At 34.1% G+C, this 57,671-nt stretch carries 47 protein-coding genes and 2 pseudogenes (1 of these 49 running past the window's edge); 28 read left to right on the top strand and 21 right to left on the bottom strand.

What is annotated here, in order from left to right:
* Positions 1–580 carry the 3' portion of an orotidine-5'-phosphate decarboxylase gene (gene pyrF, locus H593_RS0117880; protein ID WP_028873676.1) on the top strand. Its footprint begins 236 nt before the window's first position, so only the last 580 of its 816 coding nucleotides appear in the window; its start codon lies off the left edge, out of view; the stop codon is at positions 578–580.
* A gap of 37 nt (positions 581–617) precedes the next feature.
* On the top strand, positions 618–1,409 hold the full coding sequence (locus H593_RS0117875) for an ABC transporter substrate-binding protein (RefSeq protein WP_028873675.1): 792 nt from the start codon (positions 618–620) through the stop codon (positions 1,407–1,409).
* A 190-nt stretch (positions 1,410–1,599) separates the two neighbouring features.
* Here the strand turns inward: H593_RS0117875 and H593_RS20655 are convergent, their stop codons facing one another.
* Together H593_RS20655 and H593_RS0117870 are read right to left on the bottom strand one after the other, a co-directional pair.
* A complete protein-coding gene (locus H593_RS20655; protein ID WP_084142373.1) occupies positions 1,600–1,800 on the bottom strand; it encodes a Lacal_2735 family protein in 201 nt (66 codons plus the stop codon).
* A 249-nt stretch (positions 1,801–2,049) separates the two neighbouring features.
* Positions 2,050–2,760, bottom strand: a complete 711-nt coding sequence (locus tag H593_RS0117870; protein ID WP_037052948.1) for a DUF4197 domain-containing protein — start codon at positions 2,758–2,760, stop codon at positions 2,050–2,052.
* 257 nt (positions 2,761–3,017) lie between these two features.
* Here H593_RS0117870 and H593_RS0117865 point away from each other — a divergent pair, with 257 nt between their 5' ends.
* Both H593_RS0117865 and H593_RS0117860 read left to right on the top strand, forming a co-directional pair.
* Positions 3,018–6,434, top strand: coding sequence for a methylmalonyl-CoA mutase family protein (locus H593_RS0117865; RefSeq protein WP_028873673.1), 3,417 nt, complete (start codon positions 3,018–3,020; stop codon positions 6,432–6,434).
* Positions 6,435–6,557: 123 nt separating this feature from the next.
* Positions 6,558–7,025, top strand: a complete 468-nt coding sequence (locus tag H593_RS0117860; RefSeq protein WP_028873672.1) for an OsmC family protein — start codon at positions 6,558–6,560, stop codon at positions 7,023–7,025.
* Position 7,026: 1 nt separating this feature from the next.
* Here the strand turns inward: H593_RS0117860 and H593_RS0117855 are convergent, their stop codons facing one another.
* Complete coding sequence (locus H593_RS0117855; protein WP_028873671.1) at positions 7,027–7,422, bottom strand: hypothetical protein; 396 nt, start codon at positions 7,420–7,422, stop codon at positions 7,027–7,029.
* Positions 7,423–7,538: 116 nt separating this feature from the next.
* Between H593_RS0117855 and H593_RS0117850 the strand changes: the two genes are divergently transcribed.
* Positions 7,539–7,982, top strand: coding sequence for an Lrp/AsnC family transcriptional regulator (locus H593_RS0117850; RefSeq protein WP_028873670.1), 444 nt, complete (start codon positions 7,539–7,541; stop codon positions 7,980–7,982).
* A 2-nt stretch (positions 7,983–7,984) separates the two neighbouring features.
* On the opposite strand, the pseudogene H593_RS19705 reads toward H593_RS0117850, so the two are convergent.
* Positions 7,985–8,732, bottom strand: a pseudogene (locus H593_RS19705) (DJ-1/PfpI family protein).
* Between the two features lie 57 nt (positions 8,733–8,789).
* Here H593_RS19705 and H593_RS0117840 point away from each other — a divergent pair.
* On the top strand, positions 8,790–10,724 hold the full coding sequence (locus H593_RS0117840) for a CocE/NonD family hydrolase (protein ID WP_028873669.1): 1,935 nt from the start codon (positions 8,790–8,792) through the stop codon (positions 10,722–10,724).
* A 136-nt stretch (positions 10,725–10,860) separates the two neighbouring features.
* On the top strand, positions 10,861–11,010 hold the full coding sequence (locus H593_RS20930; protein ID WP_157588944.1) for a hypothetical protein: 150 nt from the start codon (positions 10,861–10,863) through the stop codon (positions 11,008–11,010).
* Positions 11,011–11,025: 15 nt separating this feature from the next.
* Here H593_RS20930 and H593_RS19700 read toward each other — a convergent pair.
* A pseudogene (locus H593_RS19700) lies at positions 11,026–12,237 on the bottom strand (MDR family MFS transporter).
* A 231-nt stretch (positions 12,238–12,468) separates the two neighbouring features.
* Here H593_RS19700 and H593_RS0117830 point away from each other — a divergent pair.
* Complete coding sequence (locus H593_RS0117830) at positions 12,469–13,068, top strand: DUF1684 domain-containing protein (RefSeq protein WP_028873668.1); 600 nt, start codon at positions 12,469–12,471, stop codon at positions 13,066–13,068.
* A gap of 206 nt (positions 13,069–13,274) precedes the next feature.
* On the opposite strand, the gene crcB is transcribed toward H593_RS0117830, so the two are convergent.
* Positions 13,275–13,640 carry a fluoride efflux transporter CrcB gene (gene crcB, locus H593_RS0117825; RefSeq protein WP_028873667.1) on the bottom strand — a complete coding sequence of 122 codons (366 nt, stop codon included), beginning with the start codon at positions 13,638–13,640 and terminating at the stop codon, positions 13,275–13,277.
* Positions 13,641–13,647: 7 nt separating this feature from the next.
* Complete coding sequence (locus H593_RS0117820; protein WP_028873666.1) at positions 13,648–14,670, bottom strand: SRPBCC family protein; 1,023 nt, start codon at positions 14,668–14,670, stop codon at positions 13,648–13,650.
* A 113-nt stretch (positions 14,671–14,783) separates the two neighbouring features.
* Here H593_RS0117820 and H593_RS0117815 point away from each other — a divergent pair, with 113 nt between their 5' ends.
* Positions 14,784–16,823, top strand: a complete 2,040-nt coding sequence (locus H593_RS0117815) for a dipeptidyl-peptidase 3 family protein (RefSeq protein ID WP_028873665.1) — start codon at positions 14,784–14,786, stop codon at positions 16,821–16,823.
* A gap of 196 nt (positions 16,824–17,019) precedes the next feature.
* On the opposite strand, the gene H593_RS0117810 is transcribed toward H593_RS0117815, so the two are convergent.
* Complete coding sequence (locus H593_RS0117810; protein WP_028873664.1) at positions 17,020–17,205, bottom strand: hypothetical protein; 186 nt, start codon at positions 17,203–17,205, stop codon at positions 17,020–17,022.
* Between the two features lie 177 nt (positions 17,206–17,382).
* On the opposite strand from H593_RS0117810, the gene H593_RS0117805 reads away from it, so the two are divergent.
* Positions 17,383–17,769: a pyrophosphohydrolase domain-containing protein gene (locus tag H593_RS0117805; RefSeq protein ID WP_028873663.1), complete on the top strand. Its 387-nt coding sequence runs from the start codon at positions 17,383–17,385 to the stop codon at positions 17,767–17,769.
* 34 nt (positions 17,770–17,803) lie between these two features.
* Here the strand turns inward: H593_RS0117805 and H593_RS0117800 are convergent, their stop codons facing one another.
* Entirely contained in the window at positions 17,804–18,877 is a 1,074-nt protein-coding gene (locus H593_RS0117800) for a branched-chain amino acid aminotransferase (RefSeq protein WP_028873662.1), read from the bottom strand.
* 115 nt (positions 18,878–18,992) lie between these two features.
* On the opposite strand from H593_RS0117800, the gene H593_RS0117795 reads away from it, so the two are divergent.
* The 5 genes from H593_RS0117795 to H593_RS0117775 all read left to right on the top strand — a co-directional run bounded on the left by H593_RS0117795 (position 18,993) and on the right by H593_RS0117775 (position 22,200).
* Entirely contained in the window at positions 18,993–19,520 is a 528-nt protein-coding gene (locus H593_RS0117795) for a DUF4920 domain-containing protein (protein ID WP_028873661.1), read from the top strand.
* 1 nt (position 19,521) lies between these two features.
* Positions 19,522–20,199 (top strand): tRNA (5-methylaminomethyl-2-thiouridine)(34)-methyltransferase MnmC2, encoded by a 678-nt coding sequence (gene mnmC2 / locus H593_RS0117790; RefSeq protein WP_028873660.1) that lies wholly within the window; start codon positions 19,522–19,524, stop codon positions 20,197–20,199.
* A 54-nt stretch (positions 20,200–20,253) separates the two neighbouring features.
* Positions 20,254–21,162 carry a TIGR01777 family oxidoreductase gene (locus H593_RS0117785; RefSeq protein WP_028873659.1) on the top strand — a complete coding sequence of 303 codons (909 nt, stop codon included), beginning with the start codon at positions 20,254–20,256 and terminating at the stop codon, positions 21,160–21,162.
* Between the two features lie 388 nt (positions 21,163–21,550).
* Positions 21,551–22,000 (top strand): hypothetical protein, encoded by a 450-nt coding sequence (locus tag H593_RS0117780; RefSeq protein ID WP_028873658.1) that lies wholly within the window; start codon positions 21,551–21,553, stop codon positions 21,998–22,000.
* Positions 22,000–22,200 (top strand): helix-turn-helix transcriptional regulator, encoded by a 201-nt coding sequence (locus H593_RS0117775; protein ID WP_028873657.1) that lies wholly within the window; start codon positions 22,000–22,002, stop codon positions 22,198–22,200. The genes H593_RS0117780 and H593_RS0117775 overlap by 1 nt, the downstream gene beginning before the upstream one ends.
* Before the next feature lie 35 nt (positions 22,201–22,235).
* On the opposite strand, the gene H593_RS0117770 is transcribed toward H593_RS0117775, so the two are convergent.
* Both H593_RS0117770 and H593_RS0117765 read right to left on the bottom strand, forming a co-directional pair.
* Complete coding sequence (locus H593_RS0117770) at positions 22,236–22,910, bottom strand: SIR2 family NAD-dependent protein deacylase (protein ID WP_028873656.1); 675 nt, start codon at positions 22,908–22,910, stop codon at positions 22,236–22,238.
* The gene (locus H593_RS0117765) at positions 22,907–24,115 is read right to left on the bottom strand and encodes a tetratricopeptide repeat protein (RefSeq protein ID WP_147231322.1); all 1,209 of its coding nucleotides are present in this window, start codon (positions 24,113–24,115) and stop codon (positions 22,907–22,909) included. Before H593_RS0117765 ends, H593_RS0117770 begins: the two co-directional genes overlap by 4 nt.
* A 33-nt stretch (positions 24,116–24,148) precedes the next feature.
* Here H593_RS0117765 and H593_RS0117760 point away from each other — a divergent pair, with 33 nt between their 5' ends.
* Positions 24,149–24,805: a TrmH family RNA methyltransferase gene (locus tag H593_RS0117760; RefSeq protein WP_028873654.1), complete on the top strand. Its 657-nt coding sequence runs from the start codon at positions 24,149–24,151 to the stop codon at positions 24,803–24,805.
* A gap of 37 nt (positions 24,806–24,842) precedes the next feature.
* Here H593_RS0117760 and H593_RS0117755 read toward each other — a convergent pair whose 3' ends face one another.
* Positions 24,843–25,625 (bottom strand): carboxypeptidase-like regulatory domain-containing protein, encoded by a 783-nt coding sequence (locus H593_RS0117755; protein ID WP_037052943.1) that lies wholly within the window; start codon positions 25,623–25,625, stop codon positions 24,843–24,845.
* Positions 25,626–25,932: 307 nt separating this feature from the next.
* Entirely contained in the window at positions 25,933–27,825 is a 1,893-nt protein-coding gene (locus tag H593_RS0117750; protein ID WP_028873652.1) for a DEAD/DEAH box helicase, read from the bottom strand.
* Between the two features lie 766 nt (positions 27,826–28,591).
* Between H593_RS0117750 and H593_RS0117745 the strand changes: the two genes are divergently transcribed.
* A complete protein-coding gene (locus tag H593_RS0117745; protein ID WP_037052940.1) occupies positions 28,592–29,635 on the top strand; it encodes an IS5 family transposase in 1,044 nt (347 codons plus the stop codon).
* 308 nt (positions 29,636–29,943) lie between these two features.
* Here the strand turns inward: H593_RS0117745 and H593_RS0117735 are convergent, their stop codons facing one another.
* Positions 29,944–30,519, bottom strand: a complete 576-nt coding sequence (locus tag H593_RS0117735) for a non-canonical purine NTP diphosphatase (protein WP_028873650.1) — start codon at positions 30,517–30,519, stop codon at positions 29,944–29,946.
* A 193-nt stretch (positions 30,520–30,712) separates the two neighbouring features.
* Between H593_RS0117735 and H593_RS0117730 the strand changes: the two genes are divergently transcribed.
* On the top strand, positions 30,713–31,075 hold the full coding sequence (locus H593_RS0117730; RefSeq protein ID WP_084142372.1) for a lipocalin-like domain-containing protein: 363 nt from the start codon (positions 30,713–30,715) through the stop codon (positions 31,073–31,075).
* A gap of 109 nt (positions 31,076–31,184) precedes the next feature.
* Entirely contained in the window at positions 31,185–31,484 is a 300-nt protein-coding gene (gene hpf / locus H593_RS0117725; RefSeq protein ID WP_028873648.1) for a ribosome hibernation-promoting factor, HPF/YfiA family, read from the top strand.
* Positions 31,485–31,669: 185 nt separating this feature from the next.
* Here hpf and rlmH read toward each other — a convergent pair whose 3' ends face one another.
* Positions 31,670–32,143, bottom strand: a complete 474-nt coding sequence (gene rlmH, locus H593_RS0117720; protein ID WP_028873647.1) for a 23S rRNA (pseudouridine(1915)-N(3))-methyltransferase RlmH — start codon at positions 32,141–32,143, stop codon at positions 31,670–31,672.
* Between the two features lie 90 nt (positions 32,144–32,233).
* Here rlmH and nadC point away from each other — a divergent pair, with 90 nt between their 5' ends.
* The 4 genes from nadC to priA all read left to right on the top strand — a co-directional run bounded on the left by nadC (position 32,234) and on the right by priA (position 37,178).
* Positions 32,234–33,091 carry a carboxylating nicotinate-nucleotide diphosphorylase gene (gene nadC / locus H593_RS0117715; RefSeq protein ID WP_028873646.1) on the top strand — a complete coding sequence of 286 codons (858 nt, stop codon included), beginning with the start codon at positions 32,234–32,236 and terminating at the stop codon, positions 33,089–33,091.
* Positions 33,091–34,041, top strand: coding sequence for a YihY/virulence factor BrkB family protein (locus H593_RS0117710; RefSeq protein WP_028873645.1), 951 nt, complete (start codon positions 33,091–33,093; stop codon positions 34,039–34,041). The genes nadC and H593_RS0117710 overlap by 1 nt, the downstream gene beginning before the upstream one ends.
* Entirely contained in the window at positions 34,034–34,459 is a 426-nt protein-coding gene (locus tag H593_RS0117705; RefSeq protein ID WP_037052937.1) for a DUF2147 domain-containing protein, read from the top strand. The genes H593_RS0117710 and H593_RS0117705 overlap by 8 nt, the downstream gene beginning before the upstream one ends.
* A gap of 265 nt (positions 34,460–34,724) precedes the next feature.
* Positions 34,725–37,178 (top strand): replication restart helicase PriA, encoded by a 2,454-nt coding sequence (gene priA / locus H593_RS0117700; RefSeq protein ID WP_028873643.1) that lies wholly within the window; start codon positions 34,725–34,727, stop codon positions 37,176–37,178.
* A 323-nt stretch (positions 37,179–37,501) separates the two neighbouring features.
* Here priA and H593_RS0117695 read toward each other — a convergent pair whose 3' ends face one another.
* A complete protein-coding gene (locus H593_RS0117695; protein WP_028873642.1) occupies positions 37,502–38,197 on the bottom strand; it encodes a LytR/AlgR family response regulator transcription factor in 696 nt (231 codons plus the stop codon).
* A 198-nt stretch (positions 38,198–38,395) separates the two neighbouring features.
* Between H593_RS0117695 and rpsF the strand changes: the two genes are divergently transcribed.
* From rpsF to H593_RS0117675, 4 genes are all read left to right on the top strand, one after another.
* Complete coding sequence (rpsF, locus tag H593_RS0117690) at positions 38,396–38,734, top strand: 30S ribosomal protein S6 (protein WP_028873641.1); 339 nt, start codon at positions 38,396–38,398, stop codon at positions 38,732–38,734.
* 2 nt (positions 38,735–38,736) lie between these two features.
* Positions 38,737–39,033, top strand: a complete 297-nt coding sequence (rpsR, locus tag H593_RS0117685) for a 30S ribosomal protein S18 (protein ID WP_028873640.1) — start codon at positions 38,737–38,739, stop codon at positions 39,031–39,033.
* Between the two features lie 13 nt (positions 39,034–39,046).
* Positions 39,047–39,508: a 50S ribosomal protein L9 gene (gene rplI / locus H593_RS0117680; RefSeq protein WP_028873639.1), complete on the top strand. Its 462-nt coding sequence runs from the start codon at positions 39,047–39,049 to the stop codon at positions 39,506–39,508.
* Between the two features lie 183 nt (positions 39,509–39,691).
* Positions 39,692–40,168 carry a DUF6495 family protein gene (locus H593_RS0117675; protein ID WP_028873638.1) on the top strand — a complete coding sequence of 159 codons (477 nt, stop codon included), beginning with the start codon at positions 39,692–39,694 and terminating at the stop codon, positions 40,166–40,168.
* A 148-nt stretch (positions 40,169–40,316) separates the two neighbouring features.
* On the opposite strand, the gene H593_RS0117670 is transcribed toward H593_RS0117675, so the two are convergent.
* Positions 40,317–41,219, bottom strand: coding sequence for an AraC family transcriptional regulator (locus tag H593_RS0117670; RefSeq protein WP_028873637.1), 903 nt, complete (start codon positions 41,217–41,219; stop codon positions 40,317–40,319).
* A 160-nt stretch (positions 41,220–41,379) separates the two neighbouring features.
* On the bottom strand, positions 41,380–42,618 hold the full coding sequence (locus H593_RS0117665; protein ID WP_028873636.1) for an ABC transporter permease: 1,239 nt from the start codon (positions 42,616–42,618) through the stop codon (positions 41,380–41,382).
* A 402-nt stretch (positions 42,619–43,020) separates the two neighbouring features.
* Here H593_RS0117665 and hisS point away from each other — a divergent pair, with 402 nt between their 5' ends.
* A complete protein-coding gene (gene hisS, locus H593_RS0117660; protein ID WP_028873635.1) occupies positions 43,021–44,391 on the top strand; it encodes a histidine--tRNA ligase in 1,371 nt (456 codons plus the stop codon).
* Between the two features lie 127 nt (positions 44,392–44,518).
* Here the strand turns inward: hisS and H593_RS19695 are convergent, their stop codons facing one another.
* The 3 genes from H593_RS19695 to H593_RS20305 form a co-directional block, all read right to left on the bottom strand.
* The gene (locus H593_RS19695) at positions 44,519–49,348 is read right to left on the bottom strand and encodes a DUF8202 domain-containing protein (RefSeq protein ID WP_084142371.1); all 4,830 of its coding nucleotides are present in this window, start codon (positions 49,346–49,348) and stop codon (positions 44,519–44,521) included.
* Between the two features lie 284 nt (positions 49,349–49,632).
* Entirely contained in the window at positions 49,633–56,649 is a 7,017-nt protein-coding gene (locus H593_RS19690) for a DUF8202 domain-containing protein (RefSeq protein ID WP_084142370.1), read from the bottom strand.
* 236 nt (positions 56,650–56,885) lie between these two features.
* Positions 56,886–57,671: T9SS type A sorting domain-containing protein (locus H593_RS20305; RefSeq protein ID WP_157588942.1), on the bottom strand; the 786-nt coding region annotated here is incomplete at its 5' end.

Below are 57,671 nucleotides of genomic sequence, written 5' to 3'. Positions count from 1 at the left end.
TAATTATCTTAATGAAAATCATCCTGATATTTTTACTATTGCAGATTCTAAACGTGGAGATATAGGAAATACAAGTAGTATGTATGCGAAAGCGTTTTTTGAGGATTTAGCTTTTGATAGTGTAACGGTTGCGCCTTATATGGGTAAAGACTCTGTAGAGCCTTTCTTGGCATTTGAGAATAAGCACACCATAATGCTAGCGTTGACATCAAATGAAGGTGCTTTTGATTTTCAAACTAAAATGGTTGAAGGCAAAGAACTTTATAAACACGTTCTAGAGACGTCTAAATCTTGGAAGAATTCTATAAATCTAATGTATGTCGTTGGTGCTACTAAAGCAGAGTATCTAGCAGATATTAGAACTATCGTTCCTGATAGTTTTTTGTTGGTTCCTGGAGTAGGTGCACAAGGCGGTAATCTACAAGACGTTTGTAAATATGGTATGAATGATAACGTTGGTTTATTAATAAACTCTTCGAGAGGTATTATTTATGCGTCTCAAAGTGAGGATTTTGCTGAGGCTGCATCTCAAAAAGCCAAAGAACTTCAAGAGCAGATGGAAACTATACTTAATTCGTAATTGTAGTTATGAATAGAAAGGAAGTAACGATATCATTATGAAATACCAAGATCAACTTAAACGAACTCTAGAGTTCGAGAATACACCAACACGTATTGTGTCCTTAGTGCCTTCGCAAACTGAATTACTTGTTGATTTAGGTTTGGAATCTTTAATTGTGGGTGTGACAAAATTTTGTATCCATCCTGCTTCTCTTCGGAAAAATAAAACCGTTTTTGGTGGTACAAAACAAGTTCATTTTGATAAAATAAAAAATTTAAATCCAGATATAATTCTCTGCAATAAAGAAGAAAACACGAAGGAGATGATCCTAGAGTTAGAGAAAATCGCTCCAGTTCATCTTAGTGATATTTATAACTTAGATGACGCGTTAAAACTTATTGATTTGTATGGCAAATTATTTTCGGTAGAAAAAAAATCAGAAGCCCTTGTCTCTAGTCTAGAGAATAAATATAAAGACTTTCGTCACTATATAAAAGATCAAGAAAAACTTAAAGTTGCTTATTTTATTTGGAAGAATCCGTGGATGGTTGCAGCAAATACAACGTTTATTGATGCCATGCTTAGACTAAATAGTTTTGATAATTATTTTGGGAATTTAGAACGTTATCCAGAAGTTGATTTAAATACTATTAAAGAAGATCTCGATGTGATACTGCTGTCGAGTGAACCGTACCCATTTAAAAGTGCTGACATTAAGGAGTTAAGATCTCGGTTTTTACGTACTAAAGTTGTACTAGTAGATGGTGAATTCTTCTCTTGGTATGGATCGAGGTTAGATTATGCTTTTGCTTATTTTAAAACACTACATCAAGATCTTTCCGATTAGTATGTTTTAAATTTAAGATCTGTAGTTTTTTTTTTAGCTTCATAACATAAAGTGTCACTCAACCCTATATCTATTTGCTAAATATTAGAATATTCTTCAGCAAAGCGAACATATCTATCCTGTGAATGTTTTAAACTAAAAATTATTTTATTATTGAATCTTGTTTTGCCAACTCTACATGAATATGAAATTAATTTTGTTGAGGCTTGCTTAAATTCCTGTTGAGGTATTTGAGTTTATTTAGTTTATGAAGTAGTTTAATAGCCTTGAACTCTGAGATATCACTAAGCGCAGAGTCGGTTTGACGAAAGTTATAGGCTTGTTCAATGAGGCGTTTGTAACGAGAGAGTAATTTACTTTGATGATCGAGAATATTACTAGTTGATTTCATGACCGTGATGCTTTTTAAACTTAAATGTATTTAAAATATTGTAATTGAGCAACTAAACTTTAAAATATTGATAAAAAAAAGTCAACCTGAGACAAGGTCGACTTTTAAACTAACTGTTCTAATTCAAATAAATTATGAGATAATTTATTCTTTGCTAACTGGTGCAAAGGTGTGTCTTATTTCTTTATTTGATGTTACCTTAATATTAGGAGTATATTAAAAGTAGTTTACTACTTATGAGATACATTTCTAATCTTGCAAAGCAAATACTTTTTTTAGAAGATCGGTACTTCGAGAAGACACGTTAGTTCTTATCTTTTTTTCTTCAATAGCAATCATAGTATAAACACCTTTTAAAGCTTCTACCGTAACATAATCTGTAAGGTTCGTATTTACATTATTAGTAAATGGTATTGCATTGTATTTGTTAATTAGGTTTGCCCAAATTTTATCAGCGCCAACTTTTTCGAAAGAACTATTAATTACGGGTTGAAATTTATTGTATAAATCCGTTTGTGTTTTGCTAGTTAAATAATCTGTCGCCGCTTTGTCATTACCTAATAAGATATTTTTAGCATCATCAAACGTAATACCTCTAACAGCGTTAACAAAAATCGGCTTTGCCTCTTTAACAGCGTCTTCCGCGGCTCTGTTGAGTATTTTTAGGCCTTCATCTGCTAGTTTGCCCAATCCTATGTCTCTTAAGCCTTTATCTACTTTTTGTAACTCTTTGGGTAATACAATCTTAACTAATTCATTTTTAAAGAAGCCATCTTCTTGAGTCAGTTTGGTAACTTGTTTATCAATACCTAGATCTAATGCTTGACGTAATCCTGAAGCAATGTCTGTATTACTCAAAACACTTCCGCCTCCTTGTGGTAAATTATTGACAACTTCTTGCAACTCGACACAAGCTGTTAAATTAAATAAAAGTGCAAAAATGAAAAGTTTGCGTATCATAATGTTATAATTTTTGGTATGTGGCAAATATAGATATTTTACTTTTTAATCGCAGATTTAAACGTGTTTTGTAGTTATTTACGACCCTAGATATTATGAGAAACTATAATTGTATTTTTTAATTCTAATTAATGGTGGAAGGTTTATGGTACTCTACAATTTTAAGATGAAACTATCTCTTAAAGAATTCGAAATCATGAGTCACATATTTTGAAAATTCCGTAAATTTGTATCTATAAAATCTCATAATTTTACGAATGAAGCAAGTCGCAGCATATAAGCCAAAGTATAAAGTTAGAATAGTAACCGCAGCAGCATTATTTGACGGTCACGATGCATCCATAAATATTATGCGTCGCATCATTCAATCTACAGGTGTTGAGGTGATTCATTTAGGTCATGATAGAAGTGTTGATGAAGTGGTAAATACTGCAATCCAAGAAGATGTTAATGCGATTTGCTTAACGTCGTACCAAGGTGGGCATAATGAGTATTTTAAATATATGCATGACCTTTTAGAAGAAAGAGGCGCAGGTCATATTAAAATCTTTGGAGGAGGAGGTGGTGTTATTTTACCTTCGGAAATCAAAGAACTCATGGATTATGGTATTGAAAGAATCTACTCGCCAGATGACGGAAGAGAAATGGGGCTCCAAGGAATGATTAATGATTTGGTTGAAAAAGCTGATTTTGCCATTGGAGATTCATTAAATGGTGAGATGGATATGCTTCCGAAGAAAAATTCAAGAGCTATTGCACGCGTTATCTCTTCTGCAGAAAATTTCCCAGAGGTAGCCAAAGCAACTTTAGACAAAATACATATAAAAAATAAAGACTCTAAAACACCGGTTTTAGGAATCACTGGAACTGGAGGTTCCGGTAAATCTAGTTTAGTTGATGAGCTCGTACGTCGCTTTTTAGTTGATTTCCCTGAAAAAACAATAGGTATTGTTTCTGTTGATCCTTCAAAACGTAAAACAGGTGGTGCGCTTTTAGGAGATCGTATTCGTATGAATGCTATTAATTCTCCAAGAGTATATATGCGTAGTTTGGCAACACGCCAGTCTAATTTAGCACTGTCTAAATATGTCAATGAAGCGGTTGAGGTTTTGAAAGCTGCAGAATTTGACCTTATTATATTAGAGACCTCAGGAATCGGACAATCAGATACCGAAATTATAGAACACTCAAACGTATCCTTGTATGTGATGACTCCAGAATTTGGAGCAGCAACCCAACTCGAAAAAATCGATATGCTTGATTTTGCAGACTTGGTAGCCATCAATAAATTTGATAAACGAGGATCTTTAGATGCTTTACGTGATGTGAAAAAACAGTACATGCGTAATAATAATCTTTGGGATGTACATCAAGATGATTTACCAGTTTATGGTACAATCGCTTCGCAATTTAATGATCCAGGAATGAATACGCTTTACAAAGCGATTATGGATAAATTGGTTGAAAAAACAGATACAGACCTAAACTCGACGTTTCAAATTTCTAACGAAATGAGCGAGAAGATATTTGTGATTCCTCCTGCAAGAATACGTTACTTATCTGAAATTGCTGAGAGTAATCGCGCTTATGATAAAACAGCAAATGAACAAGTTGAAGTCGCTCAAAGACTCTTTGGGATTTATAAAACGATTCAATCTGTTGTTGGGAATGCTCCAGAATTAGATAAATCAGGTATTAATGATGAAATCTTAAAACAAGCTAATGATGATAATACCGATTTTACAAAACTCCTTATTGCAGAATTTGACCGCGTAAAATTGAACCTAGATCCTTACAATTGGGAAGTCATTACGGGATGGGATGAGAAAGTAAATAAATATAAAAACCCAATCTACACCTTTAAGGTGAGAGACAAGGAAATAAAAATTGAAACGCATACAGAGTCGCTATCTCATTCACAGATTCCAAAAGTAGCGCTACCTAAGTATGAAGCTTGGGGAGATATTTTACGTTGGACGTTGCAAGAAAATGTTCCAGGTGAATTTCCATTTACTTCAGGATTGTATCCGTTCAAAAGAACAGGTGAAGATCCAGCAAGAATGTTTGCAGGAGAAGGTGGTCCAGAACGTACCAACCGTCGTTTTCATTATGTGAGTATGGGATTACCAGCTAAGCGTTTGTCTACAGCTTTTGATAGTGTGACACTCTACGGAAATGATCCAGATCACAGACCAGATATCTACGGTAAGATTGGTAATGCAGGTGTTTCTATTTGTTGTTTGGATGATGCTAAAAAAGTGTATTCTGGTTTTGATTTAGCAGATGTTATGACCTCTGTGAGTATGACCATTAATGGTCCAGCTCCAATGTTGTTAGGGTTCTTTATGAACGCTGCAATTGATCAGCAATGTGAAATGTATATCAAAGAAAATGGCTTAGAAAAAGAGGTTGAAGCTAAAATAGTTGCTATTTATAAAGGGACAGAGCGTCCGCAATATAATGGGCAATTACCTGAAGGGAATAACGGATTAGGGTTAATGCTACTCGGTGTTACTGGTGACCAAGTTTTACCAATTGATGTTTATACAGACATCAAAGCCAAAACAATTGCTCAAGTTAGAGGGACGGTTCAAGCAGATATTTTAAAAGAAGATCAAGCACAAAATACCTGTATTTTCTCAACGGAATTTGCGCTGCGCTTAATGGGTGATGTGCAAGAATATTTCATCGAAAATAATGTACGTAACTTCTATTCGGTATCTATTTCTGGATATCATATTGCAGAGGCCGGAGCAAATCCAATTTCGCAATTAGCGTTTACATTATCTAATGGATTTACATACGTAGAGTACTACTTATCAAGAGGGATGGATATCAATAAATTTGGTCCAAACCTATCCTTCTTTTTCTCAAACGGAATCGATCCAGAATATGCTGTGATTGGACGTGTAGCAAGAAAAATTTGGTCTAAAGCATTGAAGAATAAATATGGTGCAAACTCACGAGCACAAATGTTGAAATACCATATTCAAACCTCTGGTCGTAGTTTACATGCCCAAGAGATTGACTTTAATGATATTCGCACAACACTTCAAGCTTTGTATGCAATTTATGATAACTGTAACTCTTTGCATACAAATGCCTATGATGAAGCGATTACGACACCAACCGAAGAGTCGGTTCGTCGTGCAATGGCAATACAGTTGATTATCAACAAAGAATTGGGTTTGAATAAAAATGAAAACCCAATTCAAGGCTCTTTTATTATTGAAGAATTAACCGATTTAGTAGAGGAAGCAGTCTTATTAGAATTTGACCGTATTACAGAACGTGGTGGTGTTTTAGGTGCTATGGAAACCATGTACCAACGCAGTAAAATTCAAGAAGAGAGTTTGTATTATGAGACGTTAAAACATAATGGGGAGTTCCCAATTATTGGTGTGAATACCTTTTTAAGTAGTACAGGGTCACCAACAGTTTTACCTGCAGAAGTGATTCGTGCTACCGAAGAAGAAAAACAATTTCAAATCAAGACCTTAGAGAATCTTCATAAAGCACATGACACAGAACAATTACTGAAAGATTTACAGCATAGAGCGATTAGTAATGAGAATATTTTTGAAGCCTTGATGGATGTTTGTAAAGTATGTTCGTTGGGTGAGATTACGAATTCGTTATTTGAAGTCGGAGGTCAGTATCGCAGGAATATGTAAGCAGCGAACCAATTTTATGTTTATAAAATTGTGTGAGTCGCTTATCCCGTACTTGATTTGGGATCTTAAAATAAGATAAAGTACAAATCCCAAACTCTGTTTGGGATTTGTTTTTAATAAAATATGTTCAAAACACAATTCAAAGTACAAGCCAAATGGTCAGCTAAAAACGCTTTAGATGTTTCGGTTAATGGAAAAACACATCAGGTGTTTATAGACGATAAATTACCATTGACGGTTTCCGCAGCTAAAGCCTTTAAAGGTGATGAAACTAAATATAATCCAGAAGATTTGTTATTGTCTGCACTAGCATCATGCCATATGATGTCTTACTTCTATGTGTGCGCTCAAAACGGAATCGAACTCATAGATTATAAAGATGAAGCTGTTGGTGTTTTAGAATTGAAAGCAGATGGAAGTGGCGCATTTACTTCTGTTGTGTTGAATCCAATAGTAACAATTTCAAAAGGTGAAATGATTGATAAAGCGGTAAGTCTTCACAAAGAAGCGAATATATTATGTTTTATTGCTAATTCTTGCAATTTTCTGATCACGCACAACGTCGTAGTGAAAGTTACAAGTGATAAATAATTTACAAAGTCATCATCCAACTGCGCTGTAAACGCTTAAATTTCTTTAATTCATTTTGAAGAATAGGTAAATAGTCTTTTCCATTACTATTACAATGTTGCAAACGATTACAGTTTAAATGTAAACGATGTATCAATCGTTCAAGAGCATCTAAATGTTTGTGTTTTTTATAACAACAAAGTTCAGCTTGAGCCTTTTCAATTTCAGGAGCCAGAGATTCGGATTGTTGAATAATATCTCCCGAAAAATAAATATCAGAATCCTCAGATCCATCATGTCTTAAGTATGATAAATCCTGGTTAATATATGTAGAGATATTTCTCGATAATACAAGAATATCTATAGCCTTTTGATATATGGGCAGTTCAGAAAGGTGAGATGGGATATTGTAATTCATTTTTTTTCTAGCAATTGTATCAAAGTTACTGACAAGTTTCGAGATTATGCTTTAGATTTTAAGGCAAATATGTATATTTGATTTAATTATTAACGTAGATTTAAAAATCACTTTAAATGTTTATAGATAATCTCAATTGGAAAATTTTAAAATGCTTACAGTTAAATGCAAGACAATCTAATGCAGAAATTGGTCGTCAAGTTGGTGTCAGTTCTCCAGCAGTTTCAGAACGGATTAAGAAAATGGAAGATGCTAGTGTCATTCAAAGCTATAATACATTGGTGTCTCCTTTTGAAGTGGGCTATCAATTAAAGGCACTTATCACAGTTAGAGCATTTATGGGAATGCTGAAACCTTTTCTCGAAAAAGTAAAGACCTATGATGAGGTTATAAATTGCTATCGCATCACAGGTAATGAAAATATTGTAATGGAAGTGGTTTTAAAAAACCAAAAGCATTTAGAATTATTTATTGATCAGTTGATCGTTTATGGAGAAACGAAGACGCAAATTGTATTGTCGCATGTCATTAAGCATAATGAGGTGAAACCTTTGAAATAAGTTTATTCTTCTATTACAATATGAGGAACTTCTTCTAGGTCCCAATCAATAACCAATCCGCTAGCCAAACTTTGAGCAATCTCTTTTCCGTAGAGAAATTCACAGAGATATAATGCAGCTTCAAATGATGTAGCACCTCCAGCCGATGTGATGTATTTTCCATCATGTACAAATAATACCTCTTTTCTAATATAGAGATTTGGAAAACGTTCACGCATGGTATCAATATCACTAGGGAATGTGGTTGATACTGTATCGTCAAGCAGTCCGGCTTTAGCCAAAACGAAAGCACCATCACAGTGAGATGTTATAAATTGTGCGTCTTTGGCAACACGCTTAACAAAAGCAATCATGGCTTCATCATCTAAATCTGTATCCAAATGATGTTCAGCACTTGGCACAACTAAAATATCGATTTTTGGAAGTTTGTCCAGGGTGTAATTATAGTCTGGAAGAATACGTATTCCTTCAAAAGTCATAATAGGATCATCTGTATTTGCGATAGTAAACACATTCATTGGTTTTATACTATCTCGAAAAACAGTATGTTGAAAAATGTCAAAAGGAGCGGTTAATTCTGTATTAAAAATACCATCCATAATTAAAAAAACCTACGTTATATCGGTTACTTTCTAATTTTGGAAACTGCTTTTCTACTGTGGTAATTATGTTTTCTTCGGAAATATCTTTTGGGTTATTACAGCTATAAATTAAAAAAACAAAAATAAAAAGAATTTGTGTAGGTCTCATATTCGTAAAATAGCTATAAGTTTTTGTAAATTTAGTCAATCAAAATTTTAAATGTAAATGAAGACTCTTTTTAAATTCTTGCTCCTATTTGTATTTGTTCTAACGTCTTGTAATAAGGCCAACAAAGACGCTACTGAAATTGTGAAAACCGAAGTAGAAGATACTTACGTTAAAGATAATTATAACAAACAAGAGGTGACTATTGAAATGCGCGATGGTATAAAACTTCACACGACCATTTATTCACCAAAAGATGAAAGTCAGACCTATCCTATTTTAATGATGAGAACACCATATAGTTCTCAACCTTATGGTGACAATGAGTTTAAGACGAAAATTGGTCCTAATGTTCATTTAATGAAAGAAGGGAATATTGTTGTGTATCAAGATGTACGAGGTCGTTGGATGAGTGAAGGTGTCTATGATAATATGCGTGCTTATATCCCAAATAAAACAGAGGATTCTCAAATTGATGAGGCATCAGACACTTATGACACGATTGACTGGCTGGTAAATAACGTAGAAAATAATAACGGGAATGTTGGTACTTGGGGAATTTCATATCCTGGTTTTTATGCTACATATTCTACTATAGACGCACACCCAGCTTTAAAAGCAGCATCGCCTCAAGCGTGTATTGGAGATTTCTTTTTTGACGATTTTCATCATAATGGTGCTTTTTTATTAAGTTATTTTAGAGCAGTGTCTTTATTTGGTACGACAAAAGATAAACCTACAGATTCTGCTTGGTATAAGTTTCCAGAAATGAAAACACAAGATCAATATCAATTTTTTCTTGATGCTGGACCTTTAAGTAATTTGAACAAGTATTTCCAATATGACACACCAGACGACACATCTGTATCCAAGTCTGATAGGATAGATGATGTGTTTTGGAAAGAAATTGTAGAGCATCCAAACTACGATACGATATGGAAATCTAAAGGTTTAATTCAAAACCTAAAAGATATTAAGCCAAGTGTAGCGACAATGATTGTGGGAGGGTTATTTGATGCCGAAGATTTATATGGGCCATTTGAAACTTATAAAACGATAGAAAAACATAATCCTGATAATTATAATATTATGGTTTTTGGGCCTTGGGATCATGGTCGTTGGGCTAGGAGTGACGTTAAAAATTATGTTGGAAATTATTTCTTCGGAGATTCTATATCTCTAAAATTTCAACGTGATGTTGAAACGAAGTTTTTTAATCATTTTTTAAAAGGAAAAGGCGACAAGAACTCAGGGTTACCAGAAGCATATGTATTTGATTCTGGTAAAAAGGAATGGAGTAGCTTTGACAGCTGGCCTCCAAAGCAAGCAGAAAAACAAGCCATGTATCTTAATGCCAACCAAGAGCTATCAGATTCAAAAAAAGGAAATACTAGTGAGACATTTGTTAGTGATTTAAAACGCCCTGTACCTTATTCCGAAGATATTAAAACAGTTTTCACACCACGAAAATACATGACAGACGATCAGCGTTTTGCAGCACGACGTCCTGATGTTCTTATATTTGAGACCGATATTCTTGAGGAAGATATAACCTTAGCTGGTGATATTTTAGCGCAGCTTAATGTGTCAACTACAGGGACAGATGCAGATTGGATTGTCAAAATAGTAGATGTTCATCCAGCAGATGCTGAGGAGCAAAAAGAAGGTATGCAAGACCATTTATCAATGAGTAATTATCATTTGATGGTGAGGAGTGAAGTGATGCGCGGTCGTTTTAGAAATAGTTTTGAAAACCCAGAGCCATTTGTGCCAAACCAACCAACAGATGTCAATATCAAGTTACAAGATGTACATCATACATTTAAAAAAGGTCACAAATTACAAGTGCAAGTTCAGAGTACGTGGTTTCCACTTATTGATTTGAACCCGCAAACATTTGTGCCTAATATTTATAAAGCAAAAGAAAGCGATTTTAAAACCCAAACACATTCGGTTTTTAACGATTCTAAAATTGAGTTTACGGTTTTGAAATAAGAGTAGATGACTAAATTTGCCAAGGTAGATTTAGTCTTTTTTTTCCTGCGGAAAATGGAATGATATACATTGTAGTTCCTTCTTTTAAAGGTTTTGTAAAAGTGTTTCAAGGTTATTATCTTCAAAATAAATAGAAATGCTATCACTTTTTGGTAAGGTATTGGCCTTATGGGTTGAGAGGGTTACATTTCCTTCAGGACATTTAAATCGCAGAAATCAAGGAGAAGTCACAATAATTACTTTAGCTCTAAAGTTTTATGAAACTCTAGGGCTTTTTTATACCTAAAGGACGAATGATAATTCATTGTAATTCATTATTTTTTTTCATATAATATTTCAGGAAAAGCAGTAGCATAACACAAGCTATTGCTAAAATTGAAATGATATACCACGTCGAATTAAAGCCGAGGTAACTAATGAGTTGCATTCCTGCATTATGTCCAAAAACATGAGCCACAGAGAACGCCATAACGTACATTGCCATATATTCACCTTGATTTCCTCGTTTAGATCTTTCTAGAGCATAAGAGTTTGAAAACGGAAATGTTATCATCTCTCCAATAGTCATAAATAGCATACCAATTATTAAGATGCCTAACCAATTTGTTAAGGTTAGAATAATAAAACTAATACCTACAAGTATGGCTCCAAATAGCATCAATCCAGTTTTTGTATGTGTACTGTTTTCTAACCATTTTATTAAAGGCATCTCTAATAAAAAAATGATAAGACCATTTAAACCCAATAGTAGTCCAATTTCAAATTCGGTCAACGCATACACCTCTTTATAATATAATGGCATAGTAGAGAAATACTGTAGAAATATAATTCCGAAGAGAAGCATCGCAACAAAAAATATCCAGAAAGATTTATCCTTGTAGACAGACTTCGGATTTTCTACTCTAAACGTATCTAATGGTTTAGACACTCTTGGGTTTAAAACTTTTATTAATAGAATTGTTGCAAGAATACATGTAATACCATCGATCCAAAATAGACCACCATATCCTATGGTTGTGATTATTAATCCTCCAACAGCAGGTCCAGCCGAAAAGCCCAAGTTAATGGCTAAACGAATAAGTGTTACAGAACGTGTTTTATTCTCTGGCTTGCTATAAGCGCTCATTGCCACAAACATTGCTGGTCTAAAAGTATCTGCGACTGCCATTACCAAAAATATCCCGATACATATGGACGTAAAAGTATTTAGAAATTGCAGTGCTATAAAAAGAATACCAGTTAAGAGCAAACTCCTAACCATGACTTTATAAAAGCCAATTTTATCTGTTAATTTGCCTCCAACCCAGGTGCCAACGACAGAGCCTAAACCAAAAGCAGACATTATCCAGCCCACATTACTGGCTGTAAATTTTAAATTTTCAGTGAGATATAAAGACAAGAATGGAATCACCATTGTACCTGCTCTATTTATTAAAGTTATAAGAGCTAACCACCAAACTTCTTTAGAGAGACCTCTAAAAGTGTTTACTTAGTTTAAGTATAGCGTTTTCATTTTGGTAATTGTATAAATGCAAAAAGTCCGACGTTTACGTCGGACTTTTTATGATTGGTTGGTTAAATAATTATATTACCATAACACATAGCAAGTCCGACTTTTAAAATAAAAGGTCTGTCTTTGTTTATATGAAATGACGCAGTTTTGCATTTTTTTCTAATTATTTAGTAAAGTAAATCTATAAAAAATATCCTTAAGTTGTATTTTTGAAATCGAAAACTATCAAAAATGAAATATTTAGTTCTATTATTTTTATTTGTATCTACTATAAGTTGTGCGCAAAAGAAAACACCAATTGCTGGTGAAACTGATTTTCAAAGAGAGATTAATTCAGAGTATAAAGATGCTACAAAATCACCATTAAAAAATAAAGATAGAAAGGATTTTAAAGGTTTAGACTTTTTTAAGTTTGATTCAATATTCGTTGTAAAAGCTAAATTGAAAAGAACACCAAACTCTAATTGGTTTAAAATGCAAACCACAACAAGTCGTGTATCTGATGAACGAGTTTATGGAGTCCTGTCTTTTGAATTAAAAGGTCAAACTTTTCAATTAAATGTATATCAAGGTAAAGAATTGATGAAAGACGACGCCTTTAAAGATTATTTGTTCTTACCATTTTTGGATAATACGAATGGTAGCGACAGTTATGGAGGTGGACGTTATATTGATTTGAGAATTCCTTCAGACAATGAACTAGATATAGACTTTAATACAGCTTATAATCCGTATTGTGCTTATAATGAAAAGTATTCTTGCCCAATTGTTCCTAGAGCAAATTATTTGGATTTAGAGGTTAGGGCTGGAGTGAAGGTCTTTCTTAAATAAGTTTTTAGTAGCTGAATTTTGAGCATGGTTACTTTTGATTGGTAATCAGTGATCATTGGTGAAATTCGTGTCTGGTTAGTTTTTATTCTCAGTATCAGTTTTCAACAAACCATGTAAGTTACAATACCTTTACCTTAATTTTATGACTTGACTTATGAATAAAGATTATTTCAACTGTATACTGAGACTGCGATTGTATACTTCTTTTATTTAGTAAGATATATTCCAAAGAAAACTGCAAGAAACCCCAACACAAAACTAGCTATCGTATAAATCGCAAAGGACGTAAAGTCGCCCGATTTTAAAAGTACATGATTTTCATATGCAAAAGTGGAAAACGTTGTAAATCCACCACAAAACCCAGTGGCCAATAATAGTGTTTGGTTAGATGATAGCGTGTCATTTTTCGCTGCAAAGCCCAAAATTAGTCCAATCAAAAGGCTTCCTATGATGTTTGCTGCAAATGTTCCGTAGGGAATTCCGTTTTGAGAATTATTCAAAAATCTTCCAAGAGCAAACCTAAGCATGCTTCCAAAACCACCACCAACAAATACGAGTACTAATTGTTTCATTTGTTATCTATTCTACGGCTAAATAAATTTCGGTAATCCAATTTGCTGGATTCGGAGTCGATTTAGAGTCTGTTACATAAGATTCTAAAACTGGACCTGCTAAAGGTTCCTTTAAGTCATTGTCTTTTATGTAAGCCATGGCCTTGTTCCAAGCTTCTTTAGAATTTATATAATCTCCTTTAAGAACTGTTTTAACAGCTTTAAAAGGCTCTAACTGTCCTGTTAAAATATTGGGATCAGATGTTTCTATTTTAGAGGTTGTTGGTACGCAGCATGAAAACATAACCGTATTATTATCTGTATCCCATTTATGATAAAGTACAAATGGTTTTCCCGCCATTGTAATATTATTTGATAGGGCATAACCACCAACGATAGGCATCATTTCTTGCTTTTTCTGTTCTAAATCTTCTATTCTGCTAGAGGCTGTATTGTACAAATAAAATCCACCTCCATGTTGTGTTATACCTTCTATAGTAATACTATATTTTTTCATGTCTGCTTGGACAATACTATCTAGTTTATAAAGACCTCTTTCAAAATCTGGTCCTGTAGCTTCTTCGATAGAACCCATAAATACAGTATATAATTTCGTCATGAAGTCTTGTTTTCCATTCATACTCCAAGTTACTTTTGTACCCTCTTCAGCAGGCTCAAACGTCCAATTTATATTTGAATTGGATTCAAACGGTTCTATAAATTCAATCTGTTGAACTATTGAGGTATTATTGAGCACATCAGTAGTTTTCATGCTGCCAATACCTAATATCTCACCGTCCCAACTATAGCCCGCATCTACACCAGAGGTTTTATTATTATAGGTTAGAACAGCGTCAGTATCTTGTTCTATCCAAGGGGAAAATCTTGGCCACTCTTTAAAGTCATTAACTACGTTATAAACAACAGGTGTTGGAGCTTTCATGATTTTACTTCTTTTAAAGACGAAATCATTAGGCTGAACAGCAATATATATAGCGAAACCTATAAATAGAATGACTAATAGAAAGAGGATATATTTAAGTGCTTTCATTGCGAATTTCGATGTTATATTAATATGGTAATCAAAGATAATCAAATTTAAGTCATGTTAAATAAGTAGGCATAAATGTTTACATTTGTGAGACAACAATTAAATCTTTTAAAATGAAATTAAAACAGATATTAGTTTTAGCTATTATTACTGCCTTTATGTTCTCGTGTGATGAGAGTAAAAAAGGAGAAATGGCAGAGGCTGAAAAAGTAGAAAAAACTGAAAACTTTGACTTCAATGTCGAGCAATTTGCGGATATTAAAGTGTTGCGATACCAAATTCCAGGATGGGAGGATTTGACGCTCAAAGAGCAAAAATTAGCGTACTATCTAACACAAGCTGGTTTGTCTGGGCGTGATATTATGTGGGATCAAAATTATAGACATAATTTAAAAATTAGAAAGGCATTAGAGAATGTATACGCTAATTTTAGTGGTGATAAAAATACAGAGGATTGGAACGCTTTTGAAACCTATTTAAAACGTGTTTGGTTTTCTAACGGTATTCATCATCATTATTCAAATGCTAAACTGCAACCTGAATTTTCGATGGAATATTTAAATCAATTATTAGCAGCTACGAACACAACTTTAGAAGGTGAGGCTTTTGATGTCCTGTTCAATGATAAAGATGCTAAGAAAGTAAATCTCACTAAAGATGTTGACAATGTGTTATTATCTGCTATCAATTTTTATGGGCCAGATGTGACTACTGCTGATGTAGAAAATTTCTACAAAAAGAAAGTGTCTCCAAATCCAGATAAACCATTATCATTTGGTTTAAACTCGCAATTGATTAAAGAAGAGGGTGTTCTTAAAGAGCGTGTTTATAAGTCTGGCGGATTATACGGAAGCGCTATTGATGAAATTGTTAAATGGTTAGAATTAGCTCAGGGTGTTGCAGAAAATAAAGCTCAAGGCGATGCACTTGGCTTATTAATTCAATACTATAATACGGGTGATCTTCAAACTTGGGACGATTATAACGTTGCTTGGACGGCTGCAACAGATGGAAATATCGACTATATTAATAGCTTTATTGAAGTTTATAACGATCCAGCGGGTTACAGAGGTTCGTATGAAACGATTGTGCAAATTAAAGATTTTGATATGTCTGCAAAGATGTCAGTTTTATCCGAAAACGCGCAGTGGTTTGAAGATAATTCACCTTTAATGGATGAACATAAAAAAGATAGTGTCGTTGGTGTTACTTATAAGGTTGTCAATGTCGCGGGAGAAGCGGGAGATGCTTCACCAAGTACTCCTATTGGTGTTAACTTACCAAATGCAAACTGGATTCGTGCTGCTGTTGGGAGCAAGTCTGTATCTTTAGGGAATATTATTCACGCTTATAACAATGCAGGAAGTACAGGTCGTTTAAAAGAATTTGTAAATGACGATGAAGAATATGAGTTAGAAGAAAAATATGGCCAAGTAGCAGATAAATTACATACAGCACTTCATGAAGTGATTGGTCATGCATCTGGACAATTAAATCCTGGAGTTGGAGAAACTAAGGAAACACTTAAAAAGTACGCTTCTACTTTAGAGGAAGGTCGTGCAGATTTAGTGGGATTGTACTATTTGTATAACCCTAAAATACAAGAACTAGGATTAGTTGATGATTGGAAATCTGTTGGTAAAGCGGCTTATGATGGTTATATTAGAAACGGATTAATGACACAGTTAATTAGATTGAATTTAGGAGATGATGTAGAAGAAGCACATATGGTTAATAGACAATGGGTTTCGGCTTGGGCTTATAAAAACGGACAGGCAGACAATGTCATCGAAAAAGTGACGAGAGACGGTAAAACATATTTCAATATTAATGATTACGAAAAACTACATGCGTTATTTGGTCAATTACTAAGAGAAACACAACGTATCAAATCAGAAGGGGATTATAAAGCAGTAGAAGATTTGGTTGAAGGCTACGGTGTAAAAGTAGATCAAGCGATCCATGCTGAAGTTTTAGAACGTAATGCCCAATTTACAGGCGCTCCATATAGTGGGTTTGTAAATCCAGTTCTCGTTGCAGAGAAAGATGATAATGGTGAAATTACTGGAGTTAAAGTACAGCAACCTAATACATTTGAAGGGCAAATGATGAGATATAGTAAGGAATATGGTTTTCTTCCTTCGGAAAATTAAAATATTTAAATTTATAGTATAAAAAAAAGGATGTAATGAAAATTACATCCTTTTTTTTGTTGCTACTAAATTTAGTGTTATGAGCTCGTAATGTCATCATTGTTTGAAATAGTAACCGTTCGTTAAATGACAAAAAAGAAAACTATTTTAAAGTGAATTCTAAATATGTAAAAAAGGATTTAATTGTTTTTTTTTGTTAAACAAATACAAACTTAATAGCAGCAATCATAAGTATGAAACCAATAAAAGCAATCAATACCCAAACACTACCTTTGTAGTACTTTTTGTGTAAATTAAGATCTTTTTTGTAAGCAAAGAATATGACTACAGCAAAAACCAATGCGAATAAAATTGCGAAAATCAATTGACCAGAACTAAACATATTGCTATTTTTATGTAAAAATAATTAAACCTTAAGGACAAAGTTTGATTTTGAATGTGAAAGTTTTTATAATTATAGGTAAATTGTTGTTTATGAATTATTTAGGACAATTATGCCATTTTAGATCAGATAACAATAACAAGATTTCCGTTTTTACGGAAATGAAAAATAATTTTCATGAAGAATAAAATAGAAGCTGTAAAAGCATTTCATACCGCATTTAAAATTGGTTATCGCGAAACTCCTAAAGCAGATTTAGGTGCAGATAAAAACATGTTGCGTTATAAGCTAATGCGTGAAGAAAACGAAGAATATCTAGAAGCAGCAAAGGATGACGATCTCGTTGAAGTGGCAGATGCGCTAGGTGATATGCTTTATATTCTTTGCGGAACAATTATAGAACACGGTTTACAACATAAAATAGAAGAAGTGTTTGACGAAATTCAACGCAGCAACATGAGTAAGCTCGGTGAAGATGGTGAACCTATTTATAGAGAAGATGGTAAAGTTTTAAAGGGACCAAACTATTTTAAACCGCACATCGAGGCAATTTTAAAGTCATAAAAACAAAGAGCCATTTGGCTCTTTGTTTTGTTTTTTATTTCACTTCGTATCTCCATTCGTTTTTATCCTCAGAGAGGTTATGTTGGATACTCATCATCTTATTTTTTAAGATGCTAGAGTAGGAGTGATCTTCAATTTGAGGAAGATTATAATAGGTATCTTTATATTCAAATCCTTCAATTGGGCTAATTACAGCCGCCGTTCCTGCTCCAAATATTTCTTGTAATGTTCCGTTTTTTGAAGCCTCTACAATTTCAGAAACTTTAATCTGTCTTACTTCAATTGGAATATCATTGTCTTCTGCTAGTTGGATTAAACTCTTACGAGTTACACCATCTAATATACGGTCACTTATTGGTGCGGTAATTAACGTATCATTTATTCTAAAAAACACATTCATAGTTCCTGCTTCCTCTAAGAAGGTATGTGTGTCTGCATCTGTCCAAATGACTTGTTGGTATCCTTTTTTTTGTGCTAAACTCGTTGGGTAAAACTGTGCTGCATAATTACCCGCAGCTTTAGCAAAACCAACACCACCGTTTGCAGAACGACTAAACTCTTCTGCAATAAGTACCTTAACGGTTCCTTTATAGTATGCTTTTGCAGGAGAACAAATAATCATAAACCTGTAGCTGTCTGAAGGTGCTGCTGCAATAGCAGAATCTATAGCAATAGCAAACGGTCTTAAATATAAAGAGTTGCCCATTCCTGGCTTAACCCAATCTCTATCAAGGTTGACTAAGGTTGTTAATCCCTCAAAAAAGTAGTTCTCAGGAAACTCTGGCATTGCCAATCTCGCACATGATTTATTAATACGCTTGAAGTTTTGATCAGGTCTAAATAAAAAGACATCACCTTTATCATCCTTATAAGCTTTCATGCCTTCAAAGACAGCTTGCCCATAATGAAACACACGAGCAGAGGGATCCATTGTCATAGCCTGATATGGCATAATCTTTGGCTGTTGCCATTTCCCATCAACAAAATCACAAATAAACATGTGATCTGTAAATGTTCTCCCAAAGGTTAAATTGTCAAAGTCAACAGTATTAATTTTTGATGTTTTAGCTTTTTCTATGTGTAAGTTACTAGTATAATTATTTGACATTTTGATGTATTGTTTTGTTCTGCAAAAATACATATTTAACGTGGGTTATAAAACATAATGTTTTCCAAAAAAATGCTTAACTTTGGTTTCCATAAATTGAAAACAAATGAGTAAAATGAAACATATTTTAATTATTGCATTAGCAGTTGTAGTACTAGTCTCGTGTAAAGAAGACAAGAATGTTAGTAACGAGGTGGCGACATTAGAAACCGAAACTGTAACGCAATTTCAAGATATTGCCTACGAATCTTTTGGTAAGAAAATCACATCGTCAGATGCGATTACCGCTAAACGTATGGCAGTACATTATGCTAGTATGACAGTAGGAGACTCAATAGATGCAAAAATGGTTGCTAAAGTTGAAGAGGTTTGTCAATCTAAAGGATGCTGGATGAAATTAGACTTACCAGATGGAGAACAAGTCATGGTTAAATTTAAAGACTACGGTTTTTTTATGCCAAAAGATATTTCTGGAAAAGAGGTTGTTATTAACGGTAAAGCTTATATAAATGAAGTGCCTGTAGATGAGCAACGTCATTATGCAGAAGATGGTGGAGCAACACCACAAGAAATCGCCAAAATAACAGAAGCTAAAAAAACATATTCATTTTTAGCAGATGGTGTTTTACTCAACGTAAAATAATTTGCAACGCAGTATAATTACCACAGCAGATGGCTCAAAAACCATTCAAATAAAAGATTGGAATGAGCAATATCATTCTGTTCATGGCGCAATACAAGAAGCAAATCATGTGTATATAAAACATGGTTTGCTTTTTTTTTATGCGGAAAAATTAAAACAACCACAATCTGAAATTTCAATTTTAGAAATTGGCTTTGGTACAGGTTTAAATGCCTTACTCACTCAATTAAAGGCTGAAGAACTAATTCAATCCATCAATTATGTTGGTGTAGAAGCTTTTCCTATTTCTTCGGAGGAATTAGAACAGCTCAATTATACTTCAGAGTTAGATGTACCTTCCGAAAAGCTCAAACAACTCCATAGCTGCTCTTGGGAGGAAGAACATCAAATTTCAGAAGTATTTAAACTCAAAAAGCAACAACAGTTTTTTAAAGATATTTCCGTAGAAAACATGTTTGATGTTATTTATTTCGATGCTTTTGGAGCACGTGTTCAGCCAGAACTTTGGACCGAAGATATTTTTAAGATTATGCATAGAGCATTAAAGCAAAACGGGGTATTAACAACTTATGCTGCTATTGGTAGTGTTCGTCGTACACTTATCGCTTTAGGTTTTGAAGTAGAGCGCCTAGATGGCCCTCCAGGAAAACGACACATGTTAAGAGCTGTTAAACGTTAAACCCTTATTAAAATTTTGAGCCTTGATAGTAGCATTTCGTAAATTTGCACAACTATGAAAACAGTTTTAATTACAGGAGCAACCGGATTAATTGGTCAAGAAATTGTAAAAGTTTGCCGCGATCAAAATATTAATGTTCACTATCTTACAACGTCTAAAAATAAACTCAGCACTACCGATAATTATAAAGGCTTCTACTGGAACCCAGATACAAAAGAAATAGATGTATCCTGTTTTGAGAGTGTAGATACTATCATTAATCTCGTAGGAGCCTCAATCTCTAAACGCTGGACAGATAGTTATAAAAAGGAAATAATTACGAGTAGAACAGAAACTACTCAGTTATTATTGGACACGATTAGATCAAATAATTTTCCTATTGAACAAATCGTTTCTGCTAGTGCGATTGGTATTTATCCAAATTCACTGACTAATTACTATGAAGAGGATGAGCCCGGCGTTTCAGCTTCTTTTTTAGGACAAGTCGTAGAGCAATGGGAAGCAGTAGTTGATCAATTTGCATCTGCAGGTATACAGCTGGCTAAAATTAGAATAGGTCTCGTGCTTTCAACTAAAGGAGGTGCCTTGCCAGAGATAGCGAAACCTATTCGTTTGGGACTAGGAGCAGCCTTTGGAAGTGGAGAGCAGTGGCAGTCTTGGATTCATATAAAGGATTTAGCCCGATTGTTTGTTTTTGCAGTTACAAATAATTTGGAAGGCACGTACAATGGTGTTGCCCCAAATCCAGTTTCTAACCTAGAACTTACTAAAACAGTCGCAAAAGCACTCCATAAACCACTTATTTTGCCAAATATTCCAAAGTTTGCAATGAAACTCGTTTTAGGGGAAATGCATATTTTACTATTTGAGAGTCAAAGGGTGAGCGCCTCAAAAATCGAAGAGATCGGCTTTGATTTTGAATATCATCATCTAGAACCTGCACTATTAGATATTCTTAATTAAGTCTTACCGAACTAGTACTTTATCTAGAAATATTTCTTTAAAACCTTTTGACAATGGGAGAAATTATTCCTGTTGCTTGAAATAATCTTTAGACAACTATATAAAGACAAATCTGTATTGTTAGTGCATGTAGTTAAAGTCTATAGACCTTTCAATTCATAACTTTATGATTGGGATAGAATTCCAAACGATTGGTATAAACCACTTTTTGAATCACAACATAGGGGCAAAGTAAAAAAAAATCTGATCGTACATATTTTAATACAAATAGTGCAATGGAGTATTTATAAAACTTTTTTATAAAAAAATTTGTGTTACTTAAAAATGTAAAGTATATTTGTCTTTTAGTAAAAATTATTTTACTTAATATAAGGTAAATTTGTTAATTATGAAAAAACAAAATTTTATAGAATGCGAAAGAAAAGGGTTAGAGAAACTTATTAATTTTAGATTGCCACATTACTTTTATACAATAGGTATAGCTGTTTTAGGAACTGCGATCGTCATGATGTTTATTAGAGCATTTGTTTTAGAAGGAGATCAAGAAGTCTTAAAGGTGATGTTGCAAAGGGGTCTTTTAATTGGTATGTTGTTGATGTCTATAGCAAAAGATAAAGATGAAGATGAGATGGTTGTAAAATTAAGGATGCAATCTTATACTTATGCATTTGTTGCAGGTGTTGTATATGCTTTAATTATGCCGTTTGTTGATTATGGAGTGTCTAATGTGGTGAATTCTGGAGGTGAAGAATTTCATGATATTGGAGATTTTCAAGTCTTACTGTTCATGCTTATGATACAATTGCTATGTTTTCATACTTTAAAGCGTGTGCGATAATGGAGAATACTATTAAAGTAGAACGGGCTATTTTGAGTTTAACGCAAGGTGATTTGGCTAAAAAAATTGGAGTATCTCGACAAACTATAAATTCTATTGAAGCTAATAGATATGTGCCGTCCACCGTTTTAGCACTTAAATTATCTGATGTCTTTGGAAAACCAGTAAATAATTTTTTTAAACTCTCAAGTGATGATTAGCTTAACACTATTTTTAGCACAAGTAATTATTCAATTTATTTTAATAATTCTATAAAGGATGTCATGCCTTTGGTAGCGGTATTTGTGATTACTGTAATTTGGTTAGTACTGCTGATAGTGGGTTTAGGATCTATGAAGTAAACCGGAGTCTTACTCGATATATAATTCATTAATCCAGCTGCAGGATATACTTGCATTGAGGTTCCAATAATCAATAAGATATCTGCAGTTTCGCAAATGTCTATTGATTTTTCTATCATGGGCACATCTTCACCAAACCAGACAATATGTGGTCTTAGTTGATGGCCTTTTTCACACACATTACCTAATTTTAGATCACCAGTCCATGATTTAATATCGTTATGGTTCTTTGTGCTCCTTACTTTAAGTAATTCACCATGTAAGTGAATGACGTTACTACTGCCAGCACGTTCATGTAAATCATCAACATTTTGTGTGATTATTGTGACCTTATACTCGGCTTCTAGTGTGGCTAAATCAAAATGGGCCTTATTAGGTTTTACCTCATGTAATTGTTTCCGACGTTGATTATAAAAATCTAAAACAAGTTCAGGGTTTTGAGCAAAACCTTGAGGAGTGGCTACTTCCATTACGTCATGACCTTCCCAAAGTCCGTCAGCATCTCTAAAGGTATTAATTCCGCTTTCGGCACTTATCCCTGCGCCTGTTAATACAACAAGGTTTTTCATTTATTTATTTTCCAGTCTAAAAAGTTTTTAGACTTAGAATATGCTTTTAAAATATTCACACCATTTTCATCCTCTTCTTCAATATAATTTGAAAGTCCTTGTTTATCATAACCCTCTGCAATCATCGTATCAAGATAATGGGTAGTATCAATGTAATTCTTCATTACAATCAAGGTGCTTAGGTAACCAACCTGACCTTCAAAGAAGTTAGGATAATTATTAATGGTATAGGTATATAAGTTGAGTGCTAAATCGTAATTTTTATCTTCAAATGCAATTCCAGCTTTCATAAAGTTTAAAAAGTCATCTTCAGTTTCATTTTGAAGTTGATTTATAACTTGTATAGCCTCAAAATATTCTTCTTTATAGAGATGATAATCTATCTTATTTAGTGCGATTGTTTGGTCATCTGGAAATGCAGAAATCAAGTCATCTAGAGATTTTAAGTACTTATTTTCATCCAGTTGGCCTGCAATTAACACTTTAAATATGAGGAGAAATTTTTCTTTTGAAAGTTCAGATTTCAAGCCATCCATAATTGTATAAGCCTTCTCGTAGTCACCATTTTTATTATATAAAATGGCTTTAAAAAGATCTTGAGATTCACTATTATTTGATGTTTTTTTGTTTTCTATAAGTAAATTTTCAGGAAGTGTATATTGCATAAGTCTACCCATAGTACTGGTGAAATGCTCACCAGTTAAATAAATATATATATCTGAGAATTGTAGATTTCCATTGGTATTAAGAATCTTATAATCATGATAATTCATTCCAGATTCCGAAGAATAGAATCGGAAAAGGACATAATAAGTTTGCGTTTCATCATCGTAACGATAGTTGATGAAATCATAGTACGCACCATTTTCAACATTCGTTATGATTTCATTTGGAAATGATTTTAATGCGATGTTTATTCCAGTTAAATACCCTTTAATAAAATCATCCTCGCGATCTATTGTGGGATAATCAATGAGAACACGATTAAAGAATTCGGTTCTGTTAAGTTTAGAAATAAAGGTATTTGTATCGCTATTATGAATAGAAGCCTCAATTAATTTTGCGAATTCTATTATTTTTTGAGAGTTTTTTTTAGTGAAGGATATTGTATCTTTCAGCGTTTTATTGACAGCTTCTTGGGCGTACATCTTAAGATGACTTATGCTAAAGAATAAAAAAAGAAATAATAGATTTCTTGGTGTCATAGCGTTTTTTTTTCATAAATATAATAGTTTTTAATGATTGATATTAAACTTTTACAACATCTTGAAACTTTTTTAACTGATCGTCGCAAAGAAAAGTTTGTTAAAATACTGTCTCAACGAACTAAGCATTTTACGGTTGCTACAGAAGACGTTTACCAATTACACAACACAAGTGCTGTTATGCGCAGTTGTGATGTTTTTGGAATTCAAGAGTTACACATAATTGAAGAACAAAATTCTAAAGATATTGATCGTGAAATTGCGATGGGAGCTCAAAAATGGGTAGACCTTAAGCGGTATAATTCTGTAAACGATACGATCAAAGGTTTGAAAGCTAATGGCTATCAAATTGTGGCTACGACACCACATGAGAAGGATAGTGTTTTGTCAGAATTTGATGTTACTAAAAAATCATGTTTTTTCTTTGGAAGAGAGACAGAAGGACTCTCTCAGGAGGTTATAGGCGAAGCAGATTGCTTTTTAAAAATACCAATGGTTGGATTTACCGAGAGTTTAAATATTTCGGTATCTGCGGCAATTATTCTTCATGATGTAACTACTAAATTAAAAGCGAGTGATGTGGCTTGGCAACTTTCTGAAGAAGAGCAGCTTGAAAAACGAATAGATTGGTGTAAGAAAACGATAAAGAGCTATGATCAAGTGATTGAACGCTTTTATGAAGATCAATAATATGTTATGAAAAAATGAGTATGTCTCGAGAACAGATTTAAAATCTACCAGATTTGTTTCTGTTTAAAATTTTATACTCTTCATAGCATTCGCTAATAGCATCGAGCATTTGAAGATCATTAGCAGAGTTTATGAAGTCTTTAGAGTAATTACATTGATTCACAATTTCATCTAAATCAAATTTATCTACTTGTAATAAAACTGTTAACATCTCTCTGTCAAAACGAGAGGCGAGAAGGTTTCTAATCTCATCATCCTTCTTCATTTTTTTAAGCTTACGTAACTCGTTCGGCTTTTTTCCGAAGATATTATGCAAAAAATCGGCAGGATTAAAAATGGCACCTAAGACTTTGTTAACTGCGTTTGGTTGTCTGTTGCCAGCTTCGTAACCTTTATTAGATAAGCCAGAAATACTGTAACGGTAGTTAGATTTGATGGGCACTTGCATCACGTCAATTTCTAAGTAACCCGTCAATTTTAATTGATTGACAACAACCTCTTCTAGAGCTAATGCCAACTCAGTCATCCCAATTTTGGTTTCACCAAATTTAAGCCAGTCATTTGTGACTCTTACTTTAATAGATTTATAACCTAAATAGGATAAATGCAAGGTGTCATTAAGTTGCGCCTGAATTTCAAAATCACCTTCCTCATCCGAAGATGTTCCAATAACTTGATTAAGGTTAACAATATTCACACGATCAATAGGCTTGTCTGTAGTTAAATCGATGATAGTTCCTTTTACAGAAGTTTCAACCTCTTGAGTAAAACCAAAAGGAGTCACAGAAATAAATAATAAAAGAGTGATTATATGTTTCATTATGTTAAAAATAGTAAACAAATTGCATATGGCTGTGCTACTCGTCGTAAATTTGACTAAATATTAACGTATTCTGTCTGGAGTACGAAGTTTTTAGTAAATCTCGCTTAATTCATAGTAATTAGTGAGCCTACCATGGTTTTCGTAAGTAAGTTAAGAGCGATTCTTAATTTTCAATTAAAAGCCATAAACGAAGCACCGTAAATGCTCCTCTTATTAGTTTAAAATTAAAATTCCAAAACCTTCAGAAATACTTTAGGTTTTGGAATTTATTTTTATCAAGAATTTACTGCTTTAAAACAGTTTTTTAGTCTCTACGTCTAGAACGTCTTGGCCTATCAGCACTTGATGCACTTTCAGTACGCCTGGAAGGTCTCGACTCACCTCCAGAAGGTCGTCTATCGCTTCTACCAGATTCTCCTTCACTAGAACGTCTGCCGCTTCTGTTTCCAGAACCAGAATCACTACGTCTTCCAGATGAGCGCTTATCATCGTTACGTCTTCTGTTTCCGCCACCAGATCCTCCAGAGCGTCCGCCACCGCCATCACGACGTCCACCGCGACTTCTTCCGCCACCGCCTTTGTCTTCACTAACTTCTACATTTACAAAGCGTCCGTCATGCTTATAATCGGTGAAAAAGGCTAATACTTTCTCTTGACTTTCTTTTTCAGTATTAAAGAAAGAAAAACTCTCTTTGACATCTACTTTAAAGACATCATCACGACCTAACTCTAAAACTTCTTTTAAGAAGTCTTTAAGTTTCATCCAATCGTAACCATCTTTTTGTCCAACGTTGATGAAGTAACGTGATTCATTTGCGCTTCCTCCGTAACCTCGTCCACCAGAATCTCCTCCTTCAGAATCTCTTGAAGAACTTGGAGCATTGAGTTTTTTAGATTTTTGGTAATAATTATAGAAGCGTGTAAACTCAACAGAGAAGAATTTTTTAATCAATTCATCTTTATCTGTATCTACAAATAACTCATTAATACTTGTTAAGTATTTGTCAATTTCGTTATTCACTTCAGTATTATGAATCTTATTTGCGAGAGACATTAGTTGTACTTCGCAGATATCAATTCCGTCAGGAATTTCCTTTTTCTCAAATTCTTTCTTGATGATACGCTCAATACCTTTAATCTTACGCACTTCACTTTTAGAAACAATAACCATAGAGATACCTGTTTTACCAGCACGTCCTGTTCGTCCAGAACGGTGTGTGTAAATTTCTGGTTCGTCAGGTAACTGGTAATTAATGACGTGTGTAATATCATCTACATCAATACCGCGAGCAGCTACATCTGTAGCAACCAACATTTGTATTTGTTTGTTTCTAAATGATTTCATCACCAAATCACGTTGGTTCTGACTTAAATCTCCATGTAAAGCACCTGCGCTATAACCATCTTCTATTAAGGTTTCGGCAACTTTTTGAGTATCACGTTTTGTACGACAAAATATCACAGAAAATATATCTGGATTGGCGTCACACAAACGTTTTAAAGCTTGGTAGCGGTCTCTTGCGTTCACTAAATAGTATTCGTGAGAGACTTGACTTGTGCTTTCATTTTTATTTCCAACTGTAATTTCTATTGGATCATTCATGAAATCTTTTGCAATTCGAGAAACCTCTTTTGGCATCGTTGCAGAAAATAACCATGTATTTTTGTCCTTAGGCGTATGTGATAAGATATCTGTAATATCTTCATAGAATCCCATGTTTAGCATCTCATCGGCTTCATCTAAAACGGCATATTCAATTTTAGATATGTCAACCATGTTTCTGCTAATCATATCTTTCATACGACCAGGAGTAGCTACAATAATTTGTGCGCCACGTTTTACAGCTCTTGCTTGATCTTGGATACTAGCACCACCATAAATAGCGACAACATTTAAACCTTTACAATATTTTCCGTACAGTTTAATTTCATTGGTGATCTGTAAACAGAGTTCACGTGTAGGCGATAAAATCAAACCTTGCGTTGTACGACTGTCAACATTAATTTTTTCTAGCATTGGGAAACCAAATGCTGCAGTTTTTCCAGTTCCTGTTTGCGCTAAGGCAACAAGATCTGTATCTTTTTCTAATAAAATTGGAATTGCTTTTGCTTGTACATCACTAGGGGTTTCAAAACCTAAATCGGTAATAGCATGTAAAAGGTCTTCATTAAGACCTAGTTCTTGGAATGTGCTCATTCTGTTTGTTTTGTATTCGATTATGTCCTTTGGGTGTTACAAAAGAAGCGAATCGACATACTAAACACTTAAACTTCTAAGTAACACATCCTCACTCTGAGGAATTTATAAAAATCCAACACATGAATTTTTCAAGTTGCAAAGATAGTCTTTTATTTGGATAATCAATACTGGTTTTTTCTGCGGAAATTTGCTTGGGTTTATTCTTCGTCTGATTCTAGTTATTTATTAAAAAAAAAGATAAGGAGTTCTCAGTTTATTAGAGATATATGACATTCTCAACTTGGCTCCAATTTGTTAGGATATGGCTTTTTTAATTGTTGATATTTACAACTAGACGAAGTTCGACTTTTTTTTTTGAAAAAGTTAAGTTTTAAAACTCCCGAACAAACTAAATAGTATTTTAAAAATTCTGTTTTAATTTTAAATTCAATTAATTAGAGTTATTGAAATAGTACGTATCTAGGAGGAACAAGTCCGTTAAGTCTTATCAATTGTTGCAATCATTTCTTCTTTAGATTTATGGGCAACCTTAAAGAGGGTGTCAGTTTCCTAATACCTAGACTCTCGTCCACCTAACAATGACTGACTATGCCAATCTATAGCATATTCTATGTGCATTAAATTTTCGGCAAAACTCATTGTTTCTGGTATAGCTTTAAAGTTAAGACCGTTACAAGGTGAATATCTTATTTTTTGATAGATTTCACTTTAAGGACTCTGTCTATTTATGTGATAATAAGGCTATTATTTTGTATATTGAATAATGAAATTACTACATCAACCTACTTTAGCAGACAGTATTTGTGATATTTGTACTAGAAAAATAAAAAGGGTATTTTTTGAACAAATCAATACACTTTTAGATCGGCGATCTATAAGTACCCAGATTGACAAACACTATAAGAAAGGTAAAAGTGCTCTTGGCAAGCCGAGTTATGATGGATTGCTTTTGTTTAAAATGTGTTTACTTCAAACTTGGTATGGGCTAAGTGATTATGAAGTAGAAGATTCTGTAAATGATCGTATTTCATTCAGTTATTTCTGTGGATTAAATATTGATCAAGTGGCACCAGACCATAGTACAGTGAGTCGTTTTAGAACAGCAATGACAGATGCGGGAGCCTATGAAAAATTATTCAAAGTGATAAATGCTCAATTAGAATCTCATCAAATTATTGTTAAAAAAGGACTCATAGTTGATGCAAGTGTCATTGACACGCCACTTCGCCCAAAAGGAAAAACAACTCATAAAGTAACCGAAGATCGCTCTGATCAAGAAATTTCTGTAAAAAAAGAGTATGCTGATAGCGTAGATAAAGATGGAACTTGGCTAAAGAAAAGAGGGAAATATGATTTTGGTTTCAAAAAGCATCATATCACAAATAATCAAGGGCTTGTGCTAGGTGTATTAACTACTACAGCAAGTAAAAATGAGATAGCAAACCTAGAGGATGTACTAAATACAGTAAATGTAGATGTTCCCAAAGATATTCCATTAAAAGCCGACAAAGGGTATCAATCAAAGAAAAACACTGAGTTACTAAAAAAAAGAAACCTTAAAAATCATATTTTAAAAAAAGCATATAAGAATAGACCTTTAACTTATTGGGAGAAGAAATTTAACAAATTAATTGGGCAAACAAGATTTAAGGTAGAACGTACATTTGGAGGGATAAAGCGATGGTTTAATGGTGGAGAAGCTAGATATAGAGGCATGGGTAAAATGCACACCCAAAACTTGATGGAGGCATTATGCTACAACCTATATAGAAGTCCTGGGATAATTGCGTCTAATCATAAAAATTAAGGGAAAATGAACCTAAAAAACAAAAACATTCAATCTAAAAACAAAAGAATATTGAAATTTAAATCATTTTTTGAGTGACAAAATGAAAATTGAAAAATTCAAGCTCATTTCTTACCATTTTGCAACGGTCTTAAGTTGTATTTATCCTCTGGCATCATTTCTGCCACAAGAGTTAAATATTTTCGGGAATTTTCAAAGCGTTCTAAATAATCTTTTATAAAATTATCTTGTTGAGCAAATAGAGGAGATATAACCGAACTAAAAAGCACTATGGTTGTTAGAATAAGTAAATTTTTGACAAAGGTGTGTTACAGGTTATTCAAAAAATTAACTAATAATCGCACCGCTTTGCCGCGATGACCAATGGTGTTTTTTTCTTGTAAAGAGATTTCAGCAAATGTTTTATGATAACCTTTAGCTTTAAAAATCGGGTCATAGCCAAACCCTTGATCTCCATGTTTAGTTGCCGTGATTTCCCCTTTGCAAATACCAGTAAATGTTTCTAGTTTGCTATTTAAATGAAGTGCGACCACTGTTTTAAATTGAGCATTTCTATTGGGTTTGTTTTTTAGATTGTTAAGCAATAAAGCCATATTATCGTTTGCATCTCGTTGCTCGCCAGCATAACGTGCGCTAAAAACTCCTGGTTCTCCATTGAGCATTTCAACTTCTAAGCCTGTGTCATCTGCAAAGCAATCAAAACCGTAATGTTTTTTAATGTATTCTGCTTTTTGGATGGCATTACCTTTAATAGTAAGTTGAGTTTCTGGGACGTCTTCAAAGCAGCCAATATCTTTTAAGCTTAAGAGTTTTATGTACTCAGGAATAAGTAATTGTACTTCTCTGAGTTTGTTGAGATTGTTTGTAGCAAAGACGAGTTTCATAGCGATAATTTTGACCAAAAATAGTTTATCTTTTTTTTTTAATCTGTTATTTTTTAACTTAAAATTTAAGTATTCATGCAAATAGTCCATCGTTTTTTATTATTTTAAATTTATTCCTAATTCTGTATAATTATGAGAGTAAACAGACTATAATTAAAACAAAACCTATTATAAAATCTAATAAACTTAAACTATGAAAAACTTAAACTTAATGATATTATTCACTTTGTTAATGGTGTCTTGTGCAGATGTAAAATATGCCGAAGATATTGTTGGAGAATGGGAATGTGTGAGTTGGATAGATATGGCTTCTTTAAATGATAAATGTGCAGATAATGCCTATTTCAGTTTTAATAAAGATAAAACCTATACGTCAAAAGTTAGTGCTCAAGACACCAAAGGCACTTATAAAATTGTGGATGGTATTTTATACTCTAATCCCGAGGAAAAATTAGAAATAGCTGTAGAAATCAACACGCTATCAAAAGATACATTATCATTTACCATGAGTCGCTCTGGCAATGCCGAAATTTTAACACTAGTAAAAAGTAAATAGTTCTTATTCCGAAGAAAATATTACCAATACTTTATGAGTTTTTTGGAAATAATATATTTGAATTTTCGTAACTTGGAGTATTGTAATTAATTTAAATATAAGAATAAATATGACTGTAAATTTTCAATACGTAGATGTCGATGTAAGTAAGAGTCTAAGCACTTTTACCGAAGAGAAATTGGATAAACTTTTTAATAGATATGAGTTTTTAATTAGCGCAACTGTAAGATTTAAAAGGGATAATAATAGTCATACAAAAGGAGAAATTTGTGATATTGAGTTGAGTTTGCCTGGGCCACGAATTTTTGCAACATCAGATGAAAGTAATTATGAAGTTGCCGTAAGAGAAACAATAAGTGATTTAGAAAGACAACTTAAAAAACGTAAAGAAGTTTATAAAACACATTGATTGGTTTAGAGCCACAGTGTCTAATTTTTATCGTGTCAAATAGTTGTCTTTTTAGTAAGAATTGAAAATTAATACTGAAGACTTTTTTTTAACAAACAAGTAAGAATTGCGACCGAGATTAAAAACTGCAAACTTTTAAAACGTGTTAGTAGATACTGGAGTCGGATTACTAAAGAGTTTTTTTTTTACCGATGATGATAAGGTTCATTCCTCAAAATCGTAAAACCTCTATATAATTGCTCAATCATAAATAAGCGAATCATTTGATGGGAAAAGGTCATTTTAGATAATGACAGTTTCCCATTTGCTTTTTGATACACGTCTGGCGAGAACCCGTAAGGTCCGCCAATCAGAAAAACAAGTCGCTTGATGCCAGAATTCATATGTTTTTGTAAGTAGCTTGAAAATCCAACCGAGTCCAATTGTTTTCCGTTTTCATCCATTAAAATTAAAACATCAGTCGCATTGAGCTTATTTAAAATGAGTTCGCCTTCTTTTTGCTTCTGTTGCTCTTCACTAAGATTTTTGACTTTTTTTAAATCTGGAATAATCTCAAATTCAAATTTGATATAAAAACCTAAGCGTTTTTGATAGTCGTCAATAAGTGCTTGTAAATCTTTGTTATCTGTTTTGCCTATGGCTAGAAGTTTGATTGTCATGTTCCAAAGTTATACTTTTTTAGAATTTGAAATTTGGATTTTGTATATTTTTGAGGAGCAATTGTTATTTTTACATTAAATATATAAAATATGATCTCACAAGAACAATTCAATAAAGAAATAGAACTTATTATATCAAACGCTGTTAGAGAAGACGTAGGTGATGGTGATCATAGTTCTTTAGCATGCATTCCAGCTTCTGCAAAAGGTAAAGGAAAGCTTCTTGTAAAAGATGAAGGTGTTATTGCTGGTGTTGAGTTTGCAAAGCAAGTATTTGCTTACGTGGATAAAGACATGAAGATTGAAACACTTATTAAAGATGGTAGTCCTGTAAAATATGGAGATATTGTATTTTATGTTGAAGGAGCGTCACAATCCATTTTAAAAGCAGAGCGCTTAGTGCTCAACGCCATGCAACGTATGAGTGCTATTGCTACAAAAACTAAACAGTTTGTCGATTTATTAGAAGGCACAGGAACAAAAATTTTAGATACACGTAAAACAACGCCAGGAATAAGAGCTCTAGAAAAATGGGCTGTAAAAATTGGAGGAGGAGAGAACCACAGATTTGCATTATATGATATGATTATGCTAAAGGATAATCATATAGATTTTGCTGGCGGACTCACAAAAGCCATCAATAAAACAAAGCAGTATTTAAAAGATACCAATCGTGATTTGAAGATTATTGTAGAGGCTAGAAATCTATTTGAAATTAAAGAAATCTTAGAAACAGAAGGTGTGTATCGCATTCTAATCGATAACTTTAATTATGAAGATACAAGAGCTGCAGTTAAATTAATTGGACATAAATGTTTAACAGAATCCTCAGGAGGCATCAACGAAAAAACGATTAGAAAATACGCAGAGTGTGGTGTGGACTTTATTTCATCAGGCGCATTAACACATTCTGTTTATAATATGGATTTAAGCCTTAAAGCGGTCTAATGTCAAAATCCTTAAAAGAGATATTGAGTAAAATCCCTGTACTTAATCGTTTAGTTGATTTACTGCGAAAAATTAAACTTCCAGGACTTGTAGGGTTGTCATTGTATGATTTGTTAGAACTATATGCTATTGGTGTTTTTAAAGGCGCATTGACATCGCGAGCAAGTGCTATTGCCTTTAGTTTTTTTACTGCTATATTTCCTTTTTTACTATTTGTGCTCATATTGATGCCTTACATACCAATAGAGGGGTTTCAAATTGAGTTTCAGCAGTTTTTGACTTCGGTTTTACCACCACAAACCTCAGATTTTTTCTTTTCCAATATTTTTGAGAACATAGAAAGCAGAGAGCAAGGAGGTCTGTTGTCGTCGGTTTTCGTAATCTCTATTTTGTTAATGGCGAATGGTGTGAGCTCCGTGTTTTCAGGATTTGAAAACTCATATCACCAAGAGCGTACTAGAAATATTTTTAAACAATACTTATATGCGTTAGGTGTGGCTTTGATTCTTGCAATGTTGGTTATTGTTACTGTTGCATTCTTTGGGTATTTTCAATTGTACGTTATTCAACCTCTGTACGAACAGTTTGAAACCTTAGATTATACAGGTCAAGAAAATGATTTGTTTTGGGTCGTATTTGCCAAATACCTCTTTTTTATATTTATGGTATATATTACAACGGCAACTCTATATTACTACGGAACAAAATCAGGTAAAGCCTCAAAGTTCTTTTCTATAGGTGCTCTGTTTACCACTTTGCTAATTATTTTGACCTCTTATTTCTTCGGTATTTATATCGAAAACTTCTCACAGTACAATAAGCTCTATGGTTCTATTGGAGCCTTATTGATTTTACTATTATACTTATGGCTAAATGCTAATATATTATTGTTAGGTTATGAGCTAAATGCAACAATTAGGCGTTTAAAAAGAAATGATGACGATGAATAAATATATAATACTCATAATGCTTTTAATCTCTCAAGGTCTAAGTTCTCAAACGGTCTTCGGAAAATGGAAAACTGTAGATGACGAGACTGGTAAAGAGAAATCTATCGTTGAAATCTATCAAGAGGATGGAAAAGTTCACGGAAAAATTATTGAAATATTTGATACAACTAAACGAGACTTACCCTGTAAATTTTGCAATGGGGAGGATAAGGATCAACCCGTTTTAGGATTGGTCATTATAAAGGATTTAGAAGTGTCAGGTGATGTTTACAAACGAGGAACTGTCACAAACCCTGAAGATGGGAAAGTGTATGACTGTAGAATAAAACTCGACGAAGACAACCCAAATAGATTACAATTACGTGGCTATATAGCCTTTTTCTACCGCACACAGTATTGGATAAGAGCAGGTTTGTAGCATTATTTTAGATGATCTACATCGCTATAAACTCACGTATATCTTAGATTCACGGCAATGTTATTATTTTTGTGATTAAGAATCAACTCTATAGATGGGCACAATTATTTTAGAGACAAAACTAAAGCAGACACCTTTTTTGATAAATTGCGACCCAATGACAATTTATTTATAACGTATCTAAGACTCATTAACAAAGAAGATATTACTAAATTTGAAAACATTTTGTCAACTTTGCATTGTGTAATTAAACCATTTTGATAAACTGAACTATTTTATAAACGTCATACTGCCAATTCCTTTAGAGAAAAGTTTCACCTATGCGATAACAAAGGCAGAGGCAGATTTTCTACAACCAGGAATTCGTGTGTCTGTTCCCTTCGGAAAGTCTAAGATTTACACAGCTTTGGTGCTAGAGATTCATAATAACGCGCCTCAAGTTTATGAAGCGAAAGAAATTCATCAAATTTTAGACGATACACCAATTGTGACGACTCAGCAATTAGAACATTGGCATTGGATGTCTAAGTATTACTTGTGTACTCTGGGCGATGTAATGCGAGCTGCTTTGCCGAGTTCTTTTGTATTGGAAAGCGAGACTATCGTTAGTAAAAATGAAAATCAGGTCATCAAAGATGAAGATTTAAAAGATGATGAATTTATCATTTATGAGGCATTACAACAGCAGTCGTCTTTAAAGATTCAAGATATGATGTCTATCTTAGATAAGAAAAATGTCTTACCTGTTATCAAACGATTGTTAGAGAAAAATGCAATTTCTGTTCAAGAAGAAATCTACGAAAAGTATAAACCAAAGTTAGTTAGATATGTCAAAATAGCATCCCAGTTTTCTTCGCAACAAGGGCTACAAAATTTAATGGAAGACTTAAGTAGAGCTCCAAAACAAAGAGACGTTATCATGACTTTGTTTTCGGTTTCTGCTCAAACAAAGAAGCCTGTAAAAGTATCTGATTTGTCTCAGGAAAGTGATGCCTCTTCGTCCATTATAAAAACCTTGATTGATAAAGGAATACTAGAAGAATATCACATTCAAATGGATCGTGTTGAGTATGATGGCGATGATAAAGAAGACTCAAAACAACTTAATGAATATCAAGAAAAGGCTTTAAGTGAAATAACTGAAACTCTTGAAAAACAAAATATTACATTGCTTCATGGTGTCACGTCCTCTGGTAAAACAGAAATTTATGTCAAGCTTATTGAAGAGCAATTAAAAGCTAAAAAGCAAGTGTTGTATTTGCTTCCAGAAATAGCCTTGACTACACAATTGGTGGAACGTTTACAAAATTATTTTGGAGAACAAGTAGCCGTATTTCACAGTAAGTATTCTTCGCATGAACGGGTTGAGGTTTGGAACAATGTATTGAATAATTTACCTAAGGCACAAATTGTTTTAGGAGCGCGTTCTTCGGTATTATTACCCTTTAAAAATCTCGGATTGATTATCGTTGACGAAGAGCATGAATCGTCATACAAACAGTTTGACCCAGCACCAAGGTATCATGCTCGAGATACCGCTATCGTGTTGGCGAGTATTTTTAAAAGTAAAACACTTTTAGGGTCTGCAACACCGAGTTTAGAAAGTTATTTTAATGCGCAGCAAGGCAAGTATGGATTGGTAGAACTCAATCATCGTTACAATAACGTCATGATGCCAGATATTGAGCTTATTGATATCAAAGACAAGCAAAAACGAAAACGCATGCAAGGTCACTTTAGTGATCGATTGATAGAAGAAATTAAAGAGACCTTAGCGCAAGGGTTTCAAATCATCTTATTTCAAAATAGAAGAGGCTTTTCGCCAATTATAGAATGCAATTCTTGTGGTCACGCACCGCAATGTCCTAACTGTGATGTGAGTTTAACGTTTCATCAATATAGAAACCAATTGCGATGTCACTATTGTGGTTATAACGCTGTAATGCCAAAAACTTGTGACGCTTGTGGTAGTGTAGAACTTGATAGTAAAGGTTTTGGGACAGAGCAAGTGGAGCAGGAGGCTAAGCTGCTGTTTCCAGATCATAAAGTGGGACGTATGGATTTAGATACTACACGAGGAAAATATGGCTACGAGAAAATTATAACTGCTTTAGAGCAAGGAGAAATTGATATTTTAGTAGGTACACAAATGTTAACTAAAGGTTTAGATTTTAGAAATGTAAAGCTTGTTGGTATTATGAATGCAGATAATATGCTCAATTTTCCAGATTTTAGAGCACACGAACGTAGTTACCAATTAATGGTACAAGTCTCTGGTAGAGCAGGACGTACTAAAGAGCGCGGAAAAGTATTGATACAGACGTATAATCCGTATCATAAAATATTGCAGCAAGTCTCTACAAATAGTTATTTTGAAATGTTTGAGGAGCAACTGGGAGAGCGACAAGCGTTTAAATACCCTCCAGTTTTTAGGATGATAAAAATCACCTTGAAGCATAAGGATTTTCAAAAGGTAGATGTTGGTGCAGATTGGTATGCAAAATCATTGCGCACCGTTTTTGGTAAACATGTGCTAGGACCAGAGTTTCCGCCAGTGGCACGAATTAGAAATCAGTATTTGAAACATATCTTGGTTAAAATTCCGCAGAAACAGTCTTTGGGTAAAACTAAAGAGGCTATTTTGAAAATCAATACTAGTTTTTTGAGTGTTAAGGATTTTAGGCCTATTCGGGTTATTTTGAATGTGGATAACTATTAATGAAACTCATTGTTAAAAATCTGAAAGCGAAGTCAATAGTGCTGGTTGAACTAATTCTACTGGCAAACGCGAACTGTTCAGCTTAAAGACTTATAAATAGATGAGTAGACCATACAGGTGTTGGATTTAAAGCTTTTCAATAATAAATTTTGAGCTTGTCTTTTTTGTTTTTTCACGTATTTTCTATCACATCCCGTTTTCGAAGATATCCCATTTCCGAAGACATAATAATAATAAAAATCCCACTGAGCGGTGGGATTTTTAAATCAAATGTTAGTTAGTCATTAGGGCAAATAAGACTGAAATATAATTTTATTCCATGCTTAAATATTGTTTAACGCATCTACAAGTTGGGTTTTCTTATTTCTACTCAATGGTATCTCATAAGCGCCAACTTCTACGTTTTTACTGTTAAATCTATCAACCTTATCAAGGTTTACGATATACGATTTGTGAATTCTTAAAAATTTACCTTCTGGTAACTCTTGTTCAAAAGCTTTCATAGTAGATAAAACAACAAGACTGTTTTCTTCGGTTACTAATTTTACGTAATCACCAAGAGCTTCAATCCATTTAATATCTTTTATGTACACTTTTCGTTTTTTCAAGTTACTTTTGACGAAAATATGTTCGCCATCAGTTTCATTGAAATCTAGCTTTAGTTTATGTTGCTCAAGAGCTTTCTCTACAGACGTATTGAAACGTTCCCTATTTATAGGTTTTTGGAGATAGTCGGTTGCATCATAGTTAAAAGCTTTAAATGCGTATTCAGTTTTACCTGTAACGAAAATAATTTGGGGTTTGTTGTTGAGCACGTCGAGCAGTTCGAAACCGTTAAGAACAGGCATTTCAATATCTAAGAAGATTAAATCTACTTTATGAGTATTGAGTCCGTTCTTGGTCTCTAATGCGCTACTGTATTCTGCTATAAGGTTAAGTGAGGAGTGATTCTCAATTAACTTTACAATGGATAACCGTTGAATCGCAGAATCATCAACTACTACACAGTTTAAAGTCATAACATTATTGTATTTTAGGTTAAGATATCGACAATAGTACGAAAAATTCGGTTAAAAACCAAAAAACATCGGTAAAGCGTTAATTTTAACATTATTTTAAGATAGGTGTTTCATCTAAAACTTTATACGCAAAACGTTGCTGGAATTAGAAATAATCGTTATTTTTGCACTCATTTTTAACACAAAAAATAGATTTTTATGAATCATTATGAAACTGTTTTCATCTTAAATCCCGTTTTATCTGATGACCAGGTAAAGGAGACAGTACAGAAATACGAAGATTTTCTTGTTTCTAGAGGAGCGAAGATGGTAGCCAAAGAAGATTGGGGCTTAAAAAAATTAGCTTACCCAATTCAAAACAAAAAAAGTGGTTTTTATCACTTATTTGAGTACACTGTAGATGGAGAGGTAATCAATCCATTAGAAGTAGAGTTTAGACGTGATGAGCGTTTCATGCGCTACTTAACGGTAGCTTTAGACAAGTATGCGATTGCTTGGGCAGAGAAAAGAAGAATCAGAGATAAACAAAAAGCGTAATTATGTCTTCAATAGAACAACAAGCAAAAGGAAAAAAAGATGGAGAGATTAGATATCTTACTCCGTTAAATATTGACACGAGCAAAACGAAGAAATATTGTCGTTTTAAGAAATCTGGTATCAAATATGTTGATTATAAAGATGCAGATTGGTTATTAGGTTTTGTAAACGAGCAAGGTAAAATTTTACCAAGACGTTTAACAGGAACATCTTTAAAGTATCAAAGAAAAGTGTCTGTAGCTGTGAAAAGAGCGCGTCACTTAGCGTTGATGCCTTATGTAGCTGATTTATTAAAATAAAATACCAATAACTATGGAACTTATATTAAAACAAGACGTTGATAATTTAGGATTTAAAGACGATATTGTATCTGTTAAGAACGGTTATGGTAGAAACTTTTTAATTCCTCATGGTCAAGCTGTAATGGCAACGTCATCTGCTAAGAAAGTATTAGCAGAAACATTGAAGCAAAGAGCTTACAAAGAGAAAACAATAATTGGTGAGGCTGAAAAGACTTCTGAAGCAATTAAAGGTTTAGATATTAAATTAACATCTAAAGCGGGTACAGGAGCGACTGCTGGAGACAAATTATTTGGTTCTATAACCAATATGGATTTAGCACATGCACTTAAAAAGTCAGGTCATGACGTGGATAAGAAATTTATTTCTATCGTTGGTGGTAACATCAAACGTCTAGGACAGTACGAAGCTGCAATTAGATTACATAGATCTGTAACTGTAGATTTAACTTTTGAAGTTATCGCAGACGCATAATCTTATAAAGTAAATTTTTAAAGAGCCTCAATCCTTTTGGAATGAGGCTTTTTTCATAAATTTTAGTTATATATTATCTTAAAAAGAGTGTTCTGATTTTTTTTATCAGAAAAGTAATATAAAATAGTTTCTTCTTAGTTCGCACTGAGCGTAGTCGGAACAAGGGGAGATAAATGGTACAAAATGAAATATTCTAGACTTACAAAAGAACAGTTTGAGGAATTACAACAGGAATTCATCAATTTTTTAGCTACACAAACCATTACAGTAGACGAGTGGACAGGTATAAAAGCGAATAAACCTGAAGTAGCAGAACAAGAATTAGATGTGTTTAGTGATTTAATTTGGCAAGGCGTGTTGTCTAAAGTCAATTATTTAGAGCATATCTCACCGCAACAAATGCATTTGTTCCACTGTGCTAAAAAGCACATGCGATTAATAGCTCTTAAAATTAAAAACTCAGATATAGATATTACAACTAAAGAAGGTTATGCTTGGTTTAAAAATAATCTTCTCTCTGATGATGTTGAAATGTTCACAGCAACTAAAGACTATTCAGAGGATAAAGGTGTTGACAAATTTAAATTGATTCAAGAAGGTGCTGCAATTACAAAAGGTGATTTATATAATTATTTTGAAAATTTAGTTAGTAAGTCGTAATTATTATTTTTAAATTCAAGAGGTCATTCTGAGTATCACAAAGAGTGAGTTGATTTGCACTGCGAAGAACCTTTGCATTATATTTAAATTCTTTAGTCGTGATTTCTTTTGAGTGACAACTTCACTTTATCATAATAGAATGAGCGGTTTATTCCACAGGAATATATAAGTCCACAAGACACTTTTTCTCAGGATGTGTATTAAAATCATTGTGATAGATTTCAAAAGGTGGCTCGTTACGCATTTTGTAACCAGTGTTATTCATATGTATAAATAATGCTGTCCAAACCCGTTCAAACGCCTCTATATGGACCTCGTGATGCGCAATAATGTGTTTTCCTTCGTGAATGATGCCTTTAGACATCTCTCCATCCGGTTTTAAGGGGGCATCAACTAATAAACACGCTCGCATTCTTACTTTATCTGGTGCCGTAATTTTAAAACTGTCATAGTATAGGGTGGCCATCTTGAAATCTGGCTGATTAAGTAATCCCGCTGGACCAGCCCATTCTAGAATGTTTTGAAACGTTGATGATAAATTATTGACGCCTATACATGAGGTTCCAATTGTATGAATTGCGGCTATAGATTTAATCTCTATCTGTGAAGGCATGTGTTTTGTGTTTTGATAACTATCACAAACATAGGCTTCAAAACTGGCAGAGGGTTGCCCAATCTTGCTTTTTACTTTACGAATCTTGCTATATATTCCTTTTCCTTGTCTTCGGAAATCACTTGGACTCACACCATAAAATTTCTTAAAAGCTCTAGTAAATGAGGAATTACTTGTAAACCCGTATCGTATGGATAATTCTGAAATGGTAATGTCTTTCTTACGAAGTAAAATAGCAGATGCTTTTTCTAAACGCTTTCTAACAATATATTGATGGAGTGTCTCGTTCGAGAATGCTTTGAAAATGCGATGAAAATGAAAAGGTGAGTAGTGTGCGACTTTTGAAATGGCTTCTAATGATAAATGGCTTTCTAAATGTTGCTCAATGTAGTTTAGAGCTTTGTTTATGCTTTTGATGTGGTCTTTTGAGAGCTGCATTTATTTAAAGATATTTTGATAGGCCAATGTTATTGTTTTAACTACCAGTCATCTCTTATTTTAAAGAAGGAATTTGCTGGGGGGAAACACCAACAAAGGTTTTGCCTTTTAATCCTTAAAAATTAGTGAAATACGTGTTAAAAAAAATCATCTATAACAACTACTCATACCTCAAAGACTCCACAGGATCCAATTTCGCAGCTTTACTCGCAGGATAAGACCCAGAAATTACAGCAACAACAAACGTAATCACACTTGCCCAAATTACGGCACTCCACGGGAAAACAAAGTTAAAATCAACAACAGATGCGAATCCGTAACCTAAAAGAAGACCGAGTACAATTCCTAATAGTCCTCCTAATTGACCAATAATAATCGTTTCAATAAAAAACTGAAAAGCAATCGTTCCACTTTTAGCACCTAAGGCTTTACGCACGCCAATCTCTCTTGTGCGCTCAGAAACAGAAACTAGCATCATGTTTAATAGTGCAATGGTAGAACCAAAAATGGTAATAATACTTATGATCCAGGCAGCGGTTGAAAGCACGCCTGTAATAGAACCAATTCTATTAATGAGGTCATCACTACGCTCAATTCCAAAATTGCTCTCTTCGATAGGATTTAAACCTCTAATATTTCTAAATAATACGATGGCCTCATCTTGAGCGCCTTCAAGCATATCCTTTTTATCTGTTTTTATGCTCAAACTATAATTAATGTTTGGGTTTGTGAAAATAGTTCGTGCTTTTTGAAGAGGCATTAATACTCTTAAATCTTGATTGTTACCAAACGTTGCACCTTTTTCTTTAAGTACGCCAATGACTTTAAATTTAGACCCTCTAATACTAATCGTTTTATTTATGGGATTCACATCAGCTAATAAGGCTTTTTGAAGATCACTACCAATTACACAAACGCTATTGCTGTTTTGGACATCAAAGTAATTTAATGGGCGGCCAGATGCTACTTCTAATCCTGAATTTTGAATAAAATTTTCATTAACACCAAAAACCTGAACCTCAGGATCTGTTTTTTCGTTTTCATATTTGACTTCTGCTGATCGCGTCCCTAAAAACGAAAGAGATGTGCTGGTAAACGGAAACTTATAATCTTCCTCAAACGCTTTTACTTGTCTGTAGTTGATAACTGGATTAATTTTTTGGTTATCATTAGAGCGTCGTTGCGATGTAAAATCATTACGCTGTACATTAAAGGTATTTGCTCCCATAGAAGAGAAATCACTAGAAATCGTGCTCTCTAGGGCTGAGACAGCACTTAAAATCCCTACGAGTGCAGTGATTCCAATGGCTATAATTAAAATGGTGAGTATGGTACGAAGTAATTGACTTCTAATAGAATCAAAAGCAATACGGATATTTTCTCTAACTAATGAAAACATAGGGCTATTTAAGTGGGTTGTGTTTTACAATAAGACTACAAAACACGTATAAAGTTACTATAAAATTCAAAATACTTCCTTATGCGACTAAAAATTATAATATTTTTGTGACTTAGAGATCAATAATCAGATTGTGTATTCTTTTTTCTTCGGAAATTGGAGTTATTGTAAAATAGTCTATAGAACTCAATACGGTCAATTCGAGAACTATCGAGATCAAAATAAAGTTGGATCGAAGATAGCTTCCGTCATAAGTCGAAATATTTTAAAAATAGGTGAGATTTATCGAATACGCTCGAAATGACAGAAAAGAGAATTGTAATAAGTTAAACATAAGTGTTTTTTTTCTTCAGAAGAATTAAAATTACTTTAATAGAGATTTCCACTTAGGTGGAGAATATTATGGCACAAAAACCAAGCATCCCAAAAGGAACGAGAGATTTTAATCCGCAAGAGGTCGCAAAGCGAAACTATATTTTTAATACAATACGGACGAAGTTTGAAATTTTCGGATTTCAACCTATTGAAACGCCAAGTTTTGAAAATTCAGACACCTTGATGGGTAAATATGGAGAAGAAGGCGATCGCTTGATTTTTAAGATTTTGAATTCTGGTGATTACTTGAGTAAAGTGAATGAGGATTTATATACTTCAAAAGACTCTAATAAAATGACGTCTAGTCTCTCAGAAAAAGCCCTTCGTTACGATCTAACGGTTCCGTTTGCAAGGTATGTCGTACAACACCAAAACGAGATTGATTTCCCTTTTAAGCGTTATCAAATCCAACCTGTTTGGAGAGCAGATAGGCCACAAAAAGGTCGTTTTAGAGAGTTTTATCAGTGTGATGCAGATGTTGTTGGGAGTAATTCTTTATGGCAAGAAGTAGAATTTGTACAATTGTATGATGCTGTTTTTAGTGCTTTAAAACTAGAAGGTGTTACCATAAAAATTAATAACCGTAAAATTTTGTCTGGAATAGCAGAAGTTATTGGGGCTCAAGACAAACTCATCGACTTTACTGTAGCTCTAGATAAGTTAGATAAAATAGGAGAGGAGAAGGTAAAAGACGAAATGCGAAGTAAGGGGATTTCCGAAGAAGGAATAACAACACTTCAACCATTATTTACTTTAAAAGGTGATTTTGGTAATCAAATAGCAGAATTAAAGACAATCCTTAAGACGTCTGAAGAAGGAAAAAAAGGAATTGAAGAATTAGAATTTATAAATACAGGGATTGCCACCTTAGGTTTAAAAACGGCAACACTCCAATTGGATGTAACTCTTGCTCGCGGACTCAATTATTACACAGGTGCGATTTTTGAAGTTGCTGCTCCAGAAGGTGTTCATATGGGATCTATTGGTGGAGGAGGTCGTTATGATGATTTGACTGGAATCTTCGGTCTCAAAGATATGAGTGGTGTTGGGGTTAGTTTTGGTTTAGACCGCATTGCATTAGTGCTTGAAGATTTAGGTTTGTTTCCAGAAACAATTACCAATACGGTAAAAGTACTCTTCATTAATTTTGGAGAAGCAGAGGCGATTGCGAGTATGAAAGCAATCAAATCTCTTAGAGACGTTGGTGTAAGTGCTGAGTTATTCCCAGATAATAAGAAAACAATCAAACAATTTAATTATGCGAATAAGCGTAATATTCCGTTTGTGATTTTATTAGGCGAATCTGAAATGGCTTCGAATACATTCACATTAAAAAACATGGGAACTGGAGATCAGCAAGAAGTGACATTAGAAGAGTTGATAGATGTGCTGATATAAAATTTCCCAAGTGATATAGAATAGGATAAGCCTAAGTTGAGACTTGTCTAACAATAAAAAAGCCTCTTTCCGTAAAGGATTGAGGCTTTTTCTTAAGTTAAGATTATCGTAGATTTGGGATCTATTTTTACTTTACTAAAACTTTCTTAGATAGTAAACCGCTTAAAGTATTTATCTTAAGAATATACGTTCCAGTACTAAGGTTCTTAACTTCATATTCAGAATAGTCCAGTTCTGAAATATGTTTAATTTTGGTTATTTGTTGGCCTATAAGGTTGTATAATTGAATAGACTTCACATCAACAAAATTTGGGTTGTATAAGGCTACGCTTTCTGTTTCTAGATTATAGAACGCATCAATTGTTTTAAGTAGTAACTCATCAACTTCAAGTGTGTCTTCAGTAGCATCACTAAATGTTAATTCAAACCTGTTTGAATACTCACCTGCAGCTAAGAAGAATTGGAAATCATTTTCTCTAAGATCATTATAGGTGTCATTCTCTAGATCATGAATGAAAACACCCATATTGTTTGGTATATTTTCTAAGTCATCAAGAGTAATTGTGTTTAATCCATCATCTGTTGTTTTAATTCCGATTGGATATACAGTGTCAGGTTCTACGACATTACTTGCTTGAATAGTATACTGTTGGTCATCAATCATCCAATATAAGTCATCCATTTGATTATCATAAGTCATCGCGTCATATGACCAATCATAACCTGTCGTGGTTGCCTCATCAATGGTTAATAATAGTTGTCTATGAATTGTGTTTATGGAGTTGAATCCAATTCTAAATTTCATGCGTTCATCAATGGCTTCATTGTTATCACTTGCATTAGCTGTCGCATCAGAGCTTCTTACAAATACGGAGCTATCTGCACCTGAAAACTTTTCTTTTTTGTAGGCACGTTGTCCATTATTGAAGTTAATAGTACCAGTAGCTTCTCCAATAACGAAGAAACCTTGACTCACAGGAATATAAAGACCTGGAATTTTTGTAGGCGTTCCACCTGTACCTACATTTGGGTCGTTGGTTCCTAGCGAAGGAGCAGCAACACCACCAGAGAAGTTATATGTTGCATAACCACCTTGATATTCAGATAGGTTATGACTTTCGCCTCCCCAATGTTCCCAGAAATAAAGGGTTCCACTAATTAATGGATCTGCACCAGAGCCTGCAATGGTTGGTCCGTTATCTGTAATAAATGTATTCGCATTAATGGCAGAAGGGTATGGGTTACCAACCAGGTAATCGTTACCAGCGTTAAGGGTTAAATTTATATCACCATTATTTGGTTTTCCAAGGAAAACATAGTTTTGTTGATCTACAATAGTTCCAGATCCTGGACCTTTCATGGTAAATCCTTCACCTGCTAGTAGTGTGCCATTTCTTCTCATATGTTGCCATGCAGAATAATCGTAATCGAGTTGATTGGCAAATTTCCAAATCCAATAATCAGCAATAGTGATTGTTGAGCCATCAGATCCGTCATATCCCGAATTAATAAAGTTGATTGGATTTACTCCGTCATACATAACATCTGCAACAGAGTATGAGTTATTATTTGTTGTTGCATTAGTTTCACCAACTGGTGAAGACCAGTAGTTATAGGTGTGAAGATCTGCAGTACCTTGTTGATCTTTTTCTAATGTGCCTGATGATGTTGGGTCTAAATCACTTCCAATGCCTTGCACTAGTTGAGATTGCCCTTCAAGATCAATTTTACCATCTAGTTTTAAATAGTGAGATACTGTTAAGCCGTTACCAGCAGATGCATCTGCGTTATTACCGTCAACTGTTAATTCTCCAGCATCAACATAGAGCCCTAAGACTTGTCTGTCTCTTCCTAAGGCAATTTCAGTATCAATTGTAATATTATGACTTACGCGAATGATGTTCCAATCAATTGGTGTTAATCCGTCTACAATAGATAATTCGTTAGGTAAAGCTTGGGCTGCACCATTTAACCAAGTAGCACTGTTAGACCAATCTCCATCTGCTTGTGATACATATGGTAATGGAGCCGTTTGTCTATCTAAAGTATTAAGGTTTATTAAAGCCCCTTGATTACCATTGCCTGAAGCATCTTCAGTATTTGTATAGGTATAAGCAGACATTGGATAATATCCTGCTAATTGAGCCCATGGAATAACAGCCACGTCATTTTTTGTGATTGTTGTAGGTAATGTTTTACCAGTTACAAAATTAGAGTTGTCCTCAATTTCTTGGTTCATCATAAACCTTAGTTGAGCAGGAGTTAACTCTGTATCCCAAACACGTACTTCGTCAATGTTTCCTCTAAAGTATTGTGATGGGCTATTTTTTCCAGCAGCAGCTATGAAAAATGAGTCATTAGTGCGCATGGGAGCTGATAGTTTTACTGAAGCATCTTCAACACCATCAATATAGAGTTTTACATTTGATCCATCATAAATGGCAGCAACATGATGCCATTCATCATCTGGAATCGAAGTCGCAGAGGTTAGTGTTCTACTACTAGGGTTTTTCCATGTAATATTTAATACGTTACTATCTAAAATTCTAAAGTCATATCCAGTAGAAAAAGAAACATCTCTTTTAGATACAATAGATTTAGTTCCACTATCTGCAGCGTCTCTCTTTATCCATGCTGAAATTGTAAAACCAGAAGAATTAAGATTTAATTTATCTTCCATATCGATGTAATCAACACTACCATCGAAATAAACAGAACGTTCAACCTCTACTTGGGGAGCGTATCCAAAGGTGACATATTTTGTGCCGTCAAAATCATAGTTAGCCTCTAAATTACCATTTCCATCGGCTGTCATAACGGCATATTCTGCAGTTGCATCAAATACACCAGTACTCGATACAAACATATAGAAGCTTCCTGGAGGTGTAATATTTCTAATAGCACTTTGTGGTATTCTTACTTTAACAGAGGGTATATCTCCACTAGTTTCTTCAACCTTCCAAACACGTTGCATTGTTGTAAAAGATACATCAGTTATAAGAACAGGAGTAATACCAGCACTCATATTAACAGAAATAACTGAGGCAGCTAAGTTTAAGTTAGCACCATTATTACCCCAAACTAAATATTCATTGTTATCAAAGTTGACTGGATTTGAAGAAATATTGTCTCTATTAGTATCGTAGATTTCATTTAATCCCATAGTTAGGATTCCTTGTATTCTACTAGTAATAGGGTCAGCACCATCAAAATCATCATTAACACTTCTAGATTGTTTTTGGTTTAATTCCGAAGCATCATCTCTACCAATACCTGCGATGTCATAGTTGTAAACGCCACTATCTGTAGATTGATCCCATATGACATTACCATCGCTATTAACATAGTCTTGAGTTGTACCATTGACACCTAAAGTAATTCCGTATTTTATAGCTAAATAAGATTGAACTCTATTTCTTTCTTGAGTTAAATTCACATCTGATTGTCTTGATCCATACGTAATTACCTCAGCAATACGGCCATCAAAACTACCATTCCAATATTGATTTCTTCCTAGGAAATATTTAGCATTATTAATCATAGCATATTTCGCTAAATCATTAGTTTCGTTGTCAACTTGATTGGCATTGAAATATAATTCCATGTCTGTATCTGAAGCATTTTGTCTAATATTTACAATATGAATCTTATTATAATCAGTTCCACTATTAGTATCTGCTCTTCCATATCCATTCTCGGCTGGATTACTTACCGTTTCAGAAGTTGTACCAATACAATAACTTAATCGTTCGTTATCCAATCGAGTTGTATAGCCACCATAACCAAAACCAGTAACATCTTCAGCATAGGAATCTGTATTTGGATCCTTGCTTGTAAATACACTCAATGGAAGAATTGCGGTTGTGATTGACGGGTCAGGCATTAATACAACAAATATGTCATTAGTGTTAAATCCGCCAGTTCCTTGAAGTTCTTGTCTGCTTCCATCATTAATAACATAAGTCATATCAGTATTTGCAGTAGTATGATCATTCACAAAATCTATTGCTGGGTTGAAGTTAATGTTACGAGCTATATTATTTATGTAGGATGGCTCTTGTCCACTTACCATGACATTGGCATTGTTTCCTTTACCATTATCTGTCCATTGACTTACAGAAGAACCATCTGCAGCATAAGTAATTCCATCTACTTGGTCTGCTTTTAACCATAAATCTAAATCAGATGTAACTCCACCGGGAGCTTCTGTTGGTGTGCAATATGATGTCGCTAAGATTGTGATATCGTCTATATAAACCATATCATCATCTTCACTAGCATCACAACGTACTCTAAACCTGCTATTTGAATTAAATGTATGATTCGTAGCTAATAGTGTTGCAATTTTACCATATCCAATAGGAGTAGAAGTAGATTCAAAATCGGCAGTCTTTCTAAAAACCTCACCACTTTCATAAGTCGCAATTATTGTCCATGAGCTTCCGCCATCACTACTGTGCTCTATATATAACTCTTCTGTATAGGTCTTAGTTCCTGAACCATCGTGAGTAGAATCCATACTATCTGGTTTGAAGAAAAACTTAAAATCTACTTTGTCATAACCTGTTATGTCCAGTATAGGAGATAAAAATGAAGAGGCATTACCTGCAGCAGCATCATCGTCTCTTAATCTTAGACTATAAGAGCCATTGAATGCCCAAGAAGCATCATTTATTCTTGCAGCATCAACGCCACCGGAAGTCCATCCTTCTAAACCACTTTCAAATGTAGCACTATGCAAGACAGAGGATGTACAAGGAGGTGGTAAGAAACCAGTTTCATCAAGAGTGATTTCTGAATCAGTTGTGATACCTGTGTTTGTTGCTCCAGTATTTACTAGATCATTTTTAATATAGTTTACATTGAAATCTGCAATTTGAGAAAATGTGATATCTGACAATAAAAATATACAACATATTATCGTATACTTTTTTAGAGAAAGTGTAGAAATTTTCATAGGCGGTTAAATTTTAGTTTGGGGACTAATTAAATTGTAGGGTAATATACCTTTTAACTCCTTTAAACGCAAATTTATTCGTTGAAATGCACTTATTTATTTTAAAACACTGATAATGAGTTAGTAGTAAAAATGATATTTAACGGTAATTCTTATATATCCAATTATTTTAGGATTCTAACAAGTAGTTCCTTGTCTTAAATAGGTTATTACGTTATAAAATGCTCAGAAAATATTGTTATTTTACCTTTTAATATCGTCTGCGATTTTATTATATTTTAATCTTACTTTACTAAAACTTTCTTAGATAGTAGGCCGTTTAAAGTATCTATCTTAATAATATAAGTTCCAGTGCTTAGGTTCTTAACTTCATATTCAGAATAGTTCAGTTCTGAAATATCTTTGATTTTTGTTATTTGTTGGCCCATAAGGTTGTATAATTCTATAGACTTTACATTTACAAAATTAGGGTTGTATAAGGCTACGCTCTCTGTTTCTATATTATAGAACGCATCAATGGTATTAAGTAGTAATTCATCAACTTCAAGCGTATCTGCATTGGCATCACTAAAGGTCAATTCAAACCTGTTTGAATACTCACCTGCAGCTAAGAAGAATTGGAAATCATTTGCTCTAAGATTATGATAAGTATCATCTTCTAGATCATGAATGAAAACACCTATACTTTGTGGTACATTCTCTAAGGCATCAATAGTGATTGTATTTAATCCATCATCTTCTGTGTTAATTCCAAGTGGATATACAGTATCAGGTTCTGCTACATTACTTGCTTGAATCGTATACTGCTGGTCATCAATCATCCAATACAAATCATCCATTTGGTTATCGTAAGTCATCGCGTCATAAGACCAATCATAACCGGTTGTGGTTGCCTCATCAATGGTTAATAATAGTTGTCTATGAATGGTGTTTATGGAGTTGAATCCAATTCTAAATTTCATACGTTCATCAATGGCTTCATTGTCATCATTGGCAGTAGCTGTACCATCAGAGCTTCTTATAGATATAGAGCTATCTGCACCTGTAGATTTTTCCTTTTGGTAGGCACGTTGTCCATTATTGAAATTAATGTTGCCTGTAGTTTCTCCAATAACAAAGAAACCTTGACTCACAGGAATATAAAGACCTGGAATTTTTGTAGGCGTACCACCTGTCCCTACATTTGGGTCGTTGGTTCCTAACGAAGGAGCCGCAACACCACCAGAGAAGTTATACGTTGCATAACCCCCTTGATATTCAGACAGGTTATGACTTCCGCCTCCCCAATGTTCCCAGAAGTAAAGGGTTCCACTAATTAATGGATCTGCCCCAGAGCCTGCAATGGTTGGTCCGTTATCTGTAATAAATGTATTCGCATTAATGGCAGAAGGATAGGGGTTACCAATGAGGTAATCGTTACCAGCGTTGAGTGTTAAGTTGATATCGCCGTTATTTGGTTTGCCTTGGAAAACATAGTTTTGCTGATCTGTAATAGTTCCAGATCCTGGACCTTTCATAGTAAACCCTTCACCTACTAGTAATGTACCATTTCTTCTCACATGTTGCCATGCAGAATAATCGCCATCTGGTTGATTGGCAAACTTCCAAATCCAGTAATCAGCAATAGTGATTGTTGAACCATCAGACCCGTCATATCCTGCAGTAATAAAGTTGATTGGGTTTACACCGTCATACATAACATCTGTAACGGAGTATGAATTATTGTTTGTAGTGGCATTGGTGTCACCTACTGGTGAAGACCAGTAGTTGTATGTATGCACATCTGCAGTACCTTGTTGATCCTTTTCTAATGTACCTGATGATGTTGGGTCTAGATCACTTCCAATGCCTTGCACTAGTTGAGATTGTCCTTCAAGATCAATTTTACCATCTAGTTTTAAATAGTGAGATACTGTTAATCCGTTACCGGCTAAAGCATCTGTGTTATTACCATTAACTGTTAATTCTCCAGCATCGACATAGAGTCCTAAGACTTGTCTGTCTCTTCCTAAAACAATTTCAGTATCAATTGTAATATTATGACTTAGGCGAATGATGTTCCAATCAATGGGTGTTAATCCATCTACAATAGATAATTCATTAGGCAATGCTTGGACTGCACCATTTAACCAAGTAGCATCATTGGACCAATCTCCATCGGTTTGCGAGACATATGGTAATGGAGCTGTTTGTCTATCTAAAGTATTTAGATTTCTTAACGCACCTTGATTACCATGACCTGAAGCATCTTCAGTATTGGTATAGGTATACACAGACATTGGGTAATATCCTGCTAATTGAGACCATGGAATAAGAGCCACGTCATTTTTTGTTATTGTTGTTGGTAATGATTTACCACTAATAAAATTAGAGTTGTCCTCAATTTCTTGATTCATCATAAATCTGAGCTGTGTGGGCGTTAACTCTGTATCCCAAACACGCACTTCATCAATATTTCCTCTAAAGTGTTGCGACGGACTGTTTTTTCCAGCAGCTGCAATAAAAAAGGAGTCATTAGTGTCTAATGGAGCTGTTAAATTTGCTGAAGCATCTTCAACACCATCAATATAAAGTTTTACAGTAGATCCATCATAAATTGCAGCAACATGATGCCATTCATCATCTGGAATTGAAGTCGCAGAGGTGAGTGTTCTACTACTCGGATTTTTCCATGTAATGTTTAATACATTATTATTTAAAATTCTAAAGTCATATCCAGTAGAAAATGAAACATCTCTTTTAGATACAATAGATTTAGTTCCGCTATCTGCAGCGTCTCTCTTTATCCATGCTGAAATTGTGAAACCAGAAGAATTAAGATTTAATTTATTTTCCACATCGATGTAATCCGTATTACCATCAAAATAAACAGAACGTTCAACCAATACTTGAGGAGCATATCCAAAAGTGACGTATTTTGTGCCATCAAAATCATAGTTAGTTTCTAAATTACCATTTCCATCGGCTGTCATCACTTTATAATCTGCAGTTGGATCAAATACACCGGTGCTGGATATAAACATATAGAAGCTTCCTGGAGGTGTAATATTTCTTATAGCACTTTGTGGTATTCTTACTTTAACAGAGGGGATATCTCCACCAGTTTCTTCAACCTTCCAAACACGTTGCATCGCTGTAAAAGATACATTAGTTGTAAGGGCAGGCGAGATGCCAGCACTCATATTAACAGAAACCACTGAGGCCGCTAAGTTTAAGTTAGCACCATTATTACCCCAAACTAAAAACTGTTTATCATCAAAAGTTGTTGGGTTTGAAGAAATATGGTCTCTATTAGTATTGTAAATATCGTTTAATCCCATTGTTAGGATTCCTTGTGTTCTGCTAGTAATAGGGTCTGCACCATCAAAATCATCGTTAACACTTCTAGATTGTTTTTGGTTTAATTCTGAAGAGTCATCTCTTCCAATTCCAGCAATATCATAGTTGTAGACACCACTATCTGTTGATTGATCCCAGATGACATTACCATCACTATTAACATAATCTTGAGTTGTACCGTTAACGCCTAGAGTAATTCCGTATTTTATAGCTAAATAAGATTGAACTCTATTTCTTTCTTGTGTTAAATTCACATCTGATTGTCTTGCTCCATAAGTAATTACCTCAGCAATACGGCCATCAAAACTGCCATTCCAATATTGACTACGTCCCAGCCAGAAACGACCATTATTAATCATTTTATATTTTGAAATATCATTAGTCTCATTACCAACTTGATTGGCATTGAAATATAATTCCATATCAGTATCTGCAGTATTTTGTCTAATATTTACAATCTGTATTTGGTTGTAATCTGTACCTGAGTTTGTATCTGCTCTTCCATATCCATTCTCAGGAGAAGTAGTTGAATTTTCATTTGTAGTGGCAATGCAATATGTCAGTCTTTCATTACTAAACCTTCCCGTATACGCACCATATCCCAATCCTGTAACATCTTCAGTATATGTTTGACCATCTGGATCTCTACTTGTAAACGTATCCAAAGGAATCATAGTCGTCGTAATCGTTGGGTCTGGCATTAATACTATAAATATGTCATTGGTATTAAATCCACCTGTTCCTTGAAGTTCTTGTCTACTTCCATCGTTTATGACATAAGTCATATCACGATTAGCAGTAGTATTATCGTTTGTAAAATCAATTACAGGATTAAAATTGATATTTCTAGCAATACTGTTTCTATAAACAGGTGCTTGGCCAGTAACAACAACATTAGCGTTATTTCCTTTGCCATTATCAGCCCATTGACTTACGGCAGAGCCATCTGCAGCATACGTAATTCCATCTACTTGGTCTGCTTTTAACCATAAATCTAAATCAGATGCAACTCCACCAGGAGCTTCTGTAGGTGTACAAAATGACGTTGCAGAAATTGTTATATCGTCTAGATAAATCATATCATCATTTTCATTGGCATCACAACGTACTCTAAATTGTGCGTTGTTACCAGCAGGAAACGTATGATCTGTTCTAAATAAGGTCACCGTTTTACTATAGCCAATAGGAGTAGTTGTTGCTTCAAAATCAGCATTTTTATTTGCGACAATTCCACTTACAAAAGTTCCTATAATTGACCAATTTGAACCACTATCACTACTGTATTCAATAAAGAAATCTTCGCTTGTTTCCATTCCGTCAGGTTTGAAAAAGAATTTAAAGTCTATTTTGTCGTAAGATGAAATATCAAATAGAGGAGATGAAAATGAAGAGGCATTACCTGCAGCATCATCGTCTCTTACTCTTAAGCTATAAGCACCGTTGAATGCCCAAGTCGTATTATTAACTCTTACAGCGTCACCACCACCAGATGTCCATCCTTCTAAACCACTTTCAAATGTAGCACTATGCAAGACCGAAGATCCACAAGGAGGTGCCACGTAGCCGGTACCTTGAATATTAAAGTTATATGGGGCTCCATCATTATCATTCTTTGCAATAGTAATGTTAGCTGTTCTAAGTCCAAGGGCACTTGGATTGAATGTAATAGCAAAAGTAGTATTTCCACTAGGATTAATTACACTAGAAGGAATAGTCGTTAGTGTAAAATCTGCACTATGTGTTCCATCAATAGTAACATAAGGAAAACCTCCTGATAATGTTAAATCAAGTGTCCCATTATTTTGGATAATGAATATATTTACATTAGTTCCGTCAGTAATATCAACAGTTCCAAAATCTGTATCATCAGAAAAGTCTGGAGTTGTATCACCATCTACAATAGTAGTAGAATTTCCTAGAATATTTATTTCTGGTGCAGGTGTTGAACCCGTTCCTTGTATATTAAAATTATACGGGTTTTCATCACTGTCGCCATTAACAATACTTACAGACGCAGTTCTTAGGGCATCTGCACTAGGATTAAATCTTATAACGAAAGTTGTGCTTCCAGAAGCCGCTACTGAAGTTGCAGGTGACGTGGTTAGAGTAAAATCTCCAGAATGTGCACCACCTATTGTAATACTACCAATAGAAAGAGCGGCACTACCTGTATTTTGAATGGTGAATGTCTGTTCAACATTAGTCGCACCTGTTGTGTTTACGGTTCCAAAATCAGTGTCATCTGCGATAGCGGGTGTTGTATCACCATCGTTTATAGTTACAGCATTTCCTTGAACATTAATTTCTGGAATTGGAGAACCACCAGTTATATTAACTGTATAATCTTCAACTTCTCCATCAATATCTGTATCACAACTTGATGGGTCGCTATTATATTTTGTTGAAATACGCATTCGTGTAGAACCTAATGATGCAGTTCCAGGAATCGTAATTGGAAATGCAGCAATTGGACCATCCACATTAGTATTCCCTAAATCATAAATTTCACCAGCATCCAGAAAGTCTGAATCCTGATTCCAATCTATCCATGCAAATGTGTGCACTTGATAACCTCCATCAGTATCCACACTAACCGATAAATTATGAGAAGTGCTTTGAGCTACACTCGTTGATATGGACGTGAAATCTTCGTAACCGTTATCTTTTGGAGATCCATCTGAATTATTAATTGTGTTAAAAGTTACATTAGTAATCCCAGTATCATAAGTAGTTGTGCCCCATGAACTACAATAGTTAGTAGATGTTAATCCAGACAAATCGACGATTTGAATTTCATGACTCATAGAGTTTCCACTTCTATGAGACCAATGAGCTGCTTGAGTCTCTGATTTTATGTAATAGTTTCTCCATCCTCTGGCATAGGCTTGACCACCACCAGATGTTATCGAAGATCCTACAATTAGGGCTTCGTTAGCACTAGATAGACCAGCGCTTGCTATATTAAGTGTTGTCTCTCCAGCATCATTATTTGTATCTTGATAACGGGTAACATTCATATCATCGTTAACTAACACATGCACAAAATGTCTATTACTATTTGAAGCATCTGAGTCATGATTTGAATCAAAAGCCCAATCAACTCTTTGGTTATTAGAACCAGGATCAAAAACTGGCCAATTATCTGCTAAAGCGTCATTTACGCCACTACTTGTCATATCACCTCTATGTTGTCCAAAAATAACAGCATCATTCCAGTTGCTTACGTTTGTGGCTGTTCCTGTGCCATCAGACCCATTTCTTAATGTTATTATACCAGTATCATCTGCTGCATTTCCAGAATCTCCATGAAGTACATTCCAGTTACTTCCTGTAAACTCTACAAGAGTGATATACACCACTACTTGATTTGCATTGGAGCCCTTTTGAATTCTTAGGGTACTAGCGTTTTCTAAATAAGCGATAGCGGTTCCAGAATCTGAATCTTGATCAGTAGCATCATTTCTAATCCCTGTAATAAATGGGATACAGTTATTGGCATTTGTTATTCCGGTTAGCGCTTCAGTTGTACTGTTGTTAGTTCCGTTTAAACTCACAACATAACGGCCACGAATAATCATTTCATTATCTCCACCTGGTGCACCCATATACTCCCAAATAGAGGTATTGAATCTCATGTCTGTACTAGATGAACCAGACTCTCTGTAATAAGATAATGTACCGTTAGCAGTTAATACTCTAGCTCCAGAGACATCATCACCATCTAAATTACCACCTGATTCCTCAGAGCCAGCATTTGATTTACGGTTGTTATTGGCTAAGGCAAATGCACTATTGATAGAGGATACTTCGGCGAAACTTGTATTTGTTCCTCCAGTATTTCCGATATCATCTTGAACATGTTGTACATTGAAATCTGCAGTTTGAGAAAAAGCGATAGCTGACAATAAAAATATACTAAATACCATAGTATACTTTCTTAGCAAAAGTGTAGATATTTTCATAAGCGGTTAAATTTTAGTTTGGGACTAATAAAATTATGTTCAAATGTATATAATAACTCTGTGAAAGGCGAATATAATCGACGAAATACATATGTTATTTATTAAATATTTGATAATCAGGTTTTTAAAAAAAAATATATTTAAGACTAATTATTACAGAAATAGACTATTATTCATGATTTTATTTTTAAATCGGATAAAAAAAGGTTGGGTTATTACATCCAACCTTTTTATATCTAATATTTTATTAGTTTCTTGATAACAGTTATACCATTATTAGTACTAGAAATTTTAATAAAATAGGGAGCTACTTCTAAATTATCTAATTCATTTATAATTATAGAACCATTGATACTAGAATTCCTGTTCTTGTATACAACTCTTCCATTTAGATCATAAATATTAATTTCAAATTCACTACCATTGAAACTTAGTGGTAGGTGAATTGTTATTACTGAATTAAAAGGATTTGGTCTAATAGCAATATCTCGGTCATTAATTTCTTCATTTCCTAATGTACTATCATCCGTACCATCGCAGTTTTCATCGATACCATTATTGGGTATTTCTGTTGCTCCGGGGTAGGTTGAATTATTAGTATCATCACAATCCGTATTGTCAATTACAAACCCAGTCGGTAATGAGCAGGCAATAATTGAATTGGCAGGATCTCCAAACCCATCATTATCTGTATCGGCATAATACGTTATACCTGAACCATTATTGGTTATTTCCCAAGCACATGATGTACTATTAAATGCTGCTGTTTCATAGCATTCTGTCGTAGGCTCCGAATCTTGAGTTCCTATATTTTCCCAAGTACAAGATGTGGTGTTGAATTGGTAATCATCCCAACAATTCATTGGAGTAGGCTCGGTATCTTGAGTTCCTATATTTTCCCAAGTACAAGATGTGGTGTTGAACTGGTAATTATCCCAACAGTTCGTTGCTGTAGGTTCTGAAGGTTGTGATCCTTGATTCTCCCAAGCACAAGACGTGTTGCTGAATTGGTAATCATCCCA

The organism is Psychroserpens burtonensis DSM 12212, assembly GCF_000425305.1.
GTDB lineage: Bacteria > Bacteroidota > Bacteroidia > Flavobacteriales > Flavobacteriaceae > Psychroserpens > Psychroserpens burtonensis.
Note: the sequence above shows the minus strand (reverse complement) of the source record. Positions and strands in the feature narration are given on the sequence as shown.

Excerpts from the sequence above, each read along its gene's own strand:
- H593_RS0117875 (WP_028873675.1), top strand. The coding sequence starts at position 618 with ATGAAATACCAAGATCAACTTAAACGAACTCTAGAGTTCGAGAATACA.
- H593_RS20655 (WP_084142373.1), bottom strand. The coding sequence starts at position 1,800 with ATGAAATCAACTAGTAATATTCTCGATCATCAAAGTAAATTACTCTCT.
- H593_RS0117870 (WP_037052948.1), bottom strand. The coding sequence starts at position 2,760 with ATGATACGCAAACTTTTCATTTTTGCACTTTTATTTAATTTAACAGCT.
- H593_RS0117865 (WP_028873673.1), top strand. The coding sequence starts at position 3,018 with ATGAAGCAAGTCGCAGCATATAAGCCAAAGTATAAAGTTAGAATAGTA.
- H593_RS0117860 (WP_028873672.1), top strand. The coding sequence starts at position 6,558 with ATGTTCAAAACACAATTCAAAGTACAAGCCAAATGGTCAGCTAAAAAC.
- H593_RS0117855 (WP_028873671.1), bottom strand. The coding sequence starts at position 7,422 with ATGAATTACAATATCCCATCTCACCTTTCTGAACTGCCCATATATCAA.
- H593_RS0117850 (WP_028873670.1), top strand. The coding sequence starts at position 7,539 with ATGTTTATAGATAATCTCAATTGGAAAATTTTAAAATGCTTACAGTTA.
- H593_RS0117840 (WP_028873669.1), top strand. The coding sequence starts at position 8,790 with ATGAAGACTCTTTTTAAATTCTTGCTCCTATTTGTATTTGTTCTAACG.
- H593_RS20930 (WP_157588944.1), top strand. The coding sequence starts at position 10,861 with ATGCTATCACTTTTTGGTAAGGTATTGGCCTTATGGGTTGAGAGGGTT.
- H593_RS0117830 (WP_028873668.1), top strand. The coding sequence starts at position 12,469 with ATGAAATATTTAGTTCTATTATTTTTATTTGTATCTACTATAAGTTGT.
- crcB (WP_028873667.1), bottom strand. The coding sequence starts at position 13,640 with ATGAAACAATTAGTACTCGTATTTGTTGGTGGTGGTTTTGGAAGCATG.
- H593_RS0117820 (WP_028873666.1), bottom strand. The coding sequence starts at position 14,670 with ATGAAAGCACTTAAATATATCCTCTTTCTATTAGTCATTCTATTTATA.
- H593_RS0117815 (WP_028873665.1), top strand. The coding sequence starts at position 14,784 with ATGAAATTAAAACAGATATTAGTTTTAGCTATTATTACTGCCTTTATG.
- H593_RS0117810 (WP_028873664.1), bottom strand. The coding sequence starts at position 17,205 with ATGTTTAGTTCTGGTCAATTGATTTTCGCAATTTTATTCGCATTGGTT.
- H593_RS0117805 (WP_028873663.1), top strand. The coding sequence starts at position 17,383 with ATGAAGAATAAAATAGAAGCTGTAAAAGCATTTCATACCGCATTTAAA.
- H593_RS0117800 (WP_028873662.1), bottom strand. The coding sequence starts at position 18,877 with ATGTCAAATAATTATACTAGTAACTTACACATAGAAAAAGCTAAAACA.
- H593_RS0117795 (WP_028873661.1), top strand. The coding sequence starts at position 18,993 with ATGAAACATATTTTAATTATTGCATTAGCAGTTGTAGTACTAGTCTCG.
- H593_RS0117785 (WP_028873659.1), top strand. The coding sequence starts at position 20,254 with ATGAAAACAGTTTTAATTACAGGAGCAACCGGATTAATTGGTCAAGAA.
- H593_RS0117780 (WP_028873658.1), top strand. The coding sequence starts at position 21,551 with ATGAAAAAACAAAATTTTATAGAATGCGAAAGAAAAGGGTTAGAGAAA.
- H593_RS0117775 (WP_028873657.1), top strand. The coding sequence starts at position 22,000 with ATGGAGAATACTATTAAAGTAGAACGGGCTATTTTGAGTTTAACGCAA.
- H593_RS0117770 (WP_028873656.1), bottom strand. The coding sequence starts at position 22,910 with ATGAAAAACCTTGTTGTATTAACAGGCGCAGGGATAAGTGCCGAAAGC.
- H593_RS0117765 (WP_147231322.1), bottom strand. The coding sequence starts at position 24,115 with ATGACACCAAGAAATCTATTATTTCTTTTTTTATTCTTTAGCATAAGT.
- H593_RS0117760 (WP_028873654.1), top strand. The coding sequence starts at position 24,149 with ATGATTGATATTAAACTTTTACAACATCTTGAAACTTTTTTAACTGAT.
- H593_RS0117755 (WP_037052943.1), bottom strand. The coding sequence starts at position 25,625 with ATGAAACATATAATCACTCTTTTATTATTTATTTCTGTGACTCCTTTT.
- H593_RS0117750 (WP_028873652.1), bottom strand. The coding sequence starts at position 27,825 with ATGAGCACATTCCAAGAACTAGGTCTTAATGAAGACCTTTTACATGCT.
- H593_RS0117745 (WP_037052940.1), top strand. The coding sequence starts at position 28,592 with ATGAAATTACTACATCAACCTACTTTAGCAGACAGTATTTGTGATATT.
- H593_RS0117735 (WP_028873650.1), bottom strand. The coding sequence starts at position 30,519 with ATGAAACTCGTCTTTGCTACAAACAATCTCAACAAACTCAGAGAAGTA.
- H593_RS0117730 (WP_084142372.1), top strand. The coding sequence starts at position 30,713 with ATGAAAAACTTAAACTTAATGATATTATTCACTTTGTTAATGGTGTCT.
- hpf (WP_028873648.1), top strand. The coding sequence starts at position 31,185 with ATGACTGTAAATTTTCAATACGTAGATGTCGATGTAAGTAAGAGTCTA.
- rlmH (WP_028873647.1), bottom strand. The coding sequence starts at position 32,143 with ATGACAATCAAACTTCTAGCCATAGGCAAAACAGATAACAAAGATTTA.
- nadC (WP_028873646.1), top strand. The coding sequence starts at position 32,234 with ATGATCTCACAAGAACAATTCAATAAAGAAATAGAACTTATTATATCA.
- H593_RS0117710 (WP_028873645.1), top strand. The coding sequence starts at position 33,091 with ATGTCAAAATCCTTAAAAGAGATATTGAGTAAAATCCCTGTACTTAAT.
- H593_RS0117705 (WP_037052937.1), top strand. The coding sequence starts at position 34,034 with ATGAATAAATATATAATACTCATAATGCTTTTAATCTCTCAAGGTCTA.
- H593_RS0117695 (WP_028873642.1), bottom strand. The coding sequence starts at position 38,197 with ATGACTTTAAACTGTGTAGTAGTTGATGATTCTGCGATTCAACGGTTA.
- rpsF (WP_028873641.1), top strand. The coding sequence starts at position 38,396 with ATGAATCATTATGAAACTGTTTTCATCTTAAATCCCGTTTTATCTGAT.
- rpsR (WP_028873640.1), top strand. The coding sequence starts at position 38,737 with ATGTCTTCAATAGAACAACAAGCAAAAGGAAAAAAAGATGGAGAGATT.
- rplI (WP_028873639.1), top strand. The coding sequence starts at position 39,047 with ATGGAACTTATATTAAAACAAGACGTTGATAATTTAGGATTTAAAGAC.
- H593_RS0117675 (WP_028873638.1), top strand. The coding sequence starts at position 39,692 with ATGAAATATTCTAGACTTACAAAAGAACAGTTTGAGGAATTACAACAG.
- H593_RS0117670 (WP_028873637.1), bottom strand. The coding sequence starts at position 41,219 with ATGCAGCTCTCAAAAGACCACATCAAAAGCATAAACAAAGCTCTAAAC.
- H593_RS0117665 (WP_028873636.1), bottom strand. The coding sequence starts at position 42,618 with ATGTTTTCATTAGTTAGAGAAAATATCCGTATTGCTTTTGATTCTATT.
- hisS (WP_028873635.1), top strand. The coding sequence starts at position 43,021 with ATGGCACAAAAACCAAGCATCCCAAAAGGAACGAGAGATTTTAATCCG.
- H593_RS19695 (WP_084142371.1), bottom strand. The coding sequence starts at position 49,348 with ATGAAAATTTCTACACTTTCTCTAAAAAAGTATACGATAATATGTTGT.
- H593_RS19690 (WP_084142370.1), bottom strand. The coding sequence starts at position 56,649 with ATGAAAATATCTACACTTTTGCTAAGAAAGTATACTATGGTATTTAGT.